We start from the raw sequence: 48604 nt of genomic DNA on the forward strand, positions 1-48604 counted from the left end.
GCCTACCATGTGTTAACTGAAGATGTTTCTGGTCTAGGTATAATTCTTCAGTATACCTCGGAAACTCAATCTCGTAAGATTAATAGCGTGGCATTGAATCCTCCCCGTAAGTTCCGTTCCGATGCACCAGTTATGGGGTTCATAGGCGCAGGTAACTATGCTTCACGTATGCTTATTCCGGCATTTAAAGCTGTTGGTGCACAGCTTCATACTATTGTGACTTCTAGTGGTCTTAGTGGTGTGGTGCATGGGAGAAGAAGTGGTTTCGTCATGGCATCGACCGATGTAAAGTCCATGCTTTGTGACTCTGAAATTAACACGGTAGCCATTGCTACACGACATGACTCTCATGCTCGGTTTGTGTGCAGTGCTTTGGATGCTCGGAAGCACGTCTTTGTAGAAAAGCCACTGGCAATCAACTCGGCTGAGTTGGATGAAATTTCGATGGTGTATAACAATGTGGGAGATGCTTCTGGCCCTCAGTTGATGGTTGGGTTTAACCGACGTTTTTCTCCTCATATCCAGAAAGCTAAACTTTTACTCCAATCAATATCTGAACCTAAAACGTTTATTATGACAATGAACGCCGGAGCAATTCCTGCAGATCATTGGACTCAGGACCAAGTAATAGGCGGAGGGCGTATTATAGGCGAAGCTTGTCATTTTATTGACCTGATGCGTTTCTTGGCGGGACATGCAATCGTCTCCGTACAGGCGCGTGGCTTCGGTCGTGTAGAGGGGCTTGAATCGACTGAGGATAAAGCGGCGATAACATTGGGTTTCGCTGATGGGTCATTTGGAACTATCTTATATCTGGCAAACGGCGCCGCAAGTTTCCCTAAAGAACGGATCGAAGTTTTCGCGGGGGGGAGAATCCTTCAGTTGGATAATTTCCGAAAAATGAAGGGGTTCAATTGGCCAGGGTTCAAAAAAATGAATCTGTGGAAACAGGATAAAGGGCAGGCTGCATGCGCAGAAGCCTTCATCGAAGGTATCAAAAAAGGTGTTCCTGCTATCCCATTTGATGAAATTATGGAAGTTGCTCGCGCAACTATAACTGCTTCCCAATTACTGCGCGAACAATGAAAGCTGTAACTAAAATAACAACCTATTTTTCATTGGGGTTAATAAATATATCAAAAGTTACCCTCTATAGGTTGAAGCTTAGATTGGGTGTAAGTAAGATAAGACGAATCCAGGCAAGCGTCCAAACCGCACCTTTCTTTAAGGAAGTTAGCAAGATTGATGCAATAGTCTTGGCATCTGATGCTTGGCGCAATGAGGCGCATATTTTTGGACGCAGGAAGTACTGTCTTGAAGATATGGTGCCTTCTTGGCACTGCAATCCTTTAACAGGGTTGTGTGCTACTAATGCTAATACTGACTGGTGGCGGATACCAGATTTTGATCCTGTCGTTGGTGATATTAAAGCGATATGGGAGGCTTCGCGATTTGATTGGGTGCTACCTTTTGCTCAAAGAGCTAAGGCGGGAGAGGATGACTCTTTAGTTCGTCTTAATAGGTGGCTCGCAGATTGGTGCGAACAGAATAAGCCCTACAAAGGTGTCAATTGGAAATGCGGGCAAGAAGCATCTATACGTGTGATGCACTTGGCTATGGCTGCAATTATTCTCGAGCAAATTGATGAGCCGTGCAAAAGCTTGCTCGATTTGATTGCGCTTCATCTTAAGCGTATCGAACCAACTATTGATTATGCTATAGCTCAAGATAATAATCATGGGACTTCCGAGGCTGCTGCTTTATATATTGGCGGAAGTTGGCTAAAGGCACAGGGCATACCGGAGGGCGGGCGCTGGTTGAGGCTCGGCCGCAAGTGGCTGGAAAATCGAGCGGCTCGTTTGATCGGTGTCGATGGTAGCTTCAGTCAATACTCGCTGAACTATCATCGTGTGCTGCTGGACACATTTTGTATGGTCGAGGTGTGGCGTCGGCAACTGCAATTGCCTCAATTTTCTCCCAAGTGGTACACACGTTCGCTAGCTGCCAGTGAGTGGCTACGAGCTATGATTAACCCGCTAAATGGCGATGGACCCAATTTGGGTGCTAATGACGGTGCGCGGTTGCTGCAGTTAACGGATACCGACTATCGCGATTTTCGTCCTACCGTGCAGTTGGCCATGGCGTTGTTTGCCGATGTTCGAGCCTACGCCGATGAAGGGTCATGGAATCTACCCTTACGATGGTTGGGGCTTGAATTACCGCAAACCATTGCGCCTAGTCCCGACAGTCGATTGTTCCATGATGGTGGTTTTGCCGTGCTTCGTCGTGGCTCGGCCATGGCGATGCTGCGTTACCCTCGCTTTCGCTTCCGTCCGAGCCAAGCGGATGCTCTGCACGTCGACTTGTGGCTAAGCGGTCGTAACCTGCTGCGTGATGCAGGTACGTATAGCTACAACACGGATGTACAATGGCTCAACTACTTCCCCGGTACGGCCAGTCACAATACCGTTCAGTTCGACGATCGTGATCAGATGCCTCGGCTAAGCCGTTTTCTTTTCGGTGACTGGCTGAGAACCTCATGCATGGAGCCATTATCCGAGGTGGGTGATACGATAACCTTTGTCGTTGGCTACCAAGATGGGCGTAAAGCCCGTCATCAACGCGACGTTCGCCTGACGGAAAACACATTGAGGGTAATCGATAAAATCGAGGGATTCGCCAAGAAAGCTGTACTGCGCTGGCGACTCGAACCCGGTGAGTGGCGAGTCGAAGGCTACAGCCTTTGCAATGGTGATCACACGCTGACACTGAAGGCTTCAATGCCTATCGCTCGCTTCGAACTGGTTGAGGGGTGGGAGTCACGCTATTACTTAGGCAAAGAACAAACACCGGTATTGGAAATTGAAGTCCATCAGCCGGGATCGCTAATTACGGAGTATCGCTGGGTCCTATGAAAGTTCTGTATTTTCACCAACACTTTTCAACCCCGAAAGGCATGGTCGGTACACGCTCTTATGAAATGGCTCGCCGTTTGCTTACGCGTGGTCATCAAGTGACGATGGTGTGCGGGAGTTATAGTGGCGGGGAGACTGGTCTGACACTGCCTTTCATTGGCGGTAAACGACGCGGAACAGTCGAAGGTATCGACATTATTGAGTTCGATCTGGCGTATTCAAATAGTGATGGCTTAGCAAAGAGAGTTGTGACTTTCGCCAAGTTTGCTCTACGCAGCATCGGCTTGGCACTGACTGAGCGATACGATCTTGTATTTGCAACTACTACGCCACTGACTGCGGGTATTCCTGGCGTTTTCGCCCGCTGGCTACGAGGTAAGCCGTTCGTATTTGAGGTGCGTGATCTTTGGCCAGAATTGCCCAAGGCTATGGGTGTGATCCGGAATCCAATAGTGTTGGGTGCCATGTCGATACTGGAGTGGATGAGCTATCGCTCGGCGCATAGGTTGATTGGCTTGTCCCCTGGGATAGTTGAAGGCATTGCTAAACGTGGGGTCCCGCGCGAGCGAATAGCACTGATCCCCAATGGCTGCGATCTCGATATTTTTGCTGGCGACGTCGAACCTTGGCGCCCTGAGCAGATAAAACCCGACGATCTGCTGGCTGTTTTTGCGGGCACTCATGGCATGGCCAATGGCCTGGATGCGGTGCTCGATGCAGCAGTGGAGCTGAAACGGCGTGGACGTGACAATATCAAGTTGCTTTTGATCGGCCAAGGCAAGCTCAAACCGGCTTTACAGGCACGGGCGCAGCGCGAAGCGTTGGACTGTGTTGTGTTTCATGCGCCAGTTAACAAGTCTCGGCTTGCTGGTCTGATGGCTAGTACGGATGTTGGGTTGCAGATATTAGCAAATGTGCCTGCTTTCTACGTTGGTACTTCACCAAACAAATTCTTCGACTACATTGCAGCAGGCTTGCCAGTACTCAACAATTATCCCGGCTGGTTGGCGGGGATGATCCGCGACAACCTGTGCGGCTATCCAGTTGAACCAGAAAATCGGTACGCTTTTGCCGATGCGCTAGAGCAGGCTGCAGATGATAGGGCGGCTGTAAAAGAAATGGGCAAACGGAGCCGTGAGCTGGCTGAGCGAGAGTTTGACCGAGAACTGCTGGCGAATCGCTTTGTCGATTGGTTGGAGGGGGTAAAGTGATGATCAAGCGCCTTACCGACATCGTCGCCTCCTTTTTCGGTCTTTTACTGCTGGCACCAGTTATTGCTATCGTTGCATGGCTGGTTCGCCGCAAGCTTGGTTCCCCTGTGTTGTTCTGTCAGGTGCGCCCCGGCCTGAATGGTGAACCATTCGAGATGATCAAGTTCCGTACCATGCGCGATGCTGTGGATGCTGTAGGCAACCAATTGCCAGACTCCGAACGCATGACCTCATTTGGCAGTTTCCTACGCTCCAGTAGTTTGGACGAGTTGCCAGGGCTGTGGAATGTTTTAAAAGGCGACATGAGCCTAGTCGGTCCGCGTCCGCTTTTGATGGAATACCTGCCGCTTTACAGCCCGGAGCAATATCGGCGTCATGAGGTGCGCCCCGGAGTTACCGGTTGGGCACAAATCAATGGCCGTAATGCACTTAGCTGGGACAAAAGGTTTATGCTGGATGTCTGGTATGTCGACAATCGTTCTTTCTGGCTGGATCTTAAAATCATCTTATTAACCATCAAGAAAGTGGTGGTACGTGATGGCATCAATGCAGAAGGGGAGGCTACCATGTCCAAATTTACAGGGAATAAGCCGTGAATCGCCTAGCCATATTGGGCGCCAGCGGCCACGGCAAGGTAGTTGCAGATACCGCTGAGAGTTCCGGTTGGGACTCGATATGTTTTTTTGATGATGCTTGGCCGTCAGTTAAGCAAAATGGAACATGGCCAGTCGTGGGTAATACGGACCACTTAATTTCGGAAATTGAAAAGTTTTCCGGTGTGGTTGTCGCGATTGGTGATAATCGGGTACGTCAGAATAAACTTCAAGAGTTTATTCGAGTCAACGCTAAGTTGGTTACGCTCATACATCCTGCTGCTACGGTTAGTCGGTATGCGGCGATTGGAGCCGGTTCGGTTATTTTTGCAGGTGTGGTGGTCAACGCCGGAGCTAGGGTTGGACAGGGAGCGATTCTGAACACGGGGTGTAGTATAGATCATGATTGTTTTTTAGGTGATTCTATCCATATCAGTCCGGGGGCGCGTCTTGCGGGAAATGTTAAACTCGGTGACCGGAGTTGGATTGGTATTGGGGCGTGCATAAGACAACAGATTAGTATTGGTAGTGATGTGGTTGTAGGGGCTGGCGCGGCGGTTATAAACGACATTGCTGCCCATCGAGTTGTAGTAGGTGTGCCCGCCAAATAGCTGAAGGGCTGATTTGGATTGGTTCGCTCGGGATGGTATTAATTTATATAGGTATAGATTGTGCTAAATACGCCATTTTCACCTTGGCCTTCTTTTAGCGAAGAAGAAGCGGATGCGGTGCATACCGCTATATTGTCTAATAAGGTCAACTATTGGACAGGACAGGAGTGTCGCGAGTTTGAGAAGGAGTTTGCGACCTGGGCTCAGGTAAGCCATGCTGTCGCCGTTGCTAACGGTACAGTCGCGTTAGATTTAGCGCTAAAGGCATTGGGTATCGGCGTCGGAGATGAGGTAATTGTCACGCCACGGACTTTTTTAGCATCTGTGTCCAGTATAGTTAATTGCGGCGCGGTTCCAGTGTTCGCAGATGTAGACCGCGAAACACAAAATTTTACCTCGGACTCAATTCGTGCCGTATTGACCTCGCGCACTCGCGCTTTTATATGCGTCCATTTAGCCGGCTGGCCTTGTGATATGGATCCAATCATCTCTTTAGCAAAAGAGTTTGGTATTAAAGTTATCGAGGATTGCGCTCAAGCTCATGGTGCTCTCTATAAAGGGAGACCGGTCGGTTCGATAGGGGATATTGGCGCGTGGTCTTTTTGCCAAGATAAAATAATAACCACGGGTGGCGAGGGTGGAATGGTCACTACTAATGACCGTGAACTGTGGTCCCGTATGTGGTCATTCAAAGATCATGGCAAGAGTTGGGAAGCAGTTTACGAGCATGAGCACCCGCCAGGTTTTCGTTGGCTCCACGATAGTTTTGGGACTAACTGGCGTATGCTGGAAGTCCAGGCTGTTATAGGTCGCATCCAATTGCGACGTATGGTGGATTGGCAAGCTCGTCGTCTAAATAACGCTCGCCAGATTTGGGAGTGCGCACGGACATGCGATGCCTTACGAGTTCCAATAATCCCCGAATATGTTGTTCACGCTGCGTACAAGTGTTACGTGTTTGTCCAGCCACATATGCTAAAAGCTAATTGGAGTCGCGATCGGATTTTAACCGAAATCGCTGCTCAAGGCGTACCATGTTTTTCAGGGTCATGTTCTGAGGTGTATCTTGAGAAAGCCTTCAATAATACTAGTTTTCGACCTGCCGAACGGCTAATTGTAGCGAAGGAATTAGGTGAAACCAGTCTGATGTTTATGGTGCATCCCACACTAACCGAGGTCGAAATAGCTAAAACCTGTGATGTTTTAAAGCGTGTAATGAATGAAGCTACTAACGTTTAGTTTAATGGCCTATTACGCTGACCTTTTTCGATGTTATGGTAATAGTGGGTCTAAACTTGGCGTTACGCTGCAAGCTTGAATTTTAATAGTGGCCCAAGATGTTTTTTGTTTTGGGTCGTTGTTATATCTAGCCATTCAGGTTCTTAGCAGGGTTTTTAGTTTATGCTGTTGATGGGGCTGTACTAATTTGGTGTTGGCCGTTTTTCGAAGGTACGTATATGGGCCTTTTTTTTTTGCTGCTGATGACTGTTGTGCTATCTGCTTTTTTATCTGGTGTTGTGCGTAATTATGCGATCTATAAGGGTGTCTTAGATTTACCAGCCGAGCGTAGTTCTCACTGTACTCCAACTCCTCGAGGCGGCGGTATTGCAATCGTTTTGAGCTTTGCTCTCGGGATGGTCGTCCTGGCATTTATGGATTTTTTGACGTGGATGACTTTATGGGAGTTGTTGGTCGCTGGTGTAGCTGTTGCGTTGCTCGGGTTCCTAGATGATCATAAGCCTATCGCTGTTCGTTGGAGATTGTTTGGGCATTTTTTAGCCTCAGGTTGGATAATATTTTATCTTAATGGTATTCCCGCGATAGATGTATTTGGTTTAAGTCTAGTTATGGGGCAGTTGGGCTATGTGTTTGCCACCGTTTACTTAGTTTGGATGTTGAATCTCTACAATTTTATGGATGGTATCAACGGTATTGCGAGTGTTCAAGCTATTTCCGTGTGCTTGGCAGCTTGTATATTGTATCGATTATCTGGGTTTGACAGTTTGATTGTGGCTCCATTGGTGCTCGCAATGGCGGTGTTGGGTTTTTTGTTTTGGAATTTCCCAGTTGCTCGTATTTTCATGGGGGATGGGGGAAGTGGTTTTTTGGGTTTAACCTTGGGTGTTTTTTCATTACAAGCAGCGTGGATATACCCTGAGTTTTTGTGGGTTTGGCTCATTCTGCTTGGCGTTTTTATTGTAGATGCAACTGTAACCTTATTACGGCGGCTTCTAAATGGTGAGAAGTTCTATGAGGCCCATAGGAGTCATGCTTATCAGTTTGCTTCTCGGCGATTCGGGAGCCATATTTATGTCACTTTGGCTGTAGCCGTTATAAATTTCTTTTGGCTATTGCCGGTGGCTGCATGTGTAATCTTATGGGGTTTGGATGGCGCTGTAGGGTTGGCAGTCGCATATACTCCCCTGATTGTGCTGGCATTTTGGTTTCGGAGTGGTGAGGCAGAGAAACGTAACGCGTTCACTAGTCCAGAATAGCTAACGGTCGTTTTATTAAGCCTCGCTTGACTTCGAGAGGTACAATGAGATGGTTTTTTTTAGGAGCAGCACAAGGTGCGTAAAGGGGTTATGGATAGGTTGAGAGCTAACATGCTGGGATTGCCTAGGCGCCACAAACGAGCAATCCAATTGGTTACCGATATCATTTTGGTTTGGATCGCCCTATGGCTGGCATTCGTCGTTCGACTCGGTGTCGACGCCTTGGCGAGCCCGATCGAAACGCATCTCTGGCTTTTCGCATCTGCTCCGCTCATCGCTATCCCGATTTTCATCCGCTTTGGCATGTACCGCGCCGTCATGCGTTATTTCGGCAATGACGCGCTGATCACTATCTGCAAGGCAGTCAGTCTCTCTGCCTTGTTGTTGGCTCTCTTGGTGTATTGGTACAGCAACCATAAAACCGTGGTGCCACGCTCCATCATTTTCAATTACTGGTGGCTCAGCCTAATCATGATCGGCGGTTTGCGCCTCATGATGCGCCAATACTTTCTGGGCGACTGGTTCACCGCAGCCCAGCATGTACCCTTCACTAACCGTGACGACGGTTTACCCAAAGTTGCCATATACGGTGCTGGTTCCGCCGGTAACCAGCTCGTCGCGGCATTGCGTATGGGGCGGGTGATGCGTCCGGTCGCGTTCATTGATGATGATCGCAGCATCGCAGACCGTGTGATCGCCGGACTGCAGGTCTACCAACCCAAACATATTCAAAAGATGATTGACGCGACCGGCGCGCAGGAAATCTTGCTGGCGGTTCCGTCCTCGTCACGAGGTCGTCGTCGAGAAATATTGACGTTGCTTGAAGGTTTCCCGCTGCATGTGCGCAGTGTTCCCGGCTTCATGGATTTGGCGAGTGGCCGGGTCAAGGTCGACGACATCCAGGAAGTGGATATTGCGGATCTTCTTGGCCGCGATCCTGTGCCTGCACAAGCTGACTTGCTTGAGCATTGCATCGCCGGGCAGTCGGTTCTGGTCACTGGTGCGGGAGGTTCGATTGGTTCTGAGCTTTGTCGACAAATTCTCGCGCTCAAGCCAACTACGCTGCTGCTATTCGAGCATAGTGAATTCAATCTCTACAGTATTCTGTCTGAACTCGAGCCGCGAATCGCGCGGGAATCATTATCTGTCCGCTTGCTCCCCATCCTGGGTTCGGTGCGCGATCAACACAAGTTGCTGGACGTGATGAAGACCTGGAATGTTGACACGGTCTATCACGCCGCCGCTTATAAGCATGTGCCCATGGTTGAGCACAATATTGCCGAAGGTGTCTTGAACAACGTGATCGGGACGTTGAACACCGCACAAGCCGCGTTGCAGGCGGGCGTATCGAATTTTGTATTGATTTCCACCGACAAAGCCGTGCGCCCTACCAACGTGATGGGCAGCACCAAGCGCCTTGCAGAACTGACCTTGCAGGCCCTGAGCCGTGAACTGGCGCCAGTGCTGTTTGGCGATAAGTCCAATGTCTCGCGGGTTAATAAAACCCGCTTCACCATGGTCCGGTTCGGCAATGTACTGGGCTCGTCAGGGTCGGTTATTCCTCTGTTCCATAAGCAGATCAAGTCCGGCGGCCCTTTAACCGTTACGCATCCCAAGATCACGCGTTATTTCATGACCATTCCAGAGGCCGCGCAGTTGGTGATTCAGGCCGGTTCCATGGGCTTGGGTGGGGATGTATTTGTACTGGACATGGGCGAACCGGTAAAAATTATCGAGCTGGCGGAAAAGATGATTCACCTGTCTGGCTTGAGCGTCCGTTCGGAAAAGAACCCTCATGGAGACATTTCAGTCGAGTTCACAGGTCTGCGTCCTGGCGAGAAGCTATACGAGGAGTTGCTGATTGGCGATAACGTTGTCGCGACCCCGCATCCGATGATCATGAGTGCCAACGAAGATCACCTGCCTTGGGACGTGCTCAAGGCCCGGCTGACGGAGCTGCTGGCTGCCATCGAACACGATGACTACGCGAGAGTCCGTCAGTTGCTGCGTGATACTGTCAGTGGCTACGCCCCGGACGGTGAGATCGTCGACTGGATCTACCAGCAACGTCGCCTCGAACCCTGATTGTTACACAACCTGTAACGTACACACTTTTGACAGCCCCCAATCATCGCCTAAGTTTGAGAAGCAGCGTCGGAAAAGCTGCTTCTCTCTTAACGATGTCATGGAGCGTCATTTATGCGTACAGGCTATTTCTACTCTCTGGTTTTTGCCCTTCTGACCAGCGCTTCTATAGCTGTTATCGCTGCGCCTGCGGTCAAGCCCGAGACGACGGCGACCCCGCAGGCATTGGAAATTTCGGCTAAATCGCAAAGCGCCAAGGTGGATCTTAACGGGGCGGATGCCGCTACGCTGCAACGCGAACTGGCGGGGATAGGCAGGGCCAAGGCGGAGGCGATTGTTGCGTATCGTGAGAGTAATGGCGCCTTCTCATCGGTGGAAGAGCTGCTGGAGGTTAAGGGGATTGGCAAGGCGATTCTCGACAGGAATCGCGACAAGCTGGAAGTGAACTGAGGTGTGATGCTGAAAAGGCCGGTCAACTATGACTGGCCTTTTTGCGTTCAGGCTGGTGGTAACCCGGGCCCGGTTTTAAGGCCGAGCAAAGAGGTGCAGGATATGCTTTTGACGATTCCCGCCCCTGGCCATTTCACTGATCAAGGACCCACCCCATGCACAAAAACTACCCAGCCGCCTACCAAGTCAGCAAAGGCTCGGCCCTGCAAGTGGACAAACCCTTCTACGACCGCATCCGCACCCAGCAGGACAAGCGCACCCTGATCGAACAGTTCGAGGTACCCATCCGTACCGGACGCGCTTGGCACGTACCCGCCGGTCATGTGTTTCGCGTTACGACTCCGGTGGGCCCGCAGGTGGGGGACTTCAACGTGTGGAACGCCCACGATCCGAGGGAGCGTCTTTGGGCGGCGCGCACGCGCCAGCTGCAGGGTGCTCATGTCAGCACTCATGATCGGCTGTGGTCGAACCTGCCGTTCCTGCGGCCATTGGTGACCATTACTGATGACAGTCTGGCCGATTATGGCATCGACGAGCACGGTGGACGGTTGCACGACCTGCTGGGTACTCGCTGTGATCCGTACGTGAACAGGATGCTGACCGGCGAGGATTTCCACCATCATTGCCACTCGAACCTAACCCGTGCGGTATTGCCCCATGGCCTGACCGAGTTCGATGTGCATGACGTGCTGAATATTTTCCAATGTACTGGGCTCAATCATGACGACATGTACTTCATGAAGGCCTGTCCGGCGAAGAAGGGCGATTATCTGGAGTTTTTTGCCGAGATCGATTTGCTGTGTGCCTTGTCCACTTGCCCCGGCGGCGATCTGTCGCTGGCGATGTGGGGGCCGGATGCGCAGGATCCCCTCAGTGTCTGTCGGCCGTTGGGGGTGGAGATCTATCGGTTGGAGGATTCATTGCTGACGGGCTGGAGCCAGCCTGAGCGGGCGGCTTACAAGGGGCTGCATGGCTTGCAGATTGCCAAGGCGGATTGGGAGCAGTGATGTAGCAAGTGCTGGTTTTTGTGGCGAGGGAGCTTGCTCCCGCTGGGTTTTGTAGGAGCTGGCGAAGCCTGCGATCTTTTGATCTTCGCTCCAGACTCAATTGAGAGGGGAAGGATCGCAGCCTCGTTGCACTCGACAGCTCCTACAGGGCAGGCCCAACAGCCACAAAAGCGGCGTGCAGCTCAACGGTCCTTGGCCTCTTTCGCATCCGCCTCGGCATTGCGTTCGGCAACACGCTTGCGTTGTTCATCCGTCAGTTCGACCTTGTGGGCGGTGTCGCGCAGCATCATCAAGCCACCCACGATCGAGCCGATTGCAACGATCAGAATTAACCAGGCATACCAGGGCATAGGGTTCTCCTTGAGGGGGCGAGGGACGGCGAAGATTTCGCCTGTCCATCGCCCCTACCACTTATGAGCGAAGGTTGTTCGCAGTGGTTCCATACTACGCCCGTTGTGCCGGATTCACCTTAAAGCCCGGTGAGCATGGCATCGGCCGGGGCATCGGCGCGCAGTTGCGCGGTGAGCATGAAGTACAGGAAGCCCACTGCCATGAAGCCAAGGAAGATCAGCCCGATCAGCGCGTTGAACCAGGCCATCGCCACCAGGCACACCACTGCCAGTACCAGGGCGATACCGGGGATGATCGGGTAGCCCGGGGCGCGGAAGGTGCGTTCCAGGTTGGGTTCGGTTTTACGCAGTTTGAACAGGCTGAGCATGCTCATGATGTACATGACGATGGCGCCGAACACCGCCATGGTGATCATGGCGGCGGTCAGGGTCATGCCGCCGAGGTTGATCAGGCCGTCGCTGTAGATCGCCGCGATGCCGATCAGGCCGCCGGCGATGATGGCGCGGTGCGGGGTCTGGAAGCGCGACAGTTTGGCGAGGGAGGCGGGCAGGTAGCCGGCGCGGGCGAGGGCGAAGAACTGCCGCGAGTAGCCGAGGATGATGCCGTGGAAGCTCGCCACCAGACCGAACAGGCCGATCCACACCAGCATGTGCAACCAGCCGGAGCTTTCGCCGACTACGGTTTTCATGGCTTGGGGCAGCGGGTCGTTGATGTTGGACAGGGTGCGCCAGTCGCCCACGCCTCCGGCGAAGAACATCACGCCCATGGCCAGGAACACCAGGGTCAGGATGCCGCTGATGTAGGCCTTGGGAATTGTGCGTTTCGGGTCCTTGGCTTCTTCGGCGGCCATGGCGGCGCCTTCAATGGCCAGGAAGAACCAGATGGCGAAGGGGATGGCGGCGAACATTCCGGCGATGGCCGGCGCGCCGAACACGTCGGAACCGGCCCAGCCGTTCAAGGCGAAGCTGCTGAAGCTGAACGCCGGGGCGACCACGCCCATGAACACCAGCAACTCGGCCACCGCCAGCACGCAGACGATCAGCTCGAAGGTTGCCGCCAGTTTTACCCCAAGGATGTTCAGGGTCATGAACACGATATAGGCACCGACCGCCGCGTGTTTCGGGTCCAGGGCCGGGAATTGCACGTTCAGGTAGGCACCGATGGCCAGGGCGATGGCCGGTGGTGCGAAGACGAATTCGATCAGTGTGGCCAGGCCGGCGACTAACCCACCTTTCTCTCCAAAGGCCCGGCGGCTGTAGGCGAACGGTCCGCCAGCGTGGGGGATGGCGGTGGTCAGCTCGGTGAAGCTGAAGATGAAGCAGGTGTACATGGCCGCGACCATGAACGATGTCACCAGAAAGCCCAGCGTTCCGGCAACGCCCCAGCCGTAGCTCCAGCCAAAATACTCGCCGGAGATCACCAGCCCGACAGCAATGCCCCATAAATGCAGGGTGCCCAGGGTGGGTTTGAGTTGTGTGTTCATCGGTGGCTCCCCCTCGATCCATAGCAAAAGCGCTGGGGTGGGGCAGTGCAGTGGGCGTGCCAGTGTGGCGGCTGTGGTCGTAATGGGTGAAATTGTGTCGTATCGGGGATGTTCGCTGCCTGATGGCCTGATTTTGTGCTCCAGTTCGGAGCGTCAGCGCCGGGGCGGGCCTCATCGCGAGCAGGCTCGCTCCCACATTTGATCTGTTGTGAATAGCGAATTTGCCTCCACTGACGATCCCCTGTGGGAGCGAGCCTGCTCGCGATGAGGCCCGCCCAGCCAACCACAAACCCCTTTTTTACACATTCTTTATCCCCCAACCCCTCTCTCGATCTCGTTCCTTTACACCCTCCCTGCCGACAATCACTCCACACACGGCATGACGCCGTACCACGGAGAAATCCCATGAGCCTTCTGGACGGGGTGTCGCTGTTGCTGGCAGCGGCGCTGTTCATTTATCTACTGGTTGCGCTGTTGCGCGCGGATCGGAACTAGGAGTGGTTATGCACGGTTATGACTACGGGCTGATCCTCGCCTTCTTCGCGCTGGTGCTGATCCCTGCACCGTTTCTGGGACGTTTTTACTACCGGGTGATGGAGGGCCAGCGCACCTGGCTTTCACCTGTTCTTGGCCCGGTTGAGCGTGGTTGCTATCGCGTGGCCGGCGTCGATCCGGCTGTGGAGCAGAGCTGGCAGAAATACACCCTGGCTCTGCTCGCCTTCAACCTGGCCGGGTTTTCGCTGTTGTTCGCCATCCTGCTGTTACAGGGGCATTTGCCACTCAACCCCGAAAAAGTGCCGGGTATGGAATGGACCCAGGCATTCAACACGGCGGTGAGTTTCACCACCAATACCAACTGGCAGTCCTACAGCGGTGAAGCGTCGTTGAGCTACCTGAGTCAGATGCTTGGCCTGGCCGTGCAGAACTTTGTCAGCGCTGCCACTGGCCTGGCCGTGCTGGTGGCGCTGTGTCGCGGGATCGGGCGCAAATCCGCCGCGACACTGGGTAACTTCTGGGTCGACATGACCCGCGCCACCCTCTACGGATTGTTACCACTGTGCCTGTTGCTGGCCCTGTTTCTGGTGTGGCAGGGCGTGCCGCAAACCTTCGCGCACTATGTGCACGGGGTGACGATGCAGGGCGCGGACCAGGTGATTCCATTGGGCCCGGCCGCCAGCCAGATCGCGATCAAGCAACTGGGTACCAATGGCGGCGGCTTCTTCGGCGTCAATTCGGCGCATCCCTTCGAGAACCCGACGGCCTGGAGCAACCTGTTCGAAGTCGCGTCAATCATCCTGATTCCTGCGGCGCTGGTGTTCACCTTCGGCCACTACGTCAAGGACCTGCGCCAGAGCCGGGCGATCATCGCCTGCATGCTCGCACTGTTTCTGATCGGCGGCGCCACGTCGTTGTGGGCCGAATCCCAACCCAACCCGGCGCTGAACAATGTGGCCGTGGAGCAGACCGCGCCACTGGAGGGCAAGGAGGCGCGTTTTGGTACCACGGCCACGGTGCTGTGGTCCGTCACCACCACGGCGGCATCCAACGGCTCGGTCAATGGCATGCATGACAGCCTCAACCCGCTCAGCGGCATGGTCTCGCTGGTGAACATGATGGTTGGCGAAGTCATTTTCGGCGGCGTCGGCGCGGGACTCTACGGGATGCTGCTGAACGTGCTGATCGCGGTGTTCCTGGCTGGATTGATGATCGGTCGTACCCCGGAATACCTGGGCAAGAAGCTCGCTGCCAGGGAAGTGCAACTGCTGGTGGTGACCCTGTTGGTCATGCCGGTGAGCGTGCTGGGGCTGGGGGCCATTGCTGCCAGCCTGCCCGGGCCTGCTGCAGCGGTGAGCAACCCTGGCGCCCATGGCTTCAGTCAGTTGTTGTATGCCTACACCTCGGCGGGTGCGAACAACGGTTCGGCCTTCGCCGGTTTTGGTGCCAACACACCCTTCCACAATCTGATGCTGGGCCTGGGCATGTTGATCGGTCGTTTCGGCTACATCCTGCCGGTGCTGGCCTTGGCCGGTAGCCTGGCGCTGAAGAAAACCGCGCCGATCGGCCCGAACAGCTTTCCGACCCACGGCCCGCTGTTCGTGACTCTGCTCACCGTGACCATCCTGTTGGTGGGCGGCCTGACCTTCCTGCCGACCCTGGCCCTTGGGCCGATTGCCGAACACCTGAGCCTGGGTTTCTGAGGATCTGATGATGAATATGCCAATGAGCAAAACCGTCGTCGCCAAGGCGCCGGAGCAACCGAAAACCGCGATCTCGGCCTTGTGGCGGCCGGCGCTGGTGCAAGCCTTCGTCAAGCTCGACCCGCGCCAGTTGCACCGCGCCCCGGTGATGCTGGTGGTGGAGTTGACCGCGATTCTCACCACGGTGTTGTGTTTCGTTCCGGACAGCAGCGTGCCGACTTTTGTCGCCGCGCAAATTGCCCTGTGGCTATGGTTCACGGTGCTGTTCGCCAACTTTGCCGAAGCCCTGGCCGAGGGGCGCGGCAAGGCCCGGGCAGACAGCCTCAAGGCCGGTAGCGAGGGCCTGAGCGCACGCCGCCAGACGGCCAACGGCTTTGAGGTCATACCCGCCACCAGCCTGCGAAAGGGCGACGTGGTACGCGTCGAAGCAGGGGAGATGATCCCCGGTGACGGCGAAGTGATCGAAGGCATCGCAGCAGTGAACGAGGCGGCGATTACGGGCGAATCGGCCCCGGTCATCCGCGAATCCGGCGGCGACCGTTCAGCCGTCACCGGCAACACGCGCCTGGTCTCCGACTGGCTGCTGGTGCGCGTCACCAGTAACCCCGGCGAATCCACCCTGGACCGCATGATTGCCCTCGTCGAAGGCGCCAAACGCCAGAAGACGCCCAACGAAGTGGCGCTGGATATTCTGCTGATCGGCCTGACGCTGATCTTCCTGTTGGTGGTGGTGACGCTGCAGCCGTTCGCGCATTTCGCCAACGGTAATCTGCCGCTGGTGTTTCTGGTGGCGCTGTTGGTGACGTTGATTCCCACCACCATCGGCGGGCTGCTGTCGGCCATCGGCATCGCCGGGATGGATCGACTGGTGCGCCTGAACGTGATCGCCAAGTCCGGCCGCGCCGTGGAAGCGGCGGGGGACGTGCATGTGCTGATGCTGGACAAGACCGGCACCATCACCTTCGGCAATCGTCGCTGTGCCGCGGTTCACGCCGCGCCTGGCGTGAGCGTCGAGGCGTTGAGCGAAGGTGCGCTATTCGCTTCGTTGGCCGACGACACAGCGGAGGGCAAGTCCATTGTCGAGTACCTGCGGGGGTTGCATTCGCAACCCGAGCCGGGCGTCGAACGGCTGACCGCCGTGCCGTTCAGTGCCGAAACCCGATTGTCCGGTGTCGATTATCAGGGCCGGGTGTACCGCAAGGGCGCCGTGGATTCGCTGCTGAGTTTTATCGGCCTGTCGAAAAGCGAACTGCCACCTGCCCTGGCGCGGGAGGTGGACAAGATCGCCCAGAGCGGCGGCACTCCATTGTTGGTGTGCGTCGACGGCAAGCTGCTGGGGGCGATTCATCTGAAGGACGTGGTCAAGCCCGGTATCCGAGAGCGCTTTGCCGAGCTGCGCAAGTTGGGGATTCGCACGGTGATGGTCACCGGCGACAACCCACTGACCGCCGCCGCCATTGCTGCCGAGGCCGGCGTCGATGACGTGCTGGCCGAGGCCACACCGGAGAAAAAACTGGCTCGCATCCGACATGAGCAGAATGACGGTCGTCTGGTGGCCATGTGTGGTGACGGCGCCAACGATGCGCCGGCCCTGGCCCAGGCTGATGTCGGCATGGCGATGAACGACGGCACACAGGCGGCGCGAGAGGCGGCCAACATGGTCGATCTGGACAGCGATCCGACCAAGTTGCTGGACGTGGTGCAAATCGGCAAGGAACTGCTGGTGACCCGTGGGGCCTTGACGACGTTTTCCATCGCCAACGACATCGCCAAGTACTTCGCTATCCTGCCGGCGCTATTTGCTTCGATTTATCCACAACTGGGTGTGCTGAACGTGATGCACCTGAGCAGCCCGCAAAGCGCGATTCTGTCGGCCATTGTGTTCAACGCCTTGATCATCGTGGTGCTGATCCCGTTGGCGTTGCGTGGCGTGCGGGTGCAGGCCGCCAGCGCGGCGGCGCTGCTGCGGCGCAATCTATTGATTTATGGGTTGGGCGGGATCGTGGTGCCGTTTGTGGGCATCAAGGCGATCGACCTGTTGCTGACGGCGTTGGGGTTGGTTTGACGTAGTGATCGAGATGCACCGCTGAAACGCCGCACCGCACCGCTGGGTGTAGGAGCTGACGAAGCCTGCGATCTTTTGATCTTGCTCTTTCGCTTCAGGCTCAATTGGCAAGGGAAAGATCGCAGCCTCGTTGCACTCGACAGCTCCTACAGGCCCAGCGGGAACGAGTTCCCTCGCCACAATGTATGCCTGGAAGTTAACTGTTTTTCGGATTCGAGGATTTTTGAGATGTCCACTCTGATACGCCCGGCCCTGAGCCTATTGCTTCTGATGACCCTGATCACCGGCGTCGCGTACCCCTTGCTGGTCACGGGCGTGGCGCAAGTCGCCTTTCCCGCCCAGGCCAACGGCAGCCTGATCGTTGATGCCGACGGCAAGGTTCGCGGCTCCCGCTTGATCGCCCAGGATTTCCAGGGCGATGCCTGGTTCCATCCACGTCCATCGGCGGGTGATTTCGCCACGGTAGCCAGCGGCGCCAGCAACTTTTCCCCGAGCAATCCGGCCCTGGCCGCACGGGTGATCGAGGACGCCCAGGCATTGCAAGTACCCGATCAAGGCCCGGTGCCGTTGGCGCTGTTGACCACCTCGGGCAGCGGACTGGATCCGCACTTGCCACCGGCAGCGATTGCCTATCAACTGGCGCGTGTCGCCGCCGCACGCCATCTGCCTGTGTCAACCGTACAGCAACTGCTCGACGCTCACATCGAGCATCCATTGGTTGGGCCGCCGGTGGTAAATGTGCTGGCGTTGAACCTGGCGCTGGAAAAACTGTAGACCCCTGTGGGAGTGGAGCCTGTGGGAGCAAAGTGGAACCTGTGAGAGCAACGTCTGTGGGAGCAAAGCTTGCTCGCGATGAACGATAACGCGGTTCCGCAGTTAAACCGTGTCGTCCTGATCGCGAGCAAGCTTTGCTCCCACAGGGCTTGCTCCCACAAGGCCTGCTTTTCCACAGGGCTTGCTCCCACAAGGACTCGCTCCCACAGGGCGTTTGATCAACATATGAAAGAGAACCCGAACACATGAGCGACTCCGGCCGCGCCGACGCACTGTTAGCCAAGCTGCCCCGTAACGATCGTGGTCGGCTCAAGGTCTTCCTGGGCGCTTCGCCGGGTGTCGGCAAGACCTACGCCATGCTACAGGCGGCCCACACGCAACTGCGCCAGGGTGTCAGGGTGGTTGCCGGCGTGGTGGAGACTCACGGCCGCAGTGAGACTGAGGCGTTGCTCGGCGGCCTGGTGCAGCAGCCGCTGGTGCGTTCGGAGTATCGCGGTGTGATGCTCGAGGAAATGGACCTTGATGGTTTGCTCGCGACTCGACCGGCCTTGGTGCTGGTGGACGAACTAGCCCACAGCAACGCGCCCGGCAGCCGTCACGCCAAACGCTGGCAAGACATTCAGGAGTTGCTGGCCGCCGGCATCGATGTCTACACCACCGTCAACGTCCAGCATCTGGAAAGTCTCAACGATCAGGTGCGCGGTATCACCGGCGTGCAGGTTCGCGAGACGCTGCCCGACTGGGTCCTGCAAGAGGCCGATGAACTACTGTTGATTGACCTGCCACCGCGCGAGCTGCTGGAGCGCCTGCGCGATGGCAAGGTGTATGTGCCGGAACAGGCGCGCGCCGCGATCGATGCATTTTTCAGCCAGACCAACCTCACCGCATTGCGTGAGCTGGCCATGCAAACCGCCGCGGCCCAGGTGGACAACGATCTTGCCCAAGGCTATCGGCAACTGGGCCAGGCGGCTCCGGCGGTGCGGGGGCGATTGTTGGTGGGGGTCGACGGTGATGACCAGGCCGAGCGTCTGGTACGCCACGCCAGCCGTGTCGCCCAGCGTCGGCATCTTCCCTGGAGCCTGGTACACGTGGACAACGGCAGCACGCGGGACGAGCCATCGCGCCAGCGCCTGCAAAACGCCCAGCAGTTGGCCGAGCGCCTGGGCGGGGAAGTGGTGCTGCTACGGGCCGGTGAAGTCGCCAGGACCCTGATCCAGCACGCCACCGAACGTCGCGCCACGCTGGTGCTGGTGGGACAGTCCAGACGGCGTCTGCGCCGGCGGCTGTTCGGTGGTGGCTTGGCTTCGCGTTTGCTGCGCGACGCCATGGGGCTGGAAATCAACGTCCTGGACCGCGATCAACAGCCCCCGGCGGCCCGCGTGCGTTCAAATGCTGTCCTGAGCGGTTTCGACTACGTGCTGGCGCTGTTGGCGACGACGGCGGCCAGTGCGCTGGCTTGGGGGGTCTCCGGGCTTCTTCCCTTGCCCAACATTTCCCTGGTGTTTCTGATGGCGGTGTTGCTGGTGGCGGTTCGCAGCAGCCTCGGCCCGGCGCTGGCCTGTGCGGCGCTGTCGTTCCTGGCCTATGACTTTCTGTTCATCCCACCGAATTTTTCCTTCACCATCCAGCGTGAAGAAGACGTGCTCACCCTGGTGTTCTTCTTGCTCATGGCCGCCCTGACCGGCAATCTTGCGGCGCGCCAGCGACGTCAGTTGCAGGCGCTGCGCGAGACCCAGCAGGAAACCGGCGAGCTGCTTGACCTGTCCCGTAAATTGACCGCCGCCACCGACCGCCAGGCGGTGATCAGCGCCGCCGCGCAACACCTCAACGGTTGGCACGACCTGCAACTGTGCCTGCTCAACCGTGACGGCCAGGGCGGCTGGAAGGTCGAGACGACTGAACCGTTGACTTTCACCGAAGCTGAACGCGCGGCCGCCGATTGGGCTTGGCAACACGACCAACCGGCCGGCGCCGGCACCGGGACACTGCCGTCTGGACGCTGGTGGTGGTGGCCGTTGTCGACAGAGGAGGGCCCGCTGGCGTTGCTGGGCGTTTGCCCGAAAGAAGGCAAGCCGTTGAGCGGCCAGCGGCGTCGTCTGTTGGCGGCCCTCAGTCAGCCACTGGCGCAGGCCCTGGCTCGGGCGCAACTGGCCCAGGATCTGGAAGCAGCGCGCCTGCACGGCGAAACGGAGCAACTGCGCAGTGCGTTGTTGGCGTCGGTGTCCCACGATTTGCGCACGCCGCTGACCTCCATGCGCGGCAGTATCGACAGTCTGTTGGCGTTGGGAGAGGCGATCCCGCTGGCCGATCGCCGCGAACTGCTGGAAGGCACCCGTGATGAAGCTGAGCGCCTGGATCGCTATATCCAGAACTTGCTGGACATGACTCGTCTCGGCCATGGGGCTCTGAAGCTGGCGCGGGACTGGGTATCGCCGGCCGATATTGTCGGCAGCGCGTTGAGCCGGCTGCGGGCGGTGCTGGCACCGTTGACGGTGGGCATCGAAGTGCCTGCCGAGTTGCCGTTGTTGTATGTTCACGCGGCGTTGATCGAACAGGCCTTGGTGAACGTGCTGGAGAACGCCGCACGATTTTCACCGACTCACGGGCGACTGCTGCTGAGCGCAGGGGCGACGGACAGCGAAGTGTTTTTCGCCGTGGCCGACGAGGGGCCCGGGATCCCTGAAGAAGAGCGCGAGAAAATCTTCGACATGTTCTATACCGCTGCGCGCGGGGATCGTGGTGGGCAGGGGACGGGGCTGGGGCTGGCGATCTGTCAGGGCATGGTCGGTGCCCATGGCGGGCGGATCAGCGTGGACACTGGCCTGGACGGGCGCGGTACCTGCATCACCCTGCACCTGCCATTACAGACACAACCGGGCCTGGACGATGAAGCCTGAGCGGCGCTGGGTTACTCTCTTTCCATCTGATTGCCTTTCCACCTGATTGCATTGAACGGACTTCATGAGCCAGACCGCGACCCTTTTGGTCATCGATGACGAACCGCAGATCCGCAAATTCCTGCGCATCAGCCTGTCTTCCCAAGGCTACAAGGTGCTCGAAGCTGGCACCGGCGCCGAAGGCCTGGCCCAGGCGGCGCTGAACAAGCCCGATTTGCTGGTGCTCGACCTGGGCCTGCCGGACATGGACGGCCAGCAGGTCCTGCGCGAGTTTCGCCAATGGTCCACGGTGCCGGTGCTGGTGCTCTCGGTGCGGGCCAGCGAAGCGCAGAAAGTCGAGGCGCTGGACAACGGCGCCAATGATTACGTCACCAAGCCGTTCGGCATTCAGGAGTTCCTGGCGCGCATTCGTGCCTTGTTGCGTCAGGCCCCTGCAGGCGAGGCGCGGGAAGCGGCGCTAACGTTCGGTCCGCTGACGGTGGACCTGGCTTATCGCCGGGTCCTGCTCGATGGCACCGAAGTGGCCCTGACCCGCAAGGAATACGCCGTGCTGGCGCAACTGGCGCGCCATTCTGGGCGGGTCATTACCCAGCAGCAATTGCTCAAGGACATTTGGGGCCCGACCCACACCGAGGACACTCATTACCTGCGAATCGTGGTCGGTCATCTGCGGCAAAAACTGGCCGACGACCCGACCCGGCCCCGGTTCATTGTGACCGAGGCGGGAGTTGGGTATCGGTTGTTGGGGGAGGGTGGTGTTTAACCACAAATTTTCAAGCCAAGCGCTATTGTGGCGAGGGGATTTATCCCCGCCGGGGTGCGAAGCAGCCCTAAAACCTGAACACTCGGTGTGTCAGACAGAAATCCTGTCTGATGCCTTTTTCGGGGCTGCTTCGCACCCCAGCGGGGATAAATCCCCTCGCCACAGAGTTAGCGTCACATTCAGTTCTGCTCATTCTCATACCGATCCAGCGTATCGCTGGCGATCTCCCGCCCAAGGGCGATCAGTTCCGGTGCCTTGTAGAACTCGAAAAACCGGCACACCCGTTTCGGCACGTTGATCAGCACATCCGGTGGATACCCGGCGATCTTGTACTGGGCCAGGGACGTCTGCATCACCTCGAAACTCTGGTTGATCAAGTCCAGCAGCGAAGCCGGGCCGACGTTGTCGATGATGAACGAACCGGTCGCTGACTTCGGCGCACCTTCGGACTCCGGCGCGGCGGCCGGTTGCTGGCCCTCGGGCTCGGCGGATTCCAGCCATGGGTTGATCTCGGCGGCTTCGGCCTTTAACGCTTCCTGTTCCAGCAGCAGCAACTGCTCGGCTTGCTTGCGCCGGAACGGCAGACGCGAGCCCAGGGAACTGACGAGGGTGTCGAAGCGACGTTTGAACGCTGCGGGGCGCTGGATGACCGGCAGTCGGTATTGTTTCTGGTTGGTGGCGTTGAGGTTGACCGCAATGATCAGATCGCAATGGCTCGACACCACTGGCACGATGGGCAACGGATTGAGCAGGCCGCCATCCACCAGCATGCGGTTGCCCTGCATCACGGGGGTGAACAGGCTGGGAATCGCCGCCGAGGCGCGCATTGCCTGATGCAGGCAGCCTTCCTGGAACCAGATTTCCTGCTGATTGGTCAGGTCGGTGGCCACGGCAGTGTAGGGAATACGCAGGTCTTCGATATTGAGTTCGCCGACGATCTTGCGTATCTGCCCGAAGACTTTCTCGCCGCGAATCGCCCCCAGGCGAAAGCTGACGTCCACCAGCCGCAGCACATCCAGGTAGTCCAGGCTTTCGATCCAGTTACGGTAGTCATCGAGCTTGCCCGCGGCATAGATCCCGCCCACCACGGCGCCCATGGAGCAACCGGCAATACAGGCGATGTCATAGCCACGGCGTTCGATTTCTTCGATCACCCCGATATGGGCGTAGCCCCGGGCGCCACCCGATCCCAGTACCAATGCGACACGTTTTGTCATGACCCGACCTCTTGTCAAACAGACTTTAACAATGCACTTATCGACGGCTGGGCTCAATCGTTGTGGCACAGGTGTCGTTTTTTGATACGCCGCGCCGGCATTTGCGTATGCTCGCCCACACTTGAATTTACGCGGTCGGGCATTGGCACTTTTTGCGGGCTGGACCGTCTTACTTGCACGACTGTTGACCTGACTTGAGGTGTAATTGATGAAAGCCCGGATTTGTCTCCCCCTGGTGGCATCCTTGATGGTGTTGGCCCTGGCCGGTTGTGCCGGCAAGACCGCTTACCGCGACAGTTGCGGCAGCCAGCTCGACAGTGCCTGGCGTGAACTGGACCTGGCCAAGGCCGAAGGTTTTGCCGGCACTGTGAGTTACTCCAAGGCCTTGTCGCTGTTGACCGGCGCCAAGACTCAGCAGCAGTTCGAGGCATTTGAGGGGTGCACCAAAAAGGCCGAGAAGGCCCGTTTCTACATTCGCGAATCCCGTGCAGGACGATAAAAGCAGCGGCAAGCGCTAAGCTGCAAGCCACAAGAGGGGCATGCGACGCGCCCCTCACGTGAAGCTGTACAGCTTGACCCTCAATGCTGCGTACGGAGTACGTCCCCATGATTGATCGGCTGGTGGCCCGGATACTGGGCCTGGAAGTCCGGCTGCTGGCCTGTCAGGCCCGCCTCAATGCCCATACCGACAGTGAAGCCCTGCATGACCTGCGGACCACGGTTCGCCGTTTGCGCAGCTTGCTTCGTCCGTTGCGCGGGTTGCCCGGTGTCGAGCAACTGGAAACGGCGGCTTCGGCGGTCGGCGCGCTGACTACGCCCCTGCGTGACCGGGAAGTGCTGGCCGCCTACCTTGAGCAGCACGGCAAGATCGAAGCCGCGCGGCGGCGCCAGGTGCAAATGGCCGATGCTTATCCCGCCGTTGCCGGCAGCCCGGAGCTGGCGCAATTGCTGATGGTGCTTGATGCTTTCCCGCGCTTCATTCGCGCGGCGCAACGTCAGGACCTGCTTAAAGGTTTGCGCAAACGCATCGAAAAGCGTCTGGACAAGCAATGGAAAAAACTCGGTGAAGCCTTGGACGATCCGGCCCATGATCGCCATCGTTTGCGGCTGCTGATCAAGCGCGTGCGCTACGCCATCGAAGCCTACCCCGAACTTGACCGCCTGCCCGAAGCGGCCATGCCACGGCTCAAGTCCGCCCAAGGCGCACTGGGGGACTGGCATGATTGCTGGCAATGGCTGGCCAGGGCCAAGCAGGAAAGCGACTTGCAATCCTGTGTGCCGGTCTGGCTCAGCACCATGGAAAAGGCCGAGGCCAAGTCCGATAAAGTGCTCGATAAACTCGTTGCCAGTTGCTTCAAAAAATCCTGAGTCCTACTGATCTTCCCTTGTGGGAGCGGGCTTGCTCGCGAAGGCGGTGGGTCAGTCACACATGTATGAACTGACCCACCGCCTTCGCGAGCAAGCCCGCTCCCACAATGGATCTTTGTTTGCCACATAACCCTTGGATTGTGGGTGGATTCAAGGTTCGCGGCTTTTCTGCCAGTCTCTTTGGCCAGAATGAGCGCTGTGCCACCCGTCTGGGCTGGTTAAGATTCCTGCATCTTTTTCCCATGTTTTTGAGGTTGTCATGCGCTTTTCCGATTTGATCGATGCCGTGCGCCGTCAGCCAGAGGCTGTGACTATTGCGCCTGAATGGGGTCAGGGGCGCGCCAGTTTTGGCGGGCTGGTGGCGGCGCTGCAATATGAAGCGATGCGTGCGCGGGTTCCGGCGGATCGCCCGGTGCGTTCGCTGGCGATTACCTTCGTCGGGCCGGTAGAGGCCGACGTGCCCGTCAGTTTCGAAGTCGACGTATTGCGTGAAGGTAAGGCGGTCAGCCAGCTATTGGGGCGAGCGGTACAGAACGGTCAGGTAGTGACCGTGGTACAAGGCAGCTTCGGCGCCTCACGCTCCTCCGTGGTGGCGGTGCAGGCCGACCCCGCGCCTGAGTTCAAAAGCGTGGAGCAATGCCAGGAACTGCCCTACATCAAGGGCGGTACGCCGGAATTCATGCGTCACCTGGCGCTGTGCTGGAGTGTCGGTGGCCTGCCGTTTACGGGCAACAAATCCCGCAGCATGGGGGGCTGGGTGCGCTTGCGTGGTGATGTCAAAGAGGAGCCGCTGAACGAGGGGCACATCCTGGCATTGGTCGATGCCTGGCCTCCGGCGCTGCTACCCCATCTCACTCAAATGGCACCGGGCAGCACGCTCACTTGGACCATTGAATTCGTCCAGCCACTGCTGGAACTCACGACCCTGGACTGGTGTAAATACCTGGCCGAGATCGAGCATGCCCAGGACGGCTACGGCCATGTCGCCGCCAGGTTCTGGAGCGCTGATGGTCGCTTGATCGCCATGAGCCGGCAGACGGTGACAGTTTTCGGCTAAGGCTCTTCATGACCGTGGCACTGCAACACGAGTGCAGCAATCATGCCGAGGGAGCCGATGGCGACATTGGCCAGGCTCAGGCTGAACACCCCCGATACCATCAGCAAAAACGCGACGATGAACAGCGGTACGGCAATCTGCTGCAACACTGGATTGCTCGGGTGACCATGATGGTCAAGGCAGGTGCGCCATTGCCAGGCCGGGAAGTGGGGGTGACGTTTGCCCATGATGCTGATCCTTGAGTTCGCTAAACCGAATAACCCAAGGGTAGGCCCAGCCGGGCAGCGCGACGAATCGCGGTTGGCTATCGACGTGATAGGTGGCCATAGCCTTGCTCCCACAGATAAACCCCAGGCCGCAAGCGTTCTGCCAGGCAGCTCAACAGACTGCGGGGCCCTAAAGCTTGAGCTGCCCGATCGCCTTGTTCAACGCACCGGCCAATGTCGCCAGCTCATGGCTGGTGGTGGCCGAGTCCACCGTCTGGCGCACGGTATTTTCAGTGACGTCACGAATGCTCACGACCGCCCGGTTCATTTCCTCGGCAACCTGGCTTTGCTGTTCGGCCGCCACTGCGATCTGGGTGTTGCTCTCGCGCATCTGTGCCACCGCCCCCGTGATCTGCTCCAAAGCCTCACCGGCTTCCCGGGCCTGTTGCACGCAATCGTCGGCCTTGTAGGAGCTTTCCTGCATGAAATCCACCGCGTCCCGGGTTCCGGCCTGCAAGGCCGACACCATGGTGGTGATTTCATCCGTGGAGGTTTGTACCCGCTTGGCCAAGTTGCGTACTTCGTCGGCCACCACCGCAAATCCCCGCCCCATTTCCCCGGCTCGTGCCGCCTCAATGGCCGCGTTGAGGGCCAGTAGATTGGTTTGTTCGGCGATGCTGTGGATCACGCTGACCACGCTGTTGATCTTCTGGCTGTCTTCGGCCAGGCGCTGGATCATTTCGGCGGTCTGCTGCACACCGCTGGACAGCCCGGTGATCGACTGTTGCACCCGGCTGACCACTTCGCGGCCATTGCCGGCCAGGGTATCGGCGGTTTTCGACAGGTCGCGGGTGGCGCCGGCATGTTGGGCGATGTGATAAACCGTGGCAGACATCTCGTTGATTGCCGTGGCCGCCTGATCCGTTTCGCTTTGCTGGCCGAGCATCCCGTTGCGAACATCGTTCATGCTCGATGCCAGGCGTGCTGCACCGCTGTCCAGTTGCCGGGCAGTGCTGGCAACGGTGTCAACCACACGTTGATAGCCGGCTTGCATGGCATTGAACGCCGCCGCCATCTGGCCGACTTCGTCCTTGCAGGCCAAGGGGACGCGGGCGGACAGGTCACCGGTTTTTTCTACGTGCAGCATCACATCCTTCAGGGTGTTGAGCTGGCTGAGTAGAAACCGGATTAGCAGCTGCGATGCGCCCAGCATGGCCAGCATCAACACGAACACCGCCACGGCGTATTGGCTGAAGCGTTCCCTGAACACCTGACTCAGGCTTGCGCCTTGGGCCAGCACGGCGAGCTGTTGGCCGTCACCGGCACGGATCACGTCGGCGCCCAGCAGTGGATTGTCGCCCAACAGGGGGCTGGCCGAGAGCGCTATCCAGCCGTCTGCCTCTGCCAATGAGGGTAATGATTGATCGTTGAACATGGGGATCTGGCCGCGCTGGAATGCCAGCAGGTGATCGGCCTTGGGTAATGGCTGCCCGGCAGGCCAGGCAGTGAGCAAGCGTGCCTGGGCCTGGGCGTTCGTCTGGGCCGCATGGTTGCGCGCCTGTTGTTCAAGCTGCACCGCGTAGAGTACGAGCAGCAAGGTTGTGACAAAGGCGACCGCATTGACCGCCCAGAATTTGTATTTCAGTGAGATATTGCTAAGCCAGGCACCCATGGGAGGTCTTCTCTGATAGCGGAAACAGTTTTGGCAAGGTGCCATTATTGTGCCGCTATCCAAGGCGAAGGGTGTTGATATGGGTCAACAGACAACGCCTATCCCCTGTGGGAGCGGGCTTGCTCGCGATGACGGTGGATCAGCTTGCATATAGGCCGGCTGATACACCGCCATCGCGAGCAGGCTCGCTCCCACAGGTTTTCATTGGGTCAGGAGAGGGTGGGCAAGCCGAAGAACGCGCGGGCACAGGCGGTGCTGTGGGCGGCCAGGTCTTCCTGGCTTTCTCCCCGGTGCAATGCAACTTCGCGCAAGGTCTCCGTCAGGTAGGCCGGTTCGTTGCGACCATTCTTGGGTTTTGGGCGCAGCGTGCGAGGCAACAGGTACGGTGCATCGCTTTCAAGCATCAAGCGAGTGTGAGGAATTTCCCGTACCAATGGATGCAAATGGGTGCCCCGGCGCTCATCGCAAATCCAGCCAGTGATGCCTATATGCAAGTCCAGGTCTAGATAGCTGAACAGGGCTTTTTTTTCACCGGTAAAACAGTGCACCACCGCTGCGGGCAATTGGTCGCGAAAATCCCGCAGGATTTCCAGCAGGCGCTGATCGGCATCACGTTCGTGAAGGAAGACCGGCAATTGCAACTCCACCGCCAGGGCGAGGTGTTCTTCTAGGACTTTTTCCTGCTGCGGGCGCGGGGAGAAGTCCCGGTTGAAATCCAGCCCGCATTCACCCACTGCGCGGACGCGGTCTTGTTTCAGCAGGTCTTTGAGATGCCGGGCGCTATCGGCGGTCCAGTCGCTGGCGCTATGAGGGTGAATACCGGCGGTGGAAAACAGCCGCTCCCCAGTGTCATCGAGGCGCTGGCACAGCTCAAACGCCTGCTCACTGCCCTCGACACTGGTACCGGTCAGGACCAGTTGGCAGACACCGGCTGCATAGGCGCGCTCAAGCACGGCCTCGTGTTTGTCGGCAAAACTGGGGTTGGTCAGGTTGACGCCGATATCGATGAGTTGCATGGTGCTACCTCGACCCAAAGGCCGCAAAGCATATCAGAGCTGTAGATTTATAAGAAAAGCCAAGAACTACAACGAGTTGAGGCTGTCTGTTGAGGCCGCCAGACCGGTTGGGTTGGTATAAACGCCAGCACTGTGCCAGTCTCTCGCACTTTTCAGCGCCCCAGGTGCTCTGTTTCTGTCGACCCCAGCTTCGATATTTCAAGGCTGCGGGCCGCGGTATCCTTTCGGAGAGTGGATGACACGTCCCCAACTGTTGCTGCTGCTGTGTTGTTCGCTGTTGCTGCCGATGCCGGCGGAGGCGCGGCTGCCCGGCCCGGTACAGGTGGTAGCACCGACTACGGTGCGCGACCTTGCGCAAATCCGCAGCAGCCGGGTCCTGAAGGTACTGGTCAACCAGAGCCGCAACAGCTCTGGCGAAGTCAAGGGGCAACCCATTGGCGTCGAATATCATCGGTTACGTGCCTTCGAGCAATACCTCAACGGCCACGCTCGGGATGACCAGAAAATCACCCTCAAGATCATTCCCAAGGCCAAGGATCAACTGCTGGGCGCCTTGCAGCGCGGAGAAGGCGATCTGGTCGCGCCCGGCGAGTTGCTCGAGCCCCTGGCTGGCCTTGCGGTCAGCGCCAGCAATCCGATTCGCACCGACGTGCCGTTGCTCCTGGTGGGAGCCAAGGGCCAGCGGCGCTACACACGCGTAGAGCAACTGTCGGGTAAGACCCTGGCTCTGCCCAACGGTAGCGCCGCAGGGGAGGCCCTGAGTCAGATCAACCAGAAGCTGGCACTGCGTAAATTACCACCGGTGAAGATCGAGTGGGTCGACCCGACCCTGGCGGTGGAAGATGTGCTGGAAATGGTTCAGGCCGGGATTTTCCACCTGACCATCGTCGAGCAGCCCATCGCCGAACGCTGGAGCAAAATCCTGCCCAAGCTGCGTTTCGACCGGCAGGTGCTCATTGGCGAGCCGGCTGACGAGTATTGGTTTGTTCGTCGTGACGCCGCCATGCTGCGTGCGAGCATCGACCGCTTCCTGACGACCTATAAGGCACCCTCCAATCAGGACGCCGCGTTTCTGCGCATCTATCGCCGCTTGTACCGGGTTCACTATCCGCTGGCCCGTGCCAATCGCCAGCGTCTTGAGAAACTTCGCCCGGTGCTGCAAAAACATGCCACGGCCCAAGGCATGGATTGGCTGAACCTGGCGGCGTTGGCGTTCAAGGAGTCTTCCCTGAAACCCAATGCCCGCAGCGGCAGCGGCCCTACGGGCCTTATGCAGATTACCCCATCAGCCGCCCAGAGGGTCGGGGTGCGCAACATCCAGAACCTGGACGCCAACGTGCAGGCTGGCGCCAAGTACCTGGCCTTGATACGCCGAAAGTTTTTCGCCAGCCCCAAGCTCAACGAGCGCGAGCGAATGGCCTTCGTCCTGGCCGCCTACAACATGGGGCCTGAGCGCGTCCAAGGCATGCGGGCCGAGGCCAGACGGCGGGGGCTCAATCCCAATCAGTGGTTCTTCCAGGTTGAACGCATCGCCATGGAGCAGGTGGGAATGGGCGCAGTAAGCTACGTTAATAGTGTGAACAAATACTATCTGGCGTTTGATCGTGAACGGGAGTCGCTGGAGCCCAGGGAGCAAAAGGTTGTTGTGCGTAAATGATCGAGTAAACTGATTGGTATCACGGATTTTTTCCGCTTTTATCATGCATTTTGTTGATTAATATAGCGGCCAACCCCACTTATCCCAAGGAATGAACCTAATGAGCACTTTCATCAACAAAGTTCTGTTTACCCGAGCTGGTTATGGCCTGACTGTCCTGCGCATTGTTGTCGGGATCATCTTTGCTGCCCACGGCGCACAGAAACTCTTCGGCCTGTTCGGTGGCTACGGCCTGACGGGAACGGCGCAGTGGATGGAAAGCATTGGCCTGACCCCCGGTTATCTGATGGCGACACTGGCTGGCGGTACCGAGTTTTTCGCCGGGCTGGCCTTGATCATCGGCCTGCTGGCCCGTCCAGCGGCGTTGGGACTGGCCTTCCTGTCGCTGGTGGCGATTTTCTCCGTGCACATTGGCAACGGTCTGTTCATGGCCAACAACGGTTATGAGTTTGCCCTGGCTTTGCTGGCAGGCAGCGTTGCGGTGCTGATCGAAGGTGCAGGCAGGTTGTCGGTCGACCAGGCCATTGCCCGCTGATTGCGACCTGAATCATCAGAGGCCCGTCTGGAACGGGCCTTTTTTGTGCGCGCAGATTCTTGACACTGACTGGTCAGCTTCTCTAGGATGCCGCTCATGCGCCGATTTAAACAGCTACTTGCGGGGCGCCAGGTGACTCATTCAGTCACCGATAGAAGCCGGTAAAACACGGTTTCGAAATACCGCTAAAGCGCTGGTTCGGTGTTGCCTCTCACCTGCCATGCAGACTTTTGAGGCAGAGACACGACACGATGAACGCATCCAGCCCCCTTGTACGTCTTGCGCCGATCACGGCGAACCTTCTGCAACGCAATCCAAAAATCCTTCTGGGCGGTACTCACCAGCCTACGCTGTTGCGCTATCTCGACGGCTGGCCGCGACGCAACCACGGGCCGGCGGCGTTTCTTATCCAGTTTGTCGAAGACGGTGAGTCGTTGGCGCGTTTTGCCAATGACAGCTTCGATCTGGCAGTCATCCAGTCGCCCAATGCGGCGGATGCCCCCGAAATGATCCGGCAATTGACCCGCGTGGCCCGGCAGGGGCTGATTACTCGCCGTTGAGGCGAGCAATCCTTGTCAGGGCCCAGCGGGTGAAGCTTTTATAGGTATTCAATGTGGGTGACATATAAAAGCTGTTCCCCGGCGGGCGTTTGAACCTTGATCTCAGCATCCAGCGCTTTGCCGATCAACGCTCGCGCCAAGGGCGAGTCGATGCTGATGAGGTTCTTTTTCAGGTCCAGTTCGTCGGGGCCGACGATGCGATAGCGAGACTCTTTGCCGTCCTCATCTTCAACCGTGACCCAAGCGCCGAAATACACTTTGTTCGGGTCGCTGGGTTTTTCACTGACCACCTTGAGGGCTTCCAGGCGCTTGGTGAGGAAACGCACGCGGCTGTCGATCTCCCGCAGCATTTTTTTACCGTAGGTGTACTCGGCATTTTCCGATCGATCCCCTTGGGCCGCTGCCTCGCTGACCGCTTGGGTCACCTGAGGGCGGCGCACATGCCAAAGCTCATGAAATTCGGCGCGCATCCGCGCCTCACCCTCGGGGGTGATCAGCGCGGTGCCGGCGGTGCGGGGTGGGCGATAACGGCTCATGGCAACTTCTTGTGGTGGCGAAGCCGGGAGTCTATCAACCCTCGCGCAAGACTGTCAGCGGGCTCGCGTTGAGCGCTCGACGCGTGCCGAACACACCGGCTGCCCCGATCAATAACGCTCCCACCAGCGGCAGTACCAGCAACCATGGATGCGGATGCCAGGGCAGGTCGAACGCGTAACGGTAAAGCACCAGACTCACCAGTTCCGAACCCAGGGCCGCGAGCAAGCCGCTGACCGCTCCCAGCAGCCCGAACTCGATGCGCCGGGCCTTGACCAACAAGGTTCGTTCGGCACCCAGGGCGCGGAGCAGCGCACCCTGGTGGATCCGTTCATCGAGGGTGGCTTGCAGGCCGGAGAACAGCACGGCCATTCCCGCAGCCAGTACAAACAGCAACACATATTCCACGGCCAGGGTGACCTGGGCCAGGATGCTGCGCAACTGCTCGAGCAGGGCTTCGACTTGCAGGATCGTCACCGCCGGGAAGGCCCGGGACAGGTCGACAATCTGCTGGTCGTGGCCCGCCGCCAGATAGAAGCTGGTGAGATAGGTGGCCGGTAGATCCTTCAGCGTGCCGGGTTGGAAGATCATGAAAAAGTTAGGCTGGAAGTTGTCCCAGTTGATTTCTCGCAAGCTGGTGACCTTCGCCTCGCGATTGACGCCGCCCACGTTGAAAACCAGACGGTCCCCCAGCTGGATCTTGAGGTTCTCGGCCACCTTGCCTTCTACCGAAACGCCCGGAGTATCGTCCGGCGGTTGCTGCGGCCACCAGCTCCCGGCCGTGACGACGTTGCCCGCCGGCAGGTCCGCAGCCCAGGTCAGGCTCAGGTCGCGCTGCAGGGCCCGGTCACCGGCCGAGTCCTTGGTGACAAACTCCTTGGCCGGCTCGCCGTTGATACTGATCAGGCGTCCCGGTACCACGGGATAGAGCGGCGCCGATTGCGCCGACAACGCCAGCAGCTTGTCGGTGAAGGCCTGCTTGTCGTTGGGCAGAATGTTCAGGGCGAAATAGTTCGGGGCGTTTTTCGGCAACTGGTTTTGCCAGGTGTCCAGCAACTCGCCGCGCAAGAGGGCGATCAGCGCCATGGACAATAGAATCAGGCCGAATGCCAACGCCTGGCCGGCCGCCGCCAAGGGGTGGCGCAGCAACTGGCCCAGGCCTAGCCGCCAGGGTAACGAGGCGCGGGCCAGCATCCTGCGCAGGCTCTGGAGCAGCAGCAACAGCAGGCCGCCGAGCACCAGTGCTGCGATGACGCCACCACCCAGCAGGGCGAACGTCAGGACCAGGTCCAGGCTCAAGCGCCACATGATCAGGCCAAGGGCACCCAGGGCGGCCCCATAGACCACCCAGGTGCTGGAAGGAATCGGCAGCATGTCCCGGCGCAAAACGCGCAAGGGGGGGACCCGTCCCAACGCGGCCAGTGGGGGCAGGGCGAAGCCCGCCAACGCCACCATTCCGGTACCGATTCCGGCAATGGCCGGCAGCAGGCCACCCGGTGGGACGGTGGTGGGTAACAGGTCATGCAGCAGTGCAAACAGTCCCAGTTGGGCGAACCAGCCGAGCAGGGCACCGCTGATACTGGCCAGCAGGCCCAGCACGGTCAGTTGCAGACTGAACAGCACCATGGTTTCCCGACGCGACAAACCCAGGCAGCGCAGCAGGGCGCTGGCATCGAACCGTCGGGTGGCAAACCGGTTGGCCGATAGGGCAACGGCGACGCCGGACAGCAGCACCGCCACCAGGCTGGCCATGTTCAGATACCGTTCGGCCTTGCCCAGGGCGCCACCGATCTGCCGGTTGCCATCGCGTGCATCCTGCAGACGCTGATTGGGCTCCAGGCCCGGCTTGATCAGGTCGCGGTAGGTTTGCAGCGCTGGCGCCGGGCCGCGCCACAGGTCGCGATAACTGACGCGGCTGCCGGGCTGCACGACGCCGGTAGCGTCCAGGTCCTTGAGGTTGATCATGACCCGGGGCGTGAGGCTATAGAAATTGCCGGCGCGATCCGGTTCGTAGGTCAAGACGCGGCTCAGGCGCAAGGGCTGGTTGCCGACGTCAATGCTGTCGCCTATTTTCAGGTCCAGTGCCGTCAGCAGCCGTGCTTCAACCCAGGCCTCGCCAGGGTTTGGTCGCCCGCCGGTTTCTTCCGGGGCGAACGGGGCAGGGGCGCTTTTCAGTTCGCCGCGCAGGGGGTAGATGTCATCGACGGCCTTGACGCTGGAAAGCTGAATGCCATTGTCGGTGGCCACAACGCTGGAGAACTCCACCACCCGGGCATGTTCGAGTCCCAGATCGGTGCCACCGCGAATCTGTTCGGGGCGGGCAGGCGAGCTGCCTTCGAGCAGCAGGTCGGCGCCAAGGAATTCGGTGGCGCGCATCATCATTGCGCCGTTGAGACGGGCTCCGAAGTAGCCGATGGCGGTACTCGCCGCCACCGCCACCAGCAGGGCGAAGAACAACACCCGCAGTTCGCCGGCGCGGGCATCGCGCAGCAATTGACGGACAGCGAGACTGAACAGGCGCAACAGCGGCAAGCGTGCCATCAAGGCTCCAGGGGGGCGACCATCTGGCCGGCTTCAAGTCGAATCAGGCGCCGGCAGCGATGGGCCAGGCGTTCGTCATGGGTCACCAGCACCAGGGTCGTGCCGCTTTCCTTGTTCAACTCGAACAGAAGATCGCTGATGCGCTCACCGGTGTGGCTGTCGAGGTTGCCAGTGGGTTCGTCGGCAAACAGCACGTCGGGCTCCGCCGCAAAGGCACGGGCAATCGCTACGCGTTGCTGCTCGCCGCCGGAGAGCTGGCGGGGCGAGTGGGTCAGGCGCTGGCCCAGGCCGACCCGTTGCAGCAATTCCGTAGCGCGTTCGCGGGCATCCTGGCGACCATCAAGCTCCAATGGCAGCATGACGTTCTCCAGCGCATTGAGGCTGTCGAGCAACTGGAACGACTGGAAGACAAAGCCGACATGCTCGGCGCGGATCCGGGCCCGCTGGTCTTCATCCAGCACGCTGAGGGCTTGACCTGCGAGGGTCACTTCACCGCTGCTGGGCAGGTCGAGGCCGGCCAGCAGGCCCAGGAGGGTGGATTTGCCGGAGCCGGATGCGCCGACAATGGCCAGGCTGTCGCCCTTGTTCAGTTCCAGGCTGAGTTCGTGCAGGATAGTCAGTTCACCTTCCGCGCTGGGAACCACTTTGCTAAGGTCCTTCGCGGTGAGAATGCTTGAGCCCATGGAGAATCCGATGCGTGTGTGGTTTTTGAGTGCCGGCCTGGCCTTGATGTGCATGGCCCAGAACGCAGCGGCGGGTACGGTCCTGATCGTTGGCGATAGTATCAGCGCCGCTTTCGGCCTGGATACCCGGCAAGGTTGGGTATCCTTGCTCGAACAACGGCTCAAGGCCGAAGGTTTCGACGACAAAGTGGTCAATGCCTCTATCAGTGGCGACACCAGTGCAGGCGGCCAGGCGCGGCTACCGGCGCTGCTTGCAGCCCATAAGCCGGACCTGGTGATCCTGGAGCTGGGTGGCAACGATGGCCTGCGCGGACAGCCACCAACACAATTGCAACAAAACCTTGCAGCGATGATCGACAGCTCCCGCGCCAGCGGTGCCAAGGTGCTGTTGCTGGGCATGCAGTTGCCGCCCAATTATGGGCGGCGCTACACCGATGCCTTCGCCCGGGTCTACAGCACCCTGGCCGAGGAGAAAAACGTGCCGCTGGTGCCATTTTTCCTTCAGGACGTTGGCGGTGTTCCGGGGATGATGCAGGGCGATGGCTTGCACCCGTCCGTCGCGGCCCAGGGCAAGTTGCTGGAAAATGTCTGGCCGACGCTAAAACCGCTGCTGTGACGCTTTTCTACAGGCGGTCTTTCGGCTAATGTGGCGCCCCCGATTTGGAGCCCCCGATGCCGCGTCCCGCCTGGTCCCTTTTTGCCTACCAACTGATCGAGCCTGACGAACAGCTGGACCTGTTCGCCTGCCAGGAAGTGCGGGTGCATCTGGTGACCCGGCAACTGGAGCTTGGTGGCTCGGCCGACCGGACCCTGTGCGGCAGCCTGCTGCCGGCCCAGCCGCGCTGGTCGGCTGTTGATCGCAAGATATTCCAGGACCATCGCCTGTGTTCATTGTGCCGGGCGATCCTGGAGTCCCAGAAGCGCGGCACCTCGCCGATCTGGCCGGAACTGCGGTTCGAACTGTAATTCCCGAGATTCCCGGCATGCCCCTTGTGGGAGCGGGCTTGCTCGCGAATGCAGGGTGTCAGTCGACGTCTATGTGCCTGATACACCGCCTTCGCGAGCAAGCCCGCTCCCACAAGGATTTGCAGTACCCCCATCCTGGCTGCATAACCCCAGAACTGCTACGCATCGGACGCCTCATTGCCGCCCTCCCCGAAATAACGGGGGCCGGTGTACAATCACAGTCTTCATACCCTCTGTTCGACCTGCAAAGGATTTCCCGGATGTTGCTGCGCTTGCCTGCCGTCACCCGCTGCCTGTCTCTTGCCGCCCTGTGCATGGCTGGTCCCGTTGCCGCCCTGGAGCTGCCTCTGCCACCGCCAGGCGAAGACATTGTCGGCCAGGTGCAGGTCATCAAGGCCAAATACGAAGACACCTTCGCCGACCTCGGCACTACCTACGACCTGGGCTACACCGAGATGGTCGCCGCCAACCCGGGCGTCGATCCCTGGTTGCCGGGTGCGGGCACCGAGGTCGTGCTGCCGACCCGTTTCATCCTGCCGCCTGGCCCGCGCGAAGGCATCGTGATCAACCTCGCCGAGTACCGTCTCTACTACTTCCCCAAGGGCCGGAATGTGGTCTACACCTTCCCGCTGGGCATTGGCCGTGAAGGTTGGGGATCGCCGATCGCCCACACCAGCATCATTGCCAAGACCCCGAATCCGACCTGGACTCCGCCGGCCTCGATCAAGGCTGAGCATGCCGCCGACGGCGATCCGTTGCCGAACGTGGTGCCGGCCGGTCCCGATAATCCCTTGGGCCCGTTCAAGTTCACCTTGGGCACCCCGGGTTACCTGATCCACGGTTCGAACAAGAAGTTCGGCATCGGCATGCGCACCAGCCACGGCTGCTTCCGCATGTTCAACAACAACGTACTGCAGATGGCTGGCATGGTGCCGGTGGGCACCTCGGTGCGAATCATCAACGACCCCTACAAGCTGGGCGTGAGCGGCGGCAAGGTTTATCTGGAAGCCCACACGCCGCTGGACGACAACGGCAACCCGTCGGTGGTGGACAAGCACACTGCGGTGATCAACACGATGCTCAAGCGTGAGGACATCACCAGCAACCTGCGCATGGACTGGGATGTGGTGCGTGATGTGGTGGCTGCCGAAGACGGCCTGCCGGTCGAGATCGCCGTTCCGAATACTTCGGCACCCATGATCTCCAGCGCGCCGATCGATCTGCAACAGTAAAACCTGCAATAGAGACCCGCCGGCGTTTCGCGATGTCGGCGGGTTTTTTATCGCCTGGGGAAACGCCGGGCAATAAAAAAGCCGACCCAAAAAATGGGTCGGCTCGATAACAATCCCGGGGGACTATTACTTGCGGCTAGCTTTTTCCAGCATGCGCAGAGCACGCTCGTTAGCTTCGTCAGCAGTCTGTTGTGCTTTTTGAGCAGCAGCCAGAGCTTCATCAGCTTTACGGTAAGCTTCGTCTGCACGAGCTTGGGCGCGAGCTGCTGCGTCTTCGGTAGCAGTCAGACGTGCTTCGGTTTCTTTCGATGCGCTGCTGCAACCGGTAGCCAGAACTGCGGCCAGGGCCAGAGCAGAGAATTTCAGAACGTTGTTCATCGTGTTCCCCTTCAAGGACTTTCTATTAAGTGACTGTCTCCTCACAGCGAGGAGTTAGCCGGCGTACATACTACCCATTACTTGTAGTAAGTAAACTGACGTAGCGCAAGAAGCAAAAAAATTGTAGGCGGTGATTCTTTTTCGAGCAACTTTTTGGGGTGTTGTTTAAAAAATATGCAGCCTCCGGCACCAGGCTTGAGCGCATCATTGAGCAAAAGTTCCGTGCAGGGGAGAACTTTCCTTAAGCCGTTAACGTCGTTGTTTATTGATTCGCCTACACTTTTGAGCGTTTTTTGCTCAGCGGGGCGGCTATCTTTATTGGTGTTGGCGGTGACTTTAATAACCGGCGCTCGTCTCACGACTCAACAACTGGCGATGTTCAGCTATTGCGCCTTGGCCGACTAGCGCGTGACGGTGGCGCTCAATCGATAAACCCGACAGGGTTTTACCCCCATTGACGGGCGTGCCTTGAGCATTTGCGTCATTGGTGCCTACTATTCACGACGTGCTCGGGGTTGAGCGGTGGGTGTTGGCGCTCGGTGACCAGACAGGCACGGGGTGGCGTAGATGTTCCTTCGCCGGAAAAACATCGGTAAGGTAGGGGTCAGCATTCAGACCCGCGAGGAGTAGTGATGAGCGAGGCGTTGTCCATCCACCATGACCAGGCTGGTCATCAGTTCGAGACCAATGTGGACGGTCATCGTGCCTATCTGACTTATATGGACCTGGGCAAACAGACCCTGGATATCTATCGCACCTTCGTGCCCAACGCCTTGCGTGGACGTGGCATTGCGGCGGCGCTGACCGAAAGGGCGCTGCAATACGCCGACGAAATGGGCTACACGGTGATCCCGTCCTGCTCCTACGTGGAGCGCTACATGGAGCGTCACCAGCGCCACGCGGCCAAGCTCTGACACGATGGATTCTCCAAAAAAAACGCCGGGCTGATGAGCCCGGCGTTTTTTTATGCCTTGAAGAAAGTAAAAGATCGCAGGCTTCGCCATCTCCTACATCCCCGCTCCAAATATGTGTAGGAGCTGTGTAGGAGCTGTCGAGTGCAACGAGGCTGCGATCTTTTCTTCAGCCACGCTGACGTTTAGGCAACACATCCTTGAGCTTGGCATGCATGCTGCGCAGGGTGTTCTCGGTGGCGCTCCAGTCGATGCAGGCGTCGGTGATGGACACGCCGTACTGCAAGTCGGCCAGATCCTTGGGGATTGCCTGGCAGCCCCAATTCAAATGGCTTTCGACCATCAGGCCGATGATCGACTGGTTGCCTTCCAGAATCTGGTTGGCGACGTTCTCCATCACCAGCGGTTGCAGCGCCGGATCCTTGTTGGAGTTGGCGTGACTGCAGTCGACCATGATGTTCGGCTTGATCTTGGCCTTGTTCAGTGCCTGCTCACACAGCGCGACGCTGACCGAATCGTAGTTCGGTTTGCCGTTGCCGCCGCGCAGCACCACATGACCGTAGGCGTTGCCCTTGGTGGTGACGATCGACACGCCACCCTCCTGGTTGATGCCCAGGAAACGGTGAGGGCTGGAAACCGACTGCAAGGCGTTGATCGCCACGGTGAGACCGCCGTCGGTGCCGTTCTTGAAACCCACGGCCGAGGACAGGCCCGAGGCCATTTCACGGTGAGTCTGGGATTCGGTGGTCCGTGCGCCGATGGCCGACCAACTGATCAGGTCCTGCAGGTACTGCGGGGAGATCGGGTCCAGGGCTTCGGTGGCGGTGGGCAGGCCCATTTCGGCCAGGTCCAGCAGCAATTGGCGACCGATGTGCAGGCCATCCTGGATCTTGAAGGAGTCGTCCAGGTACGGATCGTTGATCAGGCCTTTCCAGCCGACGGTGGTGCGCGGCTTTTCGAAATACACCCGCATCACCAGGTACAGGGTGTCGGAGACTTCCGCCGCCAGCACTTTCAGGCGCTCGGCATATTCGTGGGCGGCCTTGATGTCATGGATCGAGCAGGGCCCGATGACCACGAACAGGCGATGGTCGGTGCCGTCGAGAATGTTGCGAATGACTTCCCGGCCCTTGGTCACGGTGCGCAGTGCAGCGTCGCTCAGGGGGATATCGCGCTTGAGCTGGTCAGGCGTGATGAGGGTCTCGTTGGAGGCGACGTTAAGGTCATTGATCGGTAAATCAGCCATCGTGTTACTCGTCAGGTCACGGGTGCCGGCCGCCAGCGATCCCCGCGCGGCGGTGCACAGCGAATTTAAGCGCGTCGGGGAGCGGAACCTTAGCGCGTTACGAGGTGGCTCGACAATGGGCAGGGCCCGGTTTAATTATGGCAAAGGCGCTTGCTCCCACTGGACTCGTAGGCGCTGTCGAGCGAAGCGAGGCTGCGATCTTTCCACAGCCGAGTGAGTCGAGCGCGAAAGAGCAAAAGATCGCAGGCTTGGCCAGCTCCTACAGAACCAGGCTGTGTAATGATGTGCAGGGGCTTTTTACCAGGAGAGTGGCAACGATGCAGGCAGGCGTTAAACCGCGGATCGGGATGATCGGCACGGGGGCGATCGGTGGGTTCTATGGCGTGATGCTGGCTCGCGCCGGTTTTGATGTGCATTTTTTACTGCGCAGCGAATTTGCCGCGGTGGCCGAAGCCGGTTTGCGAATCGACAGCGCGGTTCACGGCACGTTGGCCCTCGACCCCGTCCAGGCCTATCGCTCGGCAGCCGATATGCCACCCTGCGACTGGCTGCTGGTCGGTGCCAAGACCACCAGCAATGCCGACCTGGCCCCGGCCATCATTCAAGCTGCCGCTGATGGGGCCAAGGTCCTGTTGCTACAAAATGGCCTTGATGTTGAAGACGACCTCCGACCGTTGCTGCCCGATTCGCTGCATCTGCTGGGCGGCCTGTGCCTGATCTGTGTACATCGCGTCGGTCCCGGCGTCATCGCTCACCAGGCCCTCGGTGCAGTCAACATCGGTTACCACAGCGGTCCTTGCCACGATCAGGCGCAACGCATGGCGATTGTCGAGCAGGGGGCCGGGCTGTTCCGTGCCGCCGGCCTGGATTCCCAAGCCATGCCCGACCTGCGGCAGGCGCGCTGGCAGAAACTGGTGTGGAACGTGCCCTACAACGGCCTTTCGGTTCTGTTAGGCGCCAGTACCACGCCGTTGATGGCCGACAGTGACAGCCGAGGATTGATCCAGGCTTTGATGGCGGAGGTGGTGCAAGGCGCTCAAGCGTGTGGTCACCACGTTGCGCCGGGTTACGCCGAGTATCTGTTTGCGATGACCGAAAAGATGCCCGACTACTGGCCGAGCATGTATCACGATTATTCCCACCAGCGTGCGCTGGAGCTGGAAGCTATTTACAGCCGACCACTGGCGGCGGCGAAAAGGGCCGGTTGCGAGCTGCCGAAAATCGAAGCCTTGTATCAGGCGTTGGCATTTATGGACCGACGAAACCGCTGATCAGGCGATAGGGGAGCGACATGGCAAACAACATCGATGACAAACTGGTGCTGGCGATTTCCTCGCGTGCGCTGTTCGATCTGAGTGAAAGCCATAAGGTGTATCTGTCGGGCGGCGTCGAGGCTTACCGGCAATATCAGATTGAGCATGAGGACGAAGTCCTTGAGCCCGGTGACGCCTTCGCGCTCGTACAAAAGCTGCTGAGCCTCAACGCGCATCTGGGACGTGCGCGGGTCGAGGTGGTTCTGGTTTCGCGCAACAGCGCCGACACCGGCCTGCGAGTGTTCAACTCGATTCATCATTATGGGCTGGCGATTTCCCGCGCGGCGTTCGTCGGCGGTCGCAGCCCTTACCCTTATCTGAAGGCGTTCGGCTGTGATCTTTTTCTGTCCACCCACGCTGAAGATGTGCGTAGCGCCCTGGACGCCGGATTTGCCGCGGCGACCATTCTGTCGGGCGGTGCCAGCCGCGCCGCCAGTGAGGAGCTGCGCATCGCTTTCGACGGCGATGCGGTGCTGTTTTCCGACGAATCCGAGCGTGTCTATCAGAGCGGCGGCCTGGCGGCGTTCCAGGCCAGCGAGCAGCAGGCGGCCCGTGAGCCGCTGCGAGGCGGGCCGTTCAAGGGCTTTCTGGCGGCGCTCAATGCATTGCAACGCGAATTCCCCGAAGACGCCTGTCCGATTCGCACGGCGCTGGTCACTGCCCGTTCGGCACCGGCCCACGAGCGCGTCATCCGGACGTTGCGCGAATGGGATATTCGTCTGGATGAGTCGCTGTTTCTTGGCGGCCTGACCAAATCGGCGTTTCTCGAAGCCTTTGCCGCCGACGTCTTTTTCGACGACCAGACCGGCCACTGCGAACTGGCTCGCGAGGTGGTCGCCACGGGTCATGTGCCTCACGGCATCAGCAATGAAGTGAAGCTCTGACTGCCCGTTGTTTAGGGCGTTACGCTGGACGTCGTACTCCTCAAGGCGCTGCTAAGCTGAATCCATCTCCGCCATTCTGGCACGCGAGGAGGTCACATGATTCGTTCGATGCTGTACGCCACAGACCTGGGACTTTACGCCCCTTATGTGATGCAGCATGCCTTGGCGTTGGCACGGACGTTCGAAGCCGAGTTGTATGTGGTGCACGCGGTAGAGCCGATGGGGCTGTTCGCGGAGTCGGTGTTGCAAAGTTATCTCGATGAGCAAGCGCTGAACGAATTTCATCGCCAGGGTCTGAATACGGTGATGGCCAACATTGAGCAGCGGGTGCTCGACAGCTTTCGCGAAGAGTTGGGGGAGGGGCAGCAGGACTTGAAGCTGATCAAGTCGGTGCGGGTTTTCCAGGGCGATCCATCCCAGGTCATTCTCGAACAGGCTGCGAAACTCTCTGTCGATTTGCTGATCGTAGGCAGTCACTGCCAAGGGGCGAGCGGTGAAACACCGCTGGGCAGGACCGCTGCGCGGGTATTGCAGTTATCCCGGGTACCGGTCTACCTGGTGCCGTTGGTGCAGCGGCGACGTCAGGGGGAGGCTTGAGGCAAAGTAGTGGCTTTTTTATAAAAAGTTCTAGATTAATTAATACAACCATTCATATAGTTATATACCGTCGCTGATGCCCGTGGCGTCCAACTGCTTTGAGGGATACATATGAAGCTTCAACAACTGCGCTACATCTGGGAAGTGGCGCACCACGACCTCAACGTTTCCGCTACTGCCCAAAGCCTCTACACGTCGCAACCTGGCATCAGCAAGCAGATCCGCCTGTTGGAGGATGAGCTGGGTGTTGAAGTGTTCGCCCGCAGCGGCAAGCACCTGACCCGCGTGACCCCGGCCGGTGAGCGCATCATCACCACGGCCGGGGAAATCCTGCGCAAGGTCGAAAGCATCAAGCAGATTGCCCAGGAATTTTCCAACGAGAAAAAAGGCACGCTGTCGATTGCCACCACCCACACCCAGGCCCGTTATGCACTGCCGCCGGTGATCAGCAATTTCATCAAGCAATACCCGGACGTGGCCCTGCACATGCACCAGGGCTCGCCGATGCAGATCGCCGAAATGGCCGCTGATGGCACCGTGGATTTCGCCATCGCCACCGAGGCTCTGGAACTGTTCGGCGATCTGGTGATGATGCCGTGCTATCGCTGGAACCGCTGCGTGGTCGTGCCTCAGGGCCATCCACTGACCAAGCTGCCGAAGCTGACGCTCGAAGCCCTGGCTGAATACCCCATCGTGACTTATGTGTTCGGTTTCACCGGCCGTTCGAAACTCGACGAAGCCTTCAGCCATCGCGGCCTGACCCCGAAAGTGGTGTTCACCGCCGCCGACGCCGACGTCATCAAAACCTATGTACGCCTTGGCCTGGGCGTGGGCATCGTGGCGAAAATGGCCGTCGATACCAAGCTCGATGGCGACCTGGTGGTGCTGGATGCCAGCGAGTTGTTCGAGTCCAGCGTGACCAAGATCGGTTTCCGGCGCGGTACTTTCCTGCGTGGCTTCATGTGCGACTTCATCGAAAAATTCGCGCCACACCTGACCCGGGAAGTCATGGCCAAGGCCATCCAGTGCCACAACAAGCAGGAGCTCGAAGAGCTGTTCGACGGTGTGGAATTACCGGTGCACTGAACAGTGAGTGCTAGATCGCCTCGGTAACAGCGAACTGTTGCCGGGCGCCTGCGACGACGATCTCTACTTCATCCCCTTCGAATTTGCCCAGCAGGCTTCGTCCCAGCGGCGAGCGAGGGGTGATGACGGTAATCGGCTGGCCCACCAGTGACACTTTCAACCCCGCGGCATCCGGCCCCAGAAACAGCCATTGCTGGCGGTCATCCTCATCTGCCAGCCCGATCAACGTGCCAATCTGAATGCCGCGCTGTTCGTCGTAGGGCCTGAGTATCAGGTTCTGGCAGAGGGCGAGGGCCTGGCGGATTTCTTCGACACGCCTGGCTTGCCCGGCGGCGAGGTAAGACGCTTCAAGGCCCAGGGTGTCGTATTTGTTCTCGGCGATGTTTTCCTCGTGGGTCGCGGTTTCGTAGGCCGTCTGCGCGGCGCGCTCGGCGACATCCAGGTCAATCCTGAGTTTGTCGAGAATCAGTTGGTGGACGATCTGTTTGTTCATGATCAATCGCAAAATTGCAAAACGTTGGCCCGGCTCTTTTCACTGGGCGCATTCTGGTCCTGTTGCAGCCAGAACTGACACTTGGGGTTGGACAGGTTGCGAGGATCGCTGCGGGCTTGATCCAGGGCCTGTCGTTGCTCGTTTCGTTGCAGATTTTGCTGGTATTGCTCGAACATGGGGGTTGGCGGTTCCGGGGCCGGTTGCACCGCCGGCGGTTGCCCCAGTTGCTGCACGGCGGCGGCCACTGGAGCCAGTTGTTCGTTGAACAGGAATCTGGACAGCAGCCAACCGGTCAACACGATGGCGAGGAACCCCAGCCACAGACCCAGGGCGATGCTGACGGTCAATTGCAAGGCGCTAAGGCGTGGCGCTGGTGGGTGATCGGACATGGCTGCTTCCTGGCAATGAACACATGATAGGCGGCGATTGTCGCATGAAGATTAATCGCCGTCGGCTCTTCTGCATCATCGGTTTAATGCGGGACAATCAGGCCTTTGCCACAGGGAGTCGGGAATGACCGTGCGTTGGGATATTTTTTGCACCGTCGTCGATAACTTTGGCGACATCGGCGTCACTTGGCGCCTGGCTCGGCAATTGGTGGCCGAGCATCAATGTTCGGTGCGGCTATGGGTCGATGACCTGCGGGCCTTTGAACGACTGTGCCCGCAAATCGACATCACGCTCGGCGAGCAATGGCAGCAGGGTGTGCAAGTCTGCCATTGGCCTGAGATCTGGCCGTCCACCGATGCTGCCGATGTGGTCATCGCCGCGTTTGCCTGTCAGTTGCCGAGCGCCTACATGGACGCGATGGCCGAGCGGCAGACCACGCCGTTGTGGATGAACCTCGATTACCTGAGTGCGGAAGATTGGGTGATCGGCTGCCACGGATTACCCTCAGTCAAATACAAGCACGTGCAGAAATATTTCTTTTTTCCGGGTTTTCGGGAGGGAACGGGAGGCCTGTTGCGTGAAGCCGGCCTTCTGGAGCAGCGCCAACAGTTTCAGCAGGATGCCCAGGCGCAACGGCTTTTCCTGGAGGCGCTGGGAGTGGAACGGGCGCCGGACTCACGGCTGATTTCGCTGTTTGCCTACGAAAACGCCGGGCTGGCGAGTTGGTTTGATGCCATGGTGGCCGATTCCCGCGCCTCGCATGTGCTGATTCCCGAAGGGCGGGTCCTTGGCGATGTTCAGCGTTGGCTGGGCATCGATGGCCTGAAGGCCGGTGCGGTACACCGACGTGGCGCCCTGACGGTTCAGGTGCTGCCGTTCGTCCGCCAGGATCAGTACGATCAACTGTTATGGTGCTGCGATTTCAACGCCGTGCGGGGTGAAGACTCCTTCGTGCGCGCCCAATGGGCTGGGCGGCCGCTGCTCTGGCATATCTACCAGCAGGAAGAAGACGTTCATCTGGAAAAACTCGAGGCCTTTCTCCGGCTGTACACCCACGGTCTTTCGCAGCCGGCTGAAAAAGCGATCAGCGGTCTCTGGCGGTCCTGGAATGCTGGCCTGGACATGGCCGAACACTGGAAAATGGTCGATCAACAGCAGCAGGAACTGCTCGAACATGCCCAGGCATGGTGTCTGGAACAGGCCTCGCGACCCGATCTTGCCGCAGCGCTGGTGAAGTTTTATGTAAATTGGATATGATACGCGGCCTAGATTTTTGTAAATCCCATCCAAATTCGGATATTCGCAATGAAAACTGGTAAAGAACTGAAACCCGGGACCGTGATCCGTCTCGAAAACGATCCTTGGCTGGTTCAGAAAGCTGAGTTCACCAAGTCGGGTCGTAACAGCGCGATCATGAAGACCAAGCTGAAGAACCTGCTGACCGGTTACAAAACCGAGATCGTCTACAGCGCCGATGACAAACTGGACGACGTGATCCTCGACCGCAAAGAAGCGACCCTGTCCTTCATCAGCGGCGACACCTACACGTTCATGGACACCACTGACTACACCATGTACGAGCTGAACGCCGAAGACATCGAAAGCGTTCTGCCGTTCATCGAAGAAGGCATGACCGACGTCTGCGAAGCCGTGTTCTTCGAAGAGCGTCTGGTCTCCGTAGAACTGCCGACCACCATCGTGCGTCAGGTTGACTACACCGAAGGTTCCGCTCGCGGTGACACTTCCGGCAAGGTCATGAAGCCTGCCAAACTGAAGAACGGTACCGAACTGTCGGTCGCTGACTTCATCGAAATCGGCGACATGATCGAGATCGATACCCGCGAAGGCGGTTCCTACAAAGGCCGCGCTAAATAAGCGAAGTCTTGTGTATGAAAAAGCCCGACCATTGAGTCGGGCTTTTTCATGCCTGCGGGTCCTGTTCAGACAGAGGGCGGGATGGAGACTGTGGCGAGGGGATTTAATCCTGCCCTGTGGGAGCAAAGCTTGCTCGCGATCCAGACGCCTCGGTTCCGCGCTGTGTTCATCGCGGGCAAGCCTTGCTCCCACAGGGTTGCGCCACAAGTCACTTCAGATGTTGTTTCAGTTCTTCGGACACCTGCAACATCGCCGAACGCACCGCTGGTACCTGGCTCACCACATTGAGCAAACCATAATCGTGAATCATGCCGTTGTAGCGTACCGCCGTGACCGGCACGCCAGCGGCGTCCAGTTTGCGGGCGTAGGCTTCACCTTCATCACGCAGAACATCGGCCTCGGCAGTCTGTACCAGCGCGGGTGGCAGGCCCTTGAGTTGTGCAATGGTTGCCCGCAGCGGCGAGGCATAAATCTCGTTACGTTGCCCGGCATCGGTGGTGTAGTTGTCCCAGAACCACTTCATCATGTTGCGGGTGAGGAAGTGTCCTTCGGCGAACTGCTTGTAGGATGCGCTCTCGAAGCTGGCGTCGGTCACTGGCCACAACAAGGCCTGGAATTTGATTGCCGGCGTACCTTTGTCCTTGGCCATCAGCGCCACGACAGCGGCCATGTTACCCCCTACGCTGTTGCCCACCACCGCCAGGCGCTTGCCGTCGACGTTGAGCTGCTTGCCGTGTGCGGCCACCCATTTCGTGGCCGCGTAGGCCTGGTTGATCGCTACCGGGTAGTGCGCTTCCGGAGAGGGTGTGTAGTTGACGAACACCGCGACGGCACCTGATCCGGCCACCAGATCGCGAACCAGCCGTTCGTGGGTTGGGAAGTCTCCCAATACCCAGCCACCGCCGTGGAAGAACATGAACACCGGCAGCTCACCCTTGACCCCGGCCGGCCGGACGATGGTCAGGCTGATCGGCTGGCCATCGACCTCAATGGTCTTCTCGCTGACGTCGGCCTTGGGCAAGCTCAGCTTCACCCCTGCCTGGGCGCCGACCAGTACCGCGCGGGCGTCCTTGGGCGACAGTTGCTCCAGTGGCTTGCCGGTGCCGGCATTCAGCGCATTGAGAAACGCTTGGGTGTTGTGTTCCACGATGCCGTCGGCGAACGCGCTGCCGACGCTCAGTGCCAGAAGGGTGCCGGTCAAAACTTTGCTGAAGGTGTTCATGTGCATCTCCTTAAGTACAGGTCGCAAGAGGTTGGTTAAACGGTGACGTGCAAGCGCACATCGACGTTGCCGCGGGTGGCGTTGGAGTACGGGCAGACTTGGTGAGCCGCATCCACCAGGCTTTGTGCATCGGCCTGGTCCAGGCCCGGCAAGCTGATGTGCAGGTCGATGTCGAGGCCGAAACCACCGGGAATCTGGCCGATACCGACATGGGCGGTGATCGAGGCGTCATCCGGGATTTTGCGTTTGCTCGTGCTGGCAACAAATTTCAGGGCGCCAATGAAGCAGGCTGAGTAGCCGGCAGCGAACAGCTGTTCAGGATTGGTTGCCGCACCACCTGCGCCGCCGAGTTCTTTGGGGGTGGCGAGTTTGACGTCCAGGATGTTGTCGCTGGAGATGGCACGACCATCACGGCCGCCGGTGGAAGTTGCGATTGCGGTGTAGAGCGTTTGCATGGTGAGAGCCTCGTTTCGGGTTGCTGTTACAGCGCTAAATGTTTGCGCGCTAAGTAGGTGTGAGGCAAATGTATAGCGCTAATATTTTGCGCGCAAGATAAATTTTTAAAGAAAATTGAATTTCGCTCGCTCAAACGGCGTGGATCCCTTGAGCTAGAGCGTTTTCATCAGCTGAAATTTTTTTCCAGGGAGGGGCGAGGGGTCAGGAGGTGATCGGACTGGCGCCATCGCGAGCAGGCTCGCTCCCACATTTTGATCCTTGGTGGACGCACTTTTTGTGTTCAACACAGATCGTTGTGGGAGATTCTATGGTTGAGGGGAAGCCCTCAAGCCGCTTTTGGTTGGTATTCGCTTTGCCCTTTCAGCAGAGCGAATACGATCCGGGCAAGCTTGCGAGCCAGCATTACCAACGCCTGAGTGGTAGTGAAACCGCGAGCTCTTTGCTTTTCATAGAAGCCTTTCCAAGCAGATGTGCGACTAGCCGACATGGCGGCATTGTGCAAAAGCCGGCGTACTTCCGGGTCGCCTCGTTTACTCAAGCTGCGGCGACCGTCTTTTTGTCCTGATTTCGACACTCGCAAATCCATTCCCAAGAAGGCAATGAAAGCATCT

Annotated in this window: 47 protein-coding genes and 1 pseudogene (1 of these 48 only partly in view); 32 read left to right on the top strand and 16 right to left on the bottom strand. The window is 58.5% G+C overall.

What is annotated here, in order from left to right; translation table 11 throughout:
* The 10 genes from BMY45_RS11735 to BMY45_RS11780 form a co-directional block, all read left to right on the top strand.
* A protein-coding gene (locus BMY45_RS11735) for a bi-domain-containing oxidoreductase (protein ID WP_092397769.1) crosses the window boundary here: on the top strand, window positions 1-1086 show its 3' portion. Its footprint begins 1047 nt before the window's first position; only the last 1086 of its 2133 coding nucleotides appear in the window; its start codon lies off the left edge, out of view; the stop codon is at window positions 1084-1086.
* Window positions 1083-2915: a heparinase II/III family protein gene (locus BMY45_RS11740; protein WP_092397662.1), complete on the top strand. Its 1833-nt coding sequence runs from the start codon at window positions 1083-1085 to the stop codon at window positions 2913-2915. Before BMY45_RS11735 ends, BMY45_RS11740 begins: the two co-directional genes overlap by 4 nt.
* A complete protein-coding gene (locus BMY45_RS11745) occupies window positions 2912-4126 on the top strand; it encodes a glycosyltransferase family 4 protein (protein WP_092397664.1) in 1215 nt (404 codons plus the stop codon). The genes BMY45_RS11740 and BMY45_RS11745 overlap by 4 nt, the downstream gene beginning before the upstream one ends.
* Window positions 4126-4722, top strand: a complete 597-nt coding sequence (locus BMY45_RS11750) for a sugar transferase (protein ID WP_092397666.1) — start codon at window positions 4126-4128, stop codon at window positions 4720-4722. The genes BMY45_RS11745 and BMY45_RS11750 overlap by 1 nt, the downstream gene beginning before the upstream one ends.
* Complete coding sequence (locus tag BMY45_RS11755) at window positions 4719-5330, top strand: acetyltransferase (protein WP_092397668.1); 612 nt, start codon at window positions 4719-4721, stop codon at window positions 5328-5330. Before BMY45_RS11750 ends, BMY45_RS11755 begins: the two co-directional genes overlap by 4 nt.
* A 60-nt stretch (window positions 5331-5390) precedes the next feature.
* Window positions 5391-6569, top strand: coding sequence for a DegT/DnrJ/EryC1/StrS family aminotransferase (locus BMY45_RS11760; RefSeq protein WP_092397670.1), 1179 nt, complete (start codon window positions 5391-5393; stop codon window positions 6567-6569).
* 218 nt (window positions 6570-6787) lie between these two features.
* The gene (locus tag BMY45_RS11765) at window positions 6788-7825 is read left to right on the top strand and encodes an MraY family glycosyltransferase (protein ID WP_092397672.1); all 1038 of its coding nucleotides are present in this window, start codon (window positions 6788-6790) and stop codon (window positions 7823-7825) included.
* A 90-nt stretch (window positions 7826-7915) separates the two neighbouring features.
* Entirely contained in the window at window positions 7916-9910 is a 1995-nt protein-coding gene (locus tag BMY45_RS11770) for a polysaccharide biosynthesis protein (protein ID WP_092397675.1), read from the top strand.
* Window positions 9911-10024: 114 nt separating this feature from the next.
* Window positions 10025-10360, top strand: a complete 336-nt coding sequence (locus BMY45_RS11775) for a ComEA family DNA-binding protein (protein WP_092397677.1) — start codon at window positions 10025-10027, stop codon at window positions 10358-10360.
* A 155-nt stretch (window positions 10361-10515) separates the two neighbouring features.
* Entirely contained in the window at window positions 10516-11367 is an 852-nt protein-coding gene (locus BMY45_RS11780) for an urea carboxylase-associated family protein (protein WP_092397679.1), read from the top strand.
* A gap of 182 nt (window positions 11368-11549) precedes the next feature.
* On the opposite strand, the gene BMY45_RS11785 is transcribed toward BMY45_RS11780, so the two are convergent.
* The gene (locus BMY45_RS11785; protein WP_092397681.1) at window positions 11550-11717 is read right to left on the bottom strand and encodes a DUF2897 family protein; all 168 of its coding nucleotides are present in this window, start codon (window positions 11715-11717) and stop codon (window positions 11550-11552) included.
* Window positions 11718-11836: 119 nt separating this feature from the next.
* The gene (gene eat, locus BMY45_RS11790; RefSeq protein ID WP_092397683.1) at window positions 11837-13201 is read right to left on the bottom strand and encodes an ethanolamine permease; all 1365 of its coding nucleotides are present in this window, start codon (window positions 13199-13201) and stop codon (window positions 11837-11839) included.
* A 405-nt stretch (window positions 13202-13606) separates the two neighbouring features.
* Here eat and kdpF point away from each other — a divergent pair, with 405 nt between their 5' ends.
* The 6 genes from kdpF (at window position 13607) to BMY45_RS11820 (ending at window position 21898) form a co-directional block, all read left to right on the top strand.
* The gene (gene kdpF / locus BMY45_RS11795; protein ID WP_092397685.1) at window positions 13607-13696 is read left to right on the top strand and encodes a K(+)-transporting ATPase subunit F; all 90 of its coding nucleotides are present in this window, start codon (window positions 13607-13609) and stop codon (window positions 13694-13696) included.
* Window positions 13697-13704: 8 nt separating this feature from the next.
* Entirely contained in the window at window positions 13705-15399 is a 1695-nt protein-coding gene (gene kdpA, locus BMY45_RS11800) for a potassium-transporting ATPase subunit KdpA (RefSeq protein WP_092397687.1), read from the top strand.
* A 10-nt stretch (window positions 15400-15409) separates the two neighbouring features.
* Window positions 15410-17464, top strand: coding sequence for a potassium-transporting ATPase subunit KdpB (kdpB, locus tag BMY45_RS11805; RefSeq protein ID WP_092397689.1), 2055 nt, complete (start codon window positions 15410-15412; stop codon window positions 17462-17464).
* A gap of 228 nt (window positions 17465-17692) precedes the next feature.
* Entirely contained in the window at window positions 17693-18238 is a 546-nt protein-coding gene (gene kdpC / locus BMY45_RS11810) for a potassium-transporting ATPase subunit KdpC (RefSeq protein ID WP_092397691.1), read from the top strand.
* Window positions 18239-18483: 245 nt separating this feature from the next.
* Entirely contained in the window at window positions 18484-21135 is a 2652-nt protein-coding gene (locus BMY45_RS11815) for a sensor histidine kinase (RefSeq protein WP_092397693.1), read from the top strand.
* Between the two features lie 64 nt (window positions 21136-21199).
* Window positions 21200-21898, top strand: a complete 699-nt coding sequence (locus tag BMY45_RS11820) for a response regulator (RefSeq protein WP_092397695.1) — start codon at window positions 21200-21202, stop codon at window positions 21896-21898.
* A gap of 179 nt (window positions 21899-22077) precedes the next feature.
* Here BMY45_RS11820 and BMY45_RS11825 read toward each other — a convergent pair whose 3' ends face one another.
* Window positions 22078-23115 carry a patatin-like phospholipase family protein gene (locus BMY45_RS11825; protein ID WP_047226339.1) on the bottom strand — a complete coding sequence of 346 codons (1038 nt, stop codon included), beginning with the start codon at window positions 23113-23115 and terminating at the stop codon, window positions 22078-22080.
* Window positions 23116-23323: 208 nt separating this feature from the next.
* Between BMY45_RS11825 and BMY45_RS11830 the strand changes: the two genes are divergently transcribed.
* The 3 genes from BMY45_RS11830 to BMY45_RS11840 all read left to right on the top strand — a co-directional run bounded on the left by BMY45_RS11830 (window position 23324) and on the right by BMY45_RS11840 (window position 25540).
* Window positions 23324-23614, top strand: coding sequence for a hypothetical protein (locus BMY45_RS11830; protein ID WP_039588883.1), 291 nt, complete (start codon window positions 23324-23326; stop codon window positions 23612-23614).
* Window positions 23615-23721: 107 nt separating this feature from the next.
* Window positions 23722-24483, top strand: coding sequence for a CHAD domain-containing protein (locus BMY45_RS11835; RefSeq protein WP_092397697.1), 762 nt, complete (start codon window positions 23722-23724; stop codon window positions 24481-24483).
* 259 nt (window positions 24484-24742) lie between these two features.
* Window positions 24743-25540 (top strand): acyl-CoA thioesterase, encoded by a 798-nt coding sequence (locus tag BMY45_RS11840; RefSeq protein ID WP_092397699.1) that lies wholly within the window; start codon window positions 24743-24745, stop codon window positions 25538-25540.
* An 8-nt stretch (window positions 25541-25548) separates the two neighbouring features.
* Here BMY45_RS11840 and BMY45_RS11845 read toward each other — a convergent pair.
* From BMY45_RS11845 to BMY45_RS11855, 3 genes and pseudogenes are all read right to left on the bottom strand, one after another.
* Window positions 25549-25767: pseudogene (locus tag BMY45_RS11845) on the bottom strand (terminase); the annotation flags it as partial.
* 169 nt (window positions 25768-25936) lie between these two features.
* Window positions 25937-27418, bottom strand: coding sequence for a methyl-accepting chemotaxis protein (locus tag BMY45_RS11850; protein ID WP_092397701.1), 1482 nt, complete (start codon window positions 27416-27418; stop codon window positions 25937-25939).
* 209 nt (window positions 27419-27627) lie between these two features.
* Window positions 27628-28434 carry a TatD family hydrolase gene (locus BMY45_RS11855; RefSeq protein ID WP_092397703.1) on the bottom strand — a complete coding sequence of 269 codons (807 nt, stop codon included), beginning with the start codon at window positions 28432-28434 and terminating at the stop codon, window positions 27628-27630.
* 235 nt (window positions 28435-28669) lie between these two features.
* Here BMY45_RS11855 and BMY45_RS11860 point away from each other — a divergent pair, with 235 nt between their 5' ends.
* The 3 genes from BMY45_RS11860 to BMY45_RS11870 all read left to right on the top strand — a co-directional run bounded on the left by BMY45_RS11860 (window position 28670) and on the right by BMY45_RS11870 (window position 31186).
* Complete coding sequence (locus tag BMY45_RS11860; RefSeq protein WP_092397705.1) at window positions 28670-30091, top strand: MltF family protein; 1422 nt, start codon at window positions 28670-28672, stop codon at window positions 30089-30091.
* Between the two features lie 100 nt (window positions 30092-30191).
* Window positions 30192-30626 (top strand): DoxX family protein, encoded by a 435-nt coding sequence (locus BMY45_RS11865; RefSeq protein WP_092397707.1) that lies wholly within the window; start codon window positions 30192-30194, stop codon window positions 30624-30626.
* 251 nt (window positions 30627-30877) lie between these two features.
* Window positions 30878-31186 carry a hypothetical protein gene (locus tag BMY45_RS11870; RefSeq protein WP_092397709.1) on the top strand — a complete coding sequence of 103 codons (309 nt, stop codon included), beginning with the start codon at window positions 30878-30880 and terminating at the stop codon, window positions 31184-31186.
* Between the two features lie 38 nt (window positions 31187-31224).
* Here BMY45_RS11870 and greB read toward each other — a convergent pair whose 3' ends face one another.
* From greB to BMY45_RS11885, 3 genes are read right to left on the bottom strand one after another with little or no spacing between them, the layout of a single operon-like run.
* Window positions 31225-31722: a transcription elongation factor GreB gene (gene greB / locus BMY45_RS11875; protein ID WP_092397711.1), complete on the bottom strand. Its 498-nt coding sequence runs from the start codon at window positions 31720-31722 to the stop codon at window positions 31225-31227.
* A 34-nt stretch (window positions 31723-31756) separates the two neighbouring features.
* A complete protein-coding gene (locus BMY45_RS11880) occupies window positions 31757-34261 on the bottom strand; it encodes an ABC transporter permease (RefSeq protein ID WP_092397713.1) in 2505 nt (834 codons plus the stop codon).
* Complete coding sequence (locus tag BMY45_RS11885) at window positions 34261-34944, bottom strand: ABC transporter ATP-binding protein (RefSeq protein ID WP_092397715.1); 684 nt, start codon at window positions 34942-34944, stop codon at window positions 34261-34263. Before BMY45_RS11885 ends, BMY45_RS11880 begins: the two co-directional genes overlap by 1 nt.
* A 10-nt stretch (window positions 34945-34954) precedes the next feature.
* Here BMY45_RS11885 and BMY45_RS11890 point away from each other — a divergent pair, with 10 nt between their 5' ends.
* From BMY45_RS11890 to BMY45_RS11900, 3 genes are all read left to right on the top strand, one after another.
* Complete coding sequence (locus tag BMY45_RS11890; RefSeq protein WP_092397717.1) at window positions 34955-35560, top strand: arylesterase; 606 nt, start codon at window positions 34955-34957, stop codon at window positions 35558-35560.
* Window positions 35561-35616: 56 nt separating this feature from the next.
* Window positions 35617-35910 (top strand): hypothetical protein, encoded by a 294-nt coding sequence (locus tag BMY45_RS11895; protein ID WP_047226351.1) that lies wholly within the window; start codon window positions 35617-35619, stop codon window positions 35908-35910.
* A gap of 260 nt (window positions 35911-36170) precedes the next feature.
* Entirely contained in the window at window positions 36171-37142 is a 972-nt protein-coding gene (locus BMY45_RS11900; RefSeq protein WP_092397719.1) for a L,D-transpeptidase family protein, read from the top strand.
* 126 nt (window positions 37143-37268) lie between these two features.
* Here BMY45_RS11900 and oprI read toward each other — a convergent pair whose 3' ends face one another.
* Entirely contained in the window at window positions 37269-37520 is a 252-nt protein-coding gene (gene oprI, locus BMY45_RS11905) for an outer membrane lipoprotei OprI (protein WP_011335311.1), read from the bottom strand.
* Window positions 37521-38152: 632 nt separating this feature from the next.
* On the opposite strand from oprI, the gene BMY45_RS11910 reads away from it, so the two are divergent.
* Window positions 38153-38434 carry a GNAT family N-acetyltransferase gene (locus BMY45_RS11910; RefSeq protein WP_047226353.1) on the top strand — a complete coding sequence of 94 codons (282 nt, stop codon included), beginning with the start codon at window positions 38153-38155 and terminating at the stop codon, window positions 38432-38434.
* A 166-nt stretch (window positions 38435-38600) separates the two neighbouring features.
* On the opposite strand, the gene BMY45_RS11915 is transcribed toward BMY45_RS11910, so the two are convergent.
* The gene (locus BMY45_RS11915) at window positions 38601-39677 is read right to left on the bottom strand and encodes a 3-deoxy-7-phosphoheptulonate synthase (RefSeq protein WP_003199364.1); all 1077 of its coding nucleotides are present in this window, start codon (window positions 39675-39677) and stop codon (window positions 38601-38603) included.
* 317 nt (window positions 39678-39994) lie between these two features.
* On the opposite strand from BMY45_RS11915, the gene BMY45_RS11920 reads away from it, so the two are divergent.
* The 4 genes from BMY45_RS11920 to cysB all read left to right on the top strand — a co-directional run bounded on the left by BMY45_RS11920 (window position 39995) and on the right by cysB (window position 43557).
* Window positions 39995-40948 carry a putative 2-dehydropantoate 2-reductase gene (locus BMY45_RS11920; protein WP_092397721.1) on the top strand — a complete coding sequence of 318 codons (954 nt, stop codon included), beginning with the start codon at window positions 39995-39997 and terminating at the stop codon, window positions 40946-40948.
* 20 nt (window positions 40949-40968) lie between these two features.
* Window positions 40969-41874 carry a 5'-nucleotidase gene (locus BMY45_RS11925; protein ID WP_092397723.1) on the top strand — a complete coding sequence of 302 codons (906 nt, stop codon included), beginning with the start codon at window positions 40969-40971 and terminating at the stop codon, window positions 41872-41874.
* A 96-nt stretch (window positions 41875-41970) separates the two neighbouring features.
* On the top strand, window positions 41971-42471 hold the full coding sequence (locus tag BMY45_RS11930; RefSeq protein ID WP_092397725.1) for a universal stress protein: 501 nt from the start codon (window positions 41971-41973) through the stop codon (window positions 42469-42471).
* A gap of 111 nt (window positions 42472-42582) precedes the next feature.
* Window positions 42583-43557 carry an HTH-type transcriptional regulator CysB gene (cysB, locus tag BMY45_RS11935; protein WP_018603112.1) on the top strand — a complete coding sequence of 325 codons (975 nt, stop codon included), beginning with the start codon at window positions 42583-42585 and terminating at the stop codon, window positions 43555-43557.
* A gap of 10 nt (window positions 43558-43567) precedes the next feature.
* Here cysB and BMY45_RS11940 read toward each other — a convergent pair whose 3' ends face one another.
* Both BMY45_RS11940 and BMY45_RS11945 read right to left on the bottom strand, forming a co-directional pair.
* Window positions 43568-44050: a GreA/GreB family elongation factor gene (locus BMY45_RS11940; RefSeq protein WP_092397727.1), complete on the bottom strand. Its 483-nt coding sequence runs from the start codon at window positions 44048-44050 to the stop codon at window positions 43568-43570.
* A gap of 2 nt (window positions 44051-44052) precedes the next feature.
* Window positions 44053-44439 carry a hypothetical protein gene (locus BMY45_RS11945; protein WP_092397729.1) on the bottom strand — a complete coding sequence of 129 codons (387 nt, stop codon included), beginning with the start codon at window positions 44437-44439 and terminating at the stop codon, window positions 44053-44055.
* A gap of 124 nt (window positions 44440-44563) precedes the next feature.
* Here BMY45_RS11945 and earP point away from each other — a divergent pair, with 124 nt between their 5' ends.
* Both earP and BMY45_RS11955 read left to right on the top strand, forming a co-directional pair.
* On the top strand, window positions 44564-45697 hold the full coding sequence (gene earP / locus BMY45_RS11950) for an elongation factor P maturation arginine rhamnosyltransferase EarP (protein ID WP_092397731.1): 1134 nt from the start codon (window positions 44564-44566) through the stop codon (window positions 45695-45697).
* 48 nt (window positions 45698-45745) lie between these two features.
* Window positions 45746-46315, top strand: a complete 570-nt coding sequence (locus tag BMY45_RS11955) for an elongation factor P (RefSeq protein ID WP_003199385.1) — start codon at window positions 45746-45748, stop codon at window positions 46313-46315.
* Window positions 46316-46523: 208 nt separating this feature from the next.
* Here the strand turns inward: BMY45_RS11955 and BMY45_RS11960 are convergent, their stop codons facing one another.
* The 3 genes from BMY45_RS11960 to BMY45_RS11970 all read right to left on the bottom strand — a co-directional run.
* Window positions 46524-47537 carry an alpha/beta hydrolase gene (locus tag BMY45_RS11960; RefSeq protein ID WP_092397733.1) on the bottom strand — a complete coding sequence of 338 codons (1014 nt, stop codon included), beginning with the start codon at window positions 47535-47537 and terminating at the stop codon, window positions 46524-46526.
* 35 nt (window positions 47538-47572) lie between these two features.
* Complete coding sequence (locus BMY45_RS11965; protein WP_092397735.1) at window positions 47573-47992, bottom strand: organic hydroperoxide resistance protein; 420 nt, start codon at window positions 47990-47992, stop codon at window positions 47573-47575.
* Window positions 47993-48318: 326 nt separating this feature from the next.
* Window positions 48319-48604, bottom strand: a 286-nt coding sequence (locus BMY45_RS11970) for a transposase (protein ID WP_143071633.1), incomplete at its 5' end; no start/stop codon positions are given.

Origin of the sequence: Pseudomonas sp. NFACC39-1 (assembly GCF_900110355.1) — a bacterium.
Taxonomy (GTDB): Bacteria; Pseudomonadota; Gammaproteobacteria; order Pseudomonadales; family Pseudomonadaceae; genus Aquipseudomonas; species Aquipseudomonas tehranensis.

Bases quoted from the DNA above. Each gene is read 5' to 3' on its own strand.
- BMY45_RS11740 (WP_092397662.1), top strand. From the start codon at position 1,083: ATGAAAGCTGTAACTAAAATAACAACCTATTTTTCATTGGGGTTAATA.
- BMY45_RS11745 (WP_092397664.1), top strand. From the start codon at position 2,912: ATGAAAGTTCTGTATTTTCACCAACACTTTTCAACCCCGAAAGGCATG.
- BMY45_RS11750 (WP_092397666.1), top strand. From the start codon at position 4,126: ATGATCAAGCGCCTTACCGACATCGTCGCCTCCTTTTTCGGTCTTTTA.
- BMY45_RS11765 (WP_092397672.1), top strand. From the start codon at position 6,788: ATGGGCCTTTTTTTTTTGCTGCTGATGACTGTTGTGCTATCTGCTTTT.
- BMY45_RS11770 (WP_092397675.1), top strand. From the start codon at position 7,916: ATGGATAGGTTGAGAGCTAACATGCTGGGATTGCCTAGGCGCCACAAA.
- BMY45_RS11775 (WP_092397677.1), top strand. From the start codon at position 10,025: ATGCGTACAGGCTATTTCTACTCTCTGGTTTTTGCCCTTCTGACCAGC.
- BMY45_RS11780 (WP_092397679.1), top strand. From the start codon at position 10,516: ATGCACAAAAACTACCCAGCCGCCTACCAAGTCAGCAAAGGCTCGGCC.
- BMY45_RS11785 (WP_092397681.1), bottom strand. From the start codon at position 11,717: ATGCCCTGGTATGCCTGGTTAATTCTGATCGTTGCAATCGGCTCGATC.
- eat (WP_092397683.1), bottom strand. From the start codon at position 13,201: ATGAACACACAACTCAAACCCACCCTGGGCACCCTGCATTTATGGGGC.
- kdpF (WP_092397685.1), top strand. From the start codon at position 13,607: ATGAGCCTTCTGGACGGGGTGTCGCTGTTGCTGGCAGCGGCGCTGTTC.
- kdpA (WP_092397687.1), top strand. From the start codon at position 13,705: ATGCACGGTTATGACTACGGGCTGATCCTCGCCTTCTTCGCGCTGGTG.
- kdpB (WP_092397689.1), top strand. From the start codon at position 15,410: ATGAATATGCCAATGAGCAAAACCGTCGTCGCCAAGGCGCCGGAGCAA.
- kdpC (WP_092397691.1), top strand. From the start codon at position 17,693: ATGTCCACTCTGATACGCCCGGCCCTGAGCCTATTGCTTCTGATGACC.
- BMY45_RS11815 (WP_092397693.1), top strand. From the start codon at position 18,484: ATGAGCGACTCCGGCCGCGCCGACGCACTGTTAGCCAAGCTGCCCCGT.
- BMY45_RS11820 (WP_092397695.1), top strand. From the start codon at position 21,200: ATGAGCCAGACCGCGACCCTTTTGGTCATCGATGACGAACCGCAGATC.
- BMY45_RS11825 (WP_047226339.1), bottom strand. From the start codon at position 23,115: ATGACAAAACGTGTCGCATTGGTACTGGGATCGGGTGGCGCCCGGGGC.
- BMY45_RS11830 (WP_039588883.1), top strand. From the start codon at position 23,324: ATGAAAGCCCGGATTTGTCTCCCCCTGGTGGCATCCTTGATGGTGTTG.
- BMY45_RS11835 (WP_092397697.1), top strand. From the start codon at position 23,722: ATGATTGATCGGCTGGTGGCCCGGATACTGGGCCTGGAAGTCCGGCTG.
- BMY45_RS11840 (WP_092397699.1), top strand. From the start codon at position 24,743: ATGCGCTTTTCCGATTTGATCGATGCCGTGCGCCGTCAGCCAGAGGCT.
- BMY45_RS11850 (WP_092397701.1), bottom strand. From the start codon at position 27,418: ATGGGTGCCTGGCTTAGCAATATCTCACTGAAATACAAATTCTGGGCG.
- BMY45_RS11855 (WP_092397703.1), bottom strand. From the start codon at position 28,434: ATGCAACTCATCGATATCGGCGTCAACCTGACCAACCCCAGTTTTGCC.
- BMY45_RS11860 (WP_092397705.1), top strand. From the start codon at position 28,670: ATGACACGTCCCCAACTGTTGCTGCTGCTGTGTTGTTCGCTGTTGCTG.
- BMY45_RS11865 (WP_092397707.1), top strand. From the start codon at position 30,192: ATGAGCACTTTCATCAACAAAGTTCTGTTTACCCGAGCTGGTTATGGC.
- BMY45_RS11870 (WP_092397709.1), top strand. From the start codon at position 30,878: ATGAACGCATCCAGCCCCCTTGTACGTCTTGCGCCGATCACGGCGAAC.
- greB (WP_092397711.1), bottom strand. From the start codon at position 31,722: ATGAGCCGTTATCGCCCACCCCGCACCGCCGGCACCGCGCTGATCACC.
- BMY45_RS11880 (WP_092397713.1), bottom strand. From the start codon at position 34,261: ATGGCACGCTTGCCGCTGTTGCGCCTGTTCAGTCTCGCTGTCCGTCAA.
- BMY45_RS11885 (WP_092397715.1), bottom strand. From the start codon at position 34,944: ATGGGCTCAAGCATTCTCACCGCGAAGGACCTTAGCAAAGTGGTTCCC.
- BMY45_RS11890 (WP_092397717.1), top strand. From the start codon at position 34,955: ATGCGTGTGTGGTTTTTGAGTGCCGGCCTGGCCTTGATGTGCATGGCC.
- BMY45_RS11895 (WP_047226351.1), top strand. From the start codon at position 35,617: ATGCCGCGTCCCGCCTGGTCCCTTTTTGCCTACCAACTGATCGAGCCT.
- BMY45_RS11900 (WP_092397719.1), top strand. From the start codon at position 36,171: ATGTTGCTGCGCTTGCCTGCCGTCACCCGCTGCCTGTCTCTTGCCGCC.
- oprI (WP_011335311.1), bottom strand. From the start codon at position 37,520: ATGAACAACGTTCTGAAATTCTCTGCTCTGGCCCTGGCCGCAGTTCTG.
- BMY45_RS11910 (WP_047226353.1), top strand. From the start codon at position 38,153: ATGAGCGAGGCGTTGTCCATCCACCATGACCAGGCTGGTCATCAGTTC.
- BMY45_RS11915 (WP_003199364.1), bottom strand. From the start codon at position 39,677: ATGGCTGATTTACCGATCAATGACCTTAACGTCGCCTCCAACGAGACC.
- BMY45_RS11920 (WP_092397721.1), top strand. From the start codon at position 39,995: ATGCAGGCAGGCGTTAAACCGCGGATCGGGATGATCGGCACGGGGGCG.
- BMY45_RS11925 (WP_092397723.1), top strand. From the start codon at position 40,969: ATGGCAAACAACATCGATGACAAACTGGTGCTGGCGATTTCCTCGCGT.
- BMY45_RS11930 (WP_092397725.1), top strand. From the start codon at position 41,971: ATGATTCGTTCGATGCTGTACGCCACAGACCTGGGACTTTACGCCCCT.
- cysB (WP_018603112.1), top strand. From the start codon at position 42,583: ATGAAGCTTCAACAACTGCGCTACATCTGGGAAGTGGCGCACCACGAC.
- BMY45_RS11940 (WP_092397727.1), bottom strand. From the start codon at position 44,050: ATGAACAAACAGATCGTCCACCAACTGATTCTCGACAAACTCAGGATT.
- BMY45_RS11945 (WP_092397729.1), bottom strand. From the start codon at position 44,439: ATGTCCGATCACCCACCAGCGCCACGCCTTAGCGCCTTGCAATTGACC.
- earP (WP_092397731.1), top strand. From the start codon at position 44,564: ATGACCGTGCGTTGGGATATTTTTTGCACCGTCGTCGATAACTTTGGC.
- BMY45_RS11955 (WP_003199385.1), top strand. From the start codon at position 45,746: ATGAAAACTGGTAAAGAACTGAAACCCGGGACCGTGATCCGTCTCGAA.
- BMY45_RS11960 (WP_092397733.1), bottom strand. From the start codon at position 47,537: ATGAACACCTTCAGCAAAGTTTTGACCGGCACCCTTCTGGCACTGAGC.
- BMY45_RS11965 (WP_092397735.1), bottom strand. From the start codon at position 47,992: ATGCAAACGCTCTACACCGCAATCGCAACTTCCACCGGCGGCCGTGAT.